The 57295-nt window shown below is 63.5% G+C and carries 55 protein-coding genes and 1 tRNA gene (2 of these 56 running past the window's edge); 39 read left to right on the plus strand and 17 right to left on the minus strand.

Translation table 11 applies throughout. The annotated features are described in order from the left end of the window. The 5 genes from LUA85_RS07200 to LUA85_RS07220 all read left to right on the plus strand — a co-directional run. Positions 1-85, plus strand: the 3' end of a protein-coding gene (locus tag LUA85_RS07200) for a DUF2840 domain-containing protein (RefSeq protein ID WP_231468262.1). 428 nt of this gene lie to the left of the window's left edge; 85 of the gene's 513 nt are visible here — the last part of the coding sequence; the start codon falls outside the window, past its left edge; it ends in the stop codon at positions 83-85. Next, positions 82-666: a S26 family signal peptidase gene (locus tag LUA85_RS07205; RefSeq protein ID WP_231468264.1), complete on the plus strand. Its 585-nt coding sequence runs from the start codon at positions 82-84 to the stop codon at positions 664-666. Before LUA85_RS07200 ends, LUA85_RS07205 begins: the two co-directional genes overlap by 4 nt. Beyond that, complete coding sequence (locus LUA85_RS07210) at positions 663-1028, plus strand: DUF736 domain-containing protein (RefSeq protein WP_231468266.1); 366 nt, start codon at positions 663-665, stop codon at positions 1026-1028. The genes LUA85_RS07205 and LUA85_RS07210 overlap by 4 nt, the downstream gene beginning before the upstream one ends. A 62-nt stretch (positions 1029-1090) precedes the next feature. After that, a complete protein-coding gene (locus LUA85_RS07215; RefSeq protein WP_253073876.1) occupies positions 1091-1795 on the plus strand; it encodes a lytic transglycosylase domain-containing protein in 705 nt (234 codons plus the stop codon). 248 nt (positions 1796-2043) lie between these two features. Beyond that, positions 2044-3789: a DUF3363 domain-containing protein gene (locus LUA85_RS07220; RefSeq protein WP_231468269.1), complete on the plus strand. Its 1746-nt coding sequence runs from the start codon at positions 2044-2046 to the stop codon at positions 3787-3789. A 50-nt stretch (positions 3790-3839) separates the two neighbouring features. On the opposite strand, the gene LUA85_RS07225 is transcribed toward LUA85_RS07220, so the two are convergent. Next, positions 3840-4544, minus strand: a complete 705-nt coding sequence (locus LUA85_RS07225) for a hypothetical protein (RefSeq protein ID WP_231468271.1) — start codon at positions 4542-4544, stop codon at positions 3840-3842. Beyond that, complete coding sequence (locus tag LUA85_RS07230; protein WP_231468273.1) at positions 4544-5035, minus strand: hypothetical protein; 492 nt, start codon at positions 5033-5035, stop codon at positions 4544-4546. The genes LUA85_RS07225 and LUA85_RS07230 overlap by 1 nt, the downstream gene beginning before the upstream one ends. A gap of 318 nt (positions 5036-5353) precedes the next feature. Between LUA85_RS07230 and LUA85_RS07235 the strand changes: the two genes are divergently transcribed. The 4 genes from LUA85_RS07235 to LUA85_RS07250 all read left to right on the plus strand — a co-directional run bounded on the left by LUA85_RS07235 (position 5354) and on the right by LUA85_RS07250 (position 11119). After that, positions 5354-7420, plus strand: coding sequence for a conjugal transfer protein TraG (locus LUA85_RS07235; protein WP_231468275.1), 2067 nt, complete (start codon positions 5354-5356; stop codon positions 7418-7420). A gap of 11 nt (positions 7421-7431) precedes the next feature. Continuing rightward, positions 7432-7848, plus strand: coding sequence for a CopG family transcriptional regulator (locus tag LUA85_RS07240; RefSeq protein ID WP_231468277.1), 417 nt, complete (start codon positions 7432-7434; stop codon positions 7846-7848). A 411-nt stretch (positions 7849-8259) separates the two neighbouring features. Next, positions 8260-10326, plus strand: a complete 2067-nt coding sequence (locus tag LUA85_RS07245; protein ID WP_231468279.1) for an ATP-binding protein — start codon at positions 8260-8262, stop codon at positions 10324-10326. A 124-nt stretch (positions 10327-10450) separates the two neighbouring features. Then, complete coding sequence (locus LUA85_RS07250; protein WP_231468281.1) at positions 10451-11119, plus strand: response regulator transcription factor; 669 nt, start codon at positions 10451-10453, stop codon at positions 11117-11119. Positions 11120-11533: 414 nt separating this feature from the next. Here the strand turns inward: LUA85_RS07250 and LUA85_RS07255 are convergent, their stop codons facing one another. Beyond that, entirely contained in the window at positions 11534-12157 is a 624-nt protein-coding gene (locus LUA85_RS07255; protein ID WP_231468284.1) for a tyrosine-type recombinase/integrase, read from the minus strand. Between the two features lie 137 nt (positions 12158-12294). On the opposite strand from LUA85_RS07255, the gene LUA85_RS07260 reads away from it, so the two are divergent. From LUA85_RS07260 to LUA85_RS07270, 3 genes are all read left to right on the plus strand, one after another. Beyond that, positions 12295-13656, plus strand: coding sequence for an EAL domain-containing protein (locus tag LUA85_RS07260; RefSeq protein WP_231468286.1), 1362 nt, complete (start codon positions 12295-12297; stop codon positions 13654-13656). Then, a complete protein-coding gene (locus LUA85_RS07265; RefSeq protein WP_231468288.1) occupies positions 13653-13814 on the plus strand; it encodes a hypothetical protein in 162 nt (53 codons plus the stop codon). Before LUA85_RS07260 ends, LUA85_RS07265 begins: the two co-directional genes overlap by 4 nt. 298 nt (positions 13815-14112) lie before the next feature. Continuing rightward, complete coding sequence (locus LUA85_RS07270) at positions 14113-14586, plus strand: DUF4019 domain-containing protein (protein WP_231468290.1); 474 nt, start codon at positions 14113-14115, stop codon at positions 14584-14586. 1066 nt (positions 14587-15652) lie between these two features. On the opposite strand, the gene LUA85_RS07275 is transcribed toward LUA85_RS07270, so the two are convergent. Further along, entirely contained in the window at positions 15653-17128 is a 1476-nt protein-coding gene (locus tag LUA85_RS07275; protein ID WP_231468292.1) for a hypothetical protein, read from the minus strand. 276 nt (positions 17129-17404) lie between these two features. After that, on the minus strand, positions 17405-20500 hold the full coding sequence (locus LUA85_RS07280) for a hypothetical protein (RefSeq protein ID WP_231468294.1): 3096 nt from the start codon (positions 20498-20500) through the stop codon (positions 17405-17407). Here LUA85_RS07280 and LUA85_RS07285 point away from each other — a divergent pair. From LUA85_RS07285 to LUA85_RS07335, 11 genes are all read left to right on the plus strand, one after another. Next, positions 20484-21497: a YadA-like family protein gene (locus tag LUA85_RS07285; protein ID WP_231468296.1), complete on the plus strand. Its 1014-nt coding sequence runs from the start codon at positions 20484-20486 to the stop codon at positions 21495-21497. The genes LUA85_RS07280 and LUA85_RS07285 overlap by 17 nt on opposite strands. 139 nt (positions 21498-21636) lie before the next feature. After that, entirely contained in the window at positions 21637-22758 is a 1122-nt protein-coding gene (locus LUA85_RS07290; RefSeq protein WP_231468298.1) for a DUF2827 family protein, read from the plus strand. Then, complete coding sequence (locus LUA85_RS07295; protein WP_231468300.1) at positions 22755-23912, plus strand: DUF2827 domain-containing protein; 1158 nt, start codon at positions 22755-22757, stop codon at positions 23910-23912. Before LUA85_RS07290 ends, LUA85_RS07295 begins: the two co-directional genes overlap by 4 nt. Before the next feature lie 32 nt (positions 23913-23944). Further along, positions 23945-24466: a hypothetical protein gene (locus LUA85_RS07300; protein ID WP_231468302.1), complete on the plus strand. Its 522-nt coding sequence runs from the start codon at positions 23945-23947 to the stop codon at positions 24464-24466. Next, positions 24466-25626, plus strand: a complete 1161-nt coding sequence (locus tag LUA85_RS07305; protein ID WP_231468304.1) for a DUF2827 domain-containing protein — start codon at positions 24466-24468, stop codon at positions 25624-25626. The genes LUA85_RS07300 and LUA85_RS07305 overlap by 1 nt, the downstream gene beginning before the upstream one ends. A gap of 95 nt (positions 25627-25721) precedes the next feature. Then, a complete protein-coding gene (locus LUA85_RS07310; RefSeq protein ID WP_231468306.1) occupies positions 25722-25934 on the plus strand; it encodes a hypothetical protein in 213 nt (70 codons plus the stop codon). 67 nt (positions 25935-26001) lie between these two features. Continuing rightward, complete coding sequence (locus LUA85_RS07315) at positions 26002-26331, plus strand: hypothetical protein (protein WP_231468307.1); 330 nt, start codon at positions 26002-26004, stop codon at positions 26329-26331. A 46-nt stretch (positions 26332-26377) separates the two neighbouring features. After that, positions 26378-26980 carry a hypothetical protein gene (locus tag LUA85_RS07320; protein ID WP_231468308.1) on the plus strand — a complete coding sequence of 201 codons (603 nt, stop codon included), beginning with the start codon at positions 26378-26380 and terminating at the stop codon, positions 26978-26980. Next, positions 26973-27956: a LysR family transcriptional regulator gene (locus LUA85_RS07325; protein ID WP_231468310.1), complete on the plus strand. Its 984-nt coding sequence runs from the start codon at positions 26973-26975 to the stop codon at positions 27954-27956. Before LUA85_RS07320 ends, LUA85_RS07325 begins: the two co-directional genes overlap by 8 nt. 73 nt (positions 27957-28029) lie before the next feature. Next, positions 28030-28644 (plus strand): hypothetical protein, encoded by a 615-nt coding sequence (locus LUA85_RS07330; protein WP_231468312.1) that lies wholly within the window; start codon positions 28030-28032, stop codon positions 28642-28644. Beyond that, complete coding sequence (locus LUA85_RS07335) at positions 28641-29159, plus strand: SANT/Myb-like DNA-binding domain-containing protein (protein WP_231468314.1); 519 nt, start codon at positions 28641-28643, stop codon at positions 29157-29159. The genes LUA85_RS07330 and LUA85_RS07335 overlap by 4 nt, the downstream gene beginning before the upstream one ends. A 23-nt stretch (positions 29160-29182) precedes the next feature. On the opposite strand, the gene LUA85_RS07340 is transcribed toward LUA85_RS07335, so the two are convergent. Further along, positions 29183-30631, minus strand: coding sequence for a S41 family peptidase (locus tag LUA85_RS07340; protein WP_231468316.1), 1449 nt, complete (start codon positions 30629-30631; stop codon positions 29183-29185). Positions 30632-30822: 191 nt separating this feature from the next. Here LUA85_RS07340 and LUA85_RS07345 point away from each other — a divergent pair, with 191 nt between their 5' ends. After that, on the plus strand, positions 30823-33027 hold the full coding sequence (locus LUA85_RS07345) for a DNA/RNA non-specific endonuclease (protein ID WP_231468318.1): 2205 nt from the start codon (positions 30823-30825) through the stop codon (positions 33025-33027). 107 nt (positions 33028-33134) lie between these two features. On the opposite strand, the gene LUA85_RS07350 is transcribed toward LUA85_RS07345, so the two are convergent. Next, positions 33135-33629: a type II toxin-antitoxin system YhaV family toxin gene (locus LUA85_RS07350; RefSeq protein WP_231468320.1), complete on the minus strand. Its 495-nt coding sequence runs from the start codon at positions 33627-33629 to the stop codon at positions 33135-33137. Positions 33630-33631: 2 nt separating this feature from the next. Beyond that, the gene (locus LUA85_RS07355) at positions 33632-33964 is read right to left on the minus strand and encodes a type II toxin-antitoxin system PrlF family antitoxin (RefSeq protein WP_231468322.1); all 333 of its coding nucleotides are present in this window, start codon (positions 33962-33964) and stop codon (positions 33632-33634) included. 280 nt (positions 33965-34244) lie between these two features. On the opposite strand from LUA85_RS07355, the gene trbB reads away from it, so the two are divergent. From trbB to LUA85_RS07410, 12 genes are all read left to right on the plus strand, one after another. After that, the gene (gene trbB / locus LUA85_RS07360; RefSeq protein WP_231468324.1) at positions 34245-35228 is read left to right on the plus strand and encodes a P-type conjugative transfer ATPase TrbB; all 984 of its coding nucleotides are present in this window, start codon (positions 34245-34247) and stop codon (positions 35226-35228) included. Further along, a complete protein-coding gene (locus LUA85_RS07365) occupies positions 35225-35563 on the plus strand; it encodes a TrbC/VirB2 family protein (RefSeq protein ID WP_231468326.1) in 339 nt (112 codons plus the stop codon). The genes trbB and LUA85_RS07365 overlap by 4 nt, the downstream gene beginning before the upstream one ends. Then, positions 35563-35829, plus strand: a complete 267-nt coding sequence (locus LUA85_RS07370; protein ID WP_231468328.1) for a VirB3 family type IV secretion system protein — start codon at positions 35563-35565, stop codon at positions 35827-35829. Before LUA85_RS07365 ends, LUA85_RS07370 begins: the two co-directional genes overlap by 1 nt. After that, a complete protein-coding gene (gene trbE, locus LUA85_RS07375) occupies positions 35826-38252 on the plus strand; it encodes a conjugal transfer protein TrbE (RefSeq protein ID WP_231468330.1) in 2427 nt (808 codons plus the stop codon). Before LUA85_RS07370 ends, trbE begins: the two co-directional genes overlap by 4 nt. A gap of 2 nt (positions 38253-38254) precedes the next feature. Further along, positions 38255-38980 (plus strand): P-type conjugative transfer protein TrbJ, encoded by a 726-nt coding sequence (gene trbJ / locus LUA85_RS07380; protein WP_231468332.1) that lies wholly within the window; start codon positions 38255-38257, stop codon positions 38978-38980. Positions 38981-39002: 22 nt separating this feature from the next. Continuing rightward, complete coding sequence (locus LUA85_RS21695; RefSeq protein WP_371823657.1) at positions 39003-39230, plus strand: hypothetical protein; 228 nt, start codon at positions 39003-39005, stop codon at positions 39228-39230. After that, positions 39227-40507, plus strand: coding sequence for a P-type conjugative transfer protein TrbL (gene trbL, locus LUA85_RS07385; protein ID WP_231468334.1), 1281 nt, complete (start codon positions 39227-39229; stop codon positions 40505-40507). Before LUA85_RS21695 ends, trbL begins: the two co-directional genes overlap by 4 nt. An 8-nt stretch (positions 40508-40515) precedes the next feature. Next, the gene (gene trbF, locus LUA85_RS07390) at positions 40516-41199 is read left to right on the plus strand and encodes a conjugal transfer protein TrbF (protein ID WP_231471795.1); all 684 of its coding nucleotides are present in this window, start codon (positions 40516-40518) and stop codon (positions 41197-41199) included. Further along, entirely contained in the window at positions 41196-42185 is a 990-nt protein-coding gene (trbG, locus tag LUA85_RS07395; protein WP_231468336.1) for a P-type conjugative transfer protein TrbG, read from the plus strand. The genes trbF and trbG overlap by 4 nt, the downstream gene beginning before the upstream one ends. Then, complete coding sequence (locus LUA85_RS07400) at positions 42182-43426, plus strand: TrbI/VirB10 family protein (RefSeq protein ID WP_231468338.1); 1245 nt, start codon at positions 42182-42184, stop codon at positions 43424-43426. The genes trbG and LUA85_RS07400 overlap by 4 nt, the downstream gene beginning before the upstream one ends. Beyond that, the gene (locus tag LUA85_RS07405; RefSeq protein WP_231468340.1) at positions 43423-43641 is read left to right on the plus strand and encodes a DUF2274 domain-containing protein; all 219 of its coding nucleotides are present in this window, start codon (positions 43423-43425) and stop codon (positions 43639-43641) included. The genes LUA85_RS07400 and LUA85_RS07405 overlap by 4 nt, the downstream gene beginning before the upstream one ends. A gap of 152 nt (positions 43642-43793) precedes the next feature. Further along, positions 43794-44162, plus strand: a complete 369-nt coding sequence (locus LUA85_RS07410; protein WP_231468342.1) for a hypothetical protein — start codon at positions 43794-43796, stop codon at positions 44160-44162. An 88-nt stretch (positions 44163-44250) separates the two neighbouring features. Here LUA85_RS07410 and LUA85_RS07415 read toward each other — a convergent pair whose 3' ends face one another. After that, entirely contained in the window at positions 44251-45231 is a 981-nt protein-coding gene (locus tag LUA85_RS07415; RefSeq protein ID WP_231468343.1) for a hypothetical protein, read from the minus strand. 80 nt (positions 45232-45311) lie between these two features. Continuing rightward, positions 45312-45578: a hypothetical protein gene (locus tag LUA85_RS07420; protein ID WP_231468345.1), complete on the minus strand. Its 267-nt coding sequence runs from the start codon at positions 45576-45578 to the stop codon at positions 45312-45314. Between the two features lie 218 nt (positions 45579-45796). On the opposite strand from LUA85_RS07420, the gene LUA85_RS07425 reads away from it, so the two are divergent. The 3 genes from LUA85_RS07425 to LUA85_RS07435 all read left to right on the plus strand — a co-directional run bounded on the left by LUA85_RS07425 (position 45797) and on the right by LUA85_RS07435 (position 50784). After that, entirely contained in the window at positions 45797-46318 is a 522-nt protein-coding gene (locus tag LUA85_RS07425; protein WP_231468347.1) for a hypothetical protein, read from the plus strand. Between the two features lie 176 nt (positions 46319-46494). After that, a complete protein-coding gene (locus LUA85_RS07430; RefSeq protein WP_231468349.1) occupies positions 46495-47628 on the plus strand; it encodes a CsgG/HfaB family protein in 1134 nt (377 codons plus the stop codon). Between the two features lie 60 nt (positions 47629-47688). Further along, on the plus strand, positions 47689-50784 hold the full coding sequence (locus LUA85_RS07435) for a hypothetical protein (protein WP_231468351.1): 3096 nt from the start codon (positions 47689-47691) through the stop codon (positions 50782-50784). Positions 50785-50867: 83 nt separating this feature from the next. Here LUA85_RS07435 and LUA85_RS07440 read toward each other — a convergent pair whose 3' ends face one another. The 7 genes from LUA85_RS07440 to LUA85_RS07470 all read right to left on the minus strand — a co-directional run. Next, positions 50868-51521 carry a hypothetical protein gene (locus LUA85_RS07440; protein ID WP_231468353.1) on the minus strand — a complete coding sequence of 218 codons (654 nt, stop codon included), beginning with the start codon at positions 51519-51521 and terminating at the stop codon, positions 50868-50870. 319 nt (positions 51522-51840) lie between these two features. Continuing rightward, positions 51841-51916 (minus strand) — tRNA-Lys (locus tag LUA85_RS07445). 78 nt (positions 51917-51994) lie between these two features. Beyond that, positions 51995-53110 carry a rod shape-determining protein RodA gene (gene rodA / locus LUA85_RS07450; protein WP_231468356.1) on the minus strand — a complete coding sequence of 372 codons (1116 nt, stop codon included), beginning with the start codon at positions 53108-53110 and terminating at the stop codon, positions 51995-51997. After that, positions 53110-55203 carry a penicillin-binding protein 2 gene (gene mrdA / locus LUA85_RS07455; protein WP_231468358.1) on the minus strand — a complete coding sequence of 698 codons (2094 nt, stop codon included), beginning with the start codon at positions 55201-55203 and terminating at the stop codon, positions 53110-53112. The genes rodA and mrdA overlap by 1 nt, the downstream gene beginning before the upstream one ends. Further along, positions 55200-55754 carry a rod shape-determining protein MreD gene (locus LUA85_RS07460; RefSeq protein WP_231468360.1) on the minus strand — a complete coding sequence of 185 codons (555 nt, stop codon included), beginning with the start codon at positions 55752-55754 and terminating at the stop codon, positions 55200-55202. Before LUA85_RS07460 ends, mrdA begins: the two co-directional genes overlap by 4 nt. Then, on the minus strand, positions 55751-56656 hold the full coding sequence (gene mreC, locus LUA85_RS07465) for a rod shape-determining protein MreC (RefSeq protein WP_231468363.1): 906 nt from the start codon (positions 56654-56656) through the stop codon (positions 55751-55753). Before mreC ends, LUA85_RS07460 begins: the two co-directional genes overlap by 4 nt. A gap of 59 nt (positions 56657-56715) precedes the next feature. Beyond that, positions 56716-57295 carry the 3' portion of a rod shape-determining protein gene (locus LUA85_RS07470; RefSeq protein WP_231471796.1) on the minus strand. 467 nt of this gene lie beyond the right edge of the window, so only the last 580 of its 1047 coding nucleotides appear in the window; its start codon lies off the right edge, out of view — the gene reads right to left on this strand; it ends in the stop codon at positions 56716-56718.

Genomic DNA, 57295 nt, shown 5'->3' on the forward strand with positions numbered 1-57295 from the left:
CCGGTTGACCGCGGGCGACGCGCCGCGTGCCTACACGCCCGAACGCCACGAGGCATGGCTCAAGCGCAAGGCGGCCGGGCTATGACACCGCGTTCGCGACGTCGAACGGCATGGATCGGCGGCCTTGCCTGCCTCTCGCTTGTCACGGGTCTGGCGTTGCCGCGGCCACGTCCATTGATCGTGTGGAACGCCGGCGCAAGCGCACCTGTCGGAGCTTATCGGGTGCTGTACGATGGTCCAGTCACGGTTGGCGACTATGTCGCCATCGTACCGCCCGCACCGCTGGCTGCATTCATGGCTGAGCGCCACTATCTGCCGCTCGGGCTCCCACTGATCAAGCGCGTGGCGGCGCAGAGTGGTGCGGTGATCTGCCGACATGAGGCTGCCGTGTCGATCAATGGCAAGCCCGTCGCCCAGGCCGCCGAGCGCGATCATTTGGGGCGGGCATTGCCCGTCTGGTCTGGGTGCCGCGCGCTGCGCCCTGGCGAGCTGTTCGTCATCAATGGGCCGCAGGACAGCTTCGACAGCCGCTATTTTGGGCCGCTTGGCGCCACGCAGCTGCTGGGCAAGGCCGTGCCACTCGTGACCCGCGATGCACCGACGGCGCCGCTTGCATGGCGCCGGTTTTCCACCCGCAGGTCTGCCCAACCGCTACCAGAAGGATGATTCTCATGCAGATTGGATGCTTTGTCAGGACAAAAACCGGCTTTGTTGGGCGGATCCGAACGATCAGCCTCGATGTGCAGGTGCGACTTGTTCCTACCGGTGCTGAGCCCGGAGGCACCGCTCCGGACTGGCAGGTCTATGGCGTCGAACCCGCTGATGCTGACACCGCGCTCTGGAGCGTTGGCGCCGCCTGGACACACGCACGCAAGGACGGGGGATCCTACCTTGCCGTGGCGATCGACTGCCCGACCTTTGCGCGACCATTGCGCGCCCATCTCGTGCCGTCAGCAGACAAAGCAGATCAGCACCTGCTCTACCGGGCACCCTCGCGCGCGCGCCGGACAGAGGGGCCGGAGCGTTGAGCGGCGAACATGCAAGGCAGCAGGCAATCGCGCATCATGCTGTTGCCTGTCGTTCCCTCATCGTGCTTGTGGCCGTCCTGGGCGCGATCGGTGGTCCACCGTTGGGCATGTCGTTGGCGCTCGCACGCCCCGCAGCTGGTCTTTCAGCGGACAGTAATTTTGCGCCGCATGTGGAAACGGCAGCTCGCCGCTTCGGTATTCCCGAAGCGTGGATCTGGGGCGTGATGCGAACCGAGAGTGCCGGCAATTCGCGCGCTGTCTCGGTAAAGGGGGCAATGGGGCTCATGCAGCTCATGCCTGCCACCTGGAGCGGGCTGACGGCACGATATGGCCTTGGCAGCGATCCATTCGACATTGCTGCCAACATCCATGCAGGCACCGCCTACCTTCGTGAAATGTTCGACCGCTACGGCGATCTGCCGACTGCGCTTGCGGCCTATAACGCTGGCCCCGGCCGGGTGGATCAATGGCGCTCTCAGGGTCGACCATTGCCGACCGAGACCGTCAACTATGTCGCACAGATTGTCCCCTCTGTGGGTAGCGGGGCGCCGTCGGTTGACCGCTTGCCATCACCTATTGCGCCGCAGAACCTGTTGTCGTGGCGCGGTGCACAGCTGTTTGTGTCTCGCGCCGCGACGGTGTCTGGCAATGAATTGCGCAATTCTTCCGATCCACAAAATGACCGCCCAGAGGCGATCTCGGGCTCGGCAGGTCTCGCAGGGCCGCGCGGTGACAGTCTGTTCGTGGCCCGTGCCGGGCAGGACTGATCCTGGCGGTTCCCGGCTATGATGGCGCATCGCAGCGAAGCTCTGGCAATGATCACGGGTAATCCATGCACGCTTTCTGGAAGGGAGATGGCTGCAGGGCGAGATAAAAGGGCTGCCACCTGGCTGCGCCTATGTGGTTGTGGTCGCTGGATTTTGTCGGGTGGCATTGCACAGGACGCGGTGGCAATCTTCGTGGAATATCGCGGACTATCAGTCTGTTACGTGGTGGCGCTCTCCTGGATGGCCAGATGAGCACAGACGACAATGATTTTAGCGTTCGCCCGGGAAAGGGGCGCGATGCGGGGCAGGGGAGTGGGCGTCGCTCGCAGAGCCTGGCCGCACAGGTCAGGCGTGCGGCAGCCCGAGCGGGCTATGCCCGGCGGGGGAATGCAAGAGGCAAAGGGACAGGCACCCTTGGTCGCGGCCGGATCGCACAGTTGCGGTTGACGGCGGGCAGTCATCGCAGGCGCGTTGTGATCAAGGCACGGGTCGTCCGTCACAAAGGCGCAAGGTTTCGCGCAGCCCCCATGGCCCGTCATATAGCCTATCTCAAACGTGACGGGGTCACACGAGATGGACGCGAAGGCATCCTGTTCGACGCATCGAACGATCAAGCCGATGGCGAAGCCTTCGCCGGGCGATGCGCTGACGACCGGCATCATTTCCGGTTCATCGTGTCACCGGAGGATGCGGATCAGATGGCTGATCTCAAGGCATTCACGCGCGAACTGATGCGGGACATGAGTCAGGACCTGGAGACGCAGCTCGACTGGGTCGCGACCGACCACTGGAACACCGACAATCCGCACGTGCATGTGCTTGTTCGCGGTGTCGCGCACGACGGCCGGGATCTCATTATCGACCGCGATTACATTCGTGCGGGACTAAGGGCGCGCGCAGAAGAGCGTGTTACGATCGAGCTTGGTCTACGCAGTGAACAGGACCTGCGGACCGCGCTGGAGCGCGAGGTCGAGGCCGATCGCTGGACCAGCCTCGACAGGCGTCTGCAGCGTCTTGCCGAGGAGCTTTCCGGCATTGCGGATTTGCGCCCGTCGTCCGGCGACGATCCGGAAGTACGCCGCCTTTTGATCGGGCGGGCAGAGAAGCTCGAGCGGCTTGGTCTTGCCGGGCGCGAAGGGGCAGGACTGTGGACGATCAAACCTGATGCCGAAGCGACGCTGCGGGACCTCTCGATCCGCACGGACATCATCAAGACCATGCACCGTGCCTTTGCCGGAAAGGGGCGAGATCCTGATGTTGCAGCATTTGTGCTCCATGATGGCCCACCTGCAGCGCCGGTGATCGGCCGGCTTGCGGAACGCGGGCATTATGACGAACTCTCCGGAACAGCCTATGCCATCATCGAAGCGACTGACGGGCGCACCCATCACTTGCGCTTCGACAATCTGGAACTGACAGGCGACGCAGCACCGGGCAGCATCGTCGAAGTCCGAAGCTGGGCCGATCGCAACGGAACACCGCGCATGTCGCTTGCCACGCGCAGCGACCTCTCGCTCGGTGAACAGATCACGGCGCGCGGCGCGACCTGGCTGGACCGGCAGCTGTTGGCTCGCGACCCGATTGCGACCGGCACCGGGTTCGTCGATGAAGTTCAAGACGCCTTGGCGGCCCGCTCAGCCCACCTCGAGACGCAAGGCTTGGCGAAAGCGCAGCCAGGCGGGTTCGTCTTTGCACGGAACCTGATCGAGACCCTACAGGCGCGCGACGTCGCCCAAGCGGCAAATGAGATTGCGGTTGAAACAGGTCTCACGCACCAACCGTCGGCATCCGGTGCCTATGTGAGCGGCACCTATCGCGCACGCGTCGATCTTTCGTCCGGGCGCTTTGCGATGATCGACGACGGGTTGAGCTTCCAACTGGTCCCCTGGCGTCCAGCGCTTGAGCCGCATTTGGGCAAGCATGTCACCGGAACGCTGACACCCACGGGGTCGGTCGACTGGGCGTTGGGCAAGGGCAGGGGGATCGGGCTATAGCTTGCGCTTACGCGGGCAGAGTTGCACACGAACGCCGACGCAGGACGCGGTCAGAACGGAACATGTTCCATCTCGATGCCCCAGAAGTCAGCAGGGGCCGCATATTTGGAGATGGTGCTGCTCGAGCAAAATGCGACAAGACCGGAAGGAGGCTGCGCGGGGAGTTCATTAGCCCACCAGATGAACCACCAGTCCTGAGGCAATCTACATTCCGGAAACGCGCGCATTGTCATTTCGCGGCGAACGCCGAGAAGCTCCTTCAGCAGCGCCTTGTTGAAGGGCCTATGCTTGGCCTCGATCCCAAGCAGAAGTTCTTGCGGCAGCGGTCGGCCATCTGTGCCCGGGATGACGAGCACGATGTCGAGCTCGTGGCATTGCCCGAACAGGTGTCCCGTTGCATGTTTTGCGCTTGGGGGCGCACTGATTGCCACGAACTCGATGTCGACCCAGAGCTCGCCGACGGTGCGGTCCCCGTCACGAATGCGGATGTAAGGCCACTGGCCGCGATTGATCGGACCGCCCTTGGCGCGGAACACGAGCGAGGTTCCCGCTTCAAGGGTGAAGCTCAGGCCAGGGCGGAAGGCCTTGAGCTTTGCCATGAGCTCAATGAGCGCGGCCAGTTCATAGGCCTTGTCCTGTAGTGTCGCGCTCGCAAGCAACTGGCGCGCAGTGCGCGTGTTGATTCCCAAGTGGTTCTGGAAAGCGCGGTTGAGCTTGCGCTTCATCGCGCCGGTCGTCGGCGTACGGGTCGCCATCAGGCATCTCCCTCTAAGTCGCGACCACGGCCTTCTTCTTCGTCCTCGGCGGCCGCCGCGTCCCAGAAGGCAGTGCTCTCGCCGCTGATCTCGCTAAGGAACATCGCCAGTTCCTCGATCATCCCGTCAGGATCGTCGTCCCCTTCGAACAAGGGAAGATCGCGCCCCTCGAAATCAACCTGGATCTCGCGGACCGGTGCCCCACTTTCGGTTCGCAAAAACGCAGCCAGACGCTCCGCTTGCTTCTCGCGGATGGGGCGGGAGCGCAGCTTCAGGAAGCTGATGAAATTGCGTGTGTAGCGTTCGAGCTGTTCGTGCGGCGGAAGCATGCCGAGACGGTCGAAGGGGGCACGTTCGCCGTCCTCGAAATCGTCGCCCAGCGACTCGATGGTCGCCCGGTCCCATTCCCCGTAGCCCGCACGCTGGACCAGCAGGCGCAGTTCGTCGAAGATCTCCTGCCATTCCCCGTCGCTGAACTCGCTGATATCCACCTGCATCTCCCGCCAACAACCCGCGTGCCGACAGTCCTGGCTTAAAGGGGCTGGTGCACAAGAGATAGGGATCGCGAACTAAAATATTGGTGAGAAACTCGTCTTCCTGCGCGTCGATTTCAGGTTTGACCTTTGCGGATGGGATTGAGTGCTTTAGCCGCAGCCCGCGTCAAATTCTTGCCGAGGTTTCGACAAGATCAGGTCTACGCGCAGTTGTGTTGCGCTACGCCCTGTATTTCTGCGCTAGCCTACCCTCACAAACATCGCCGCTTGCTGATCCGTTCCTTCGCCGGCTCATTGACCGCTCAAGGAGCACATATGTCTGCAACCAGGATATTGTGGGGTCAGATCTGCGCTGTGGTCACGATCGTCTTGTTGTCGGTCTGGTGGGCGACCCAGTGGACGGCGGCCGCCTTGGGCTTCCAGTCCGAACTTGGCGCGCCCTGGTTCAGCGTTGGCGTCTATCCTGTCTATATGCCGCTGTCCTTCTTCTGGTGGTGGTTCGCATTTGATGCCTATGCCCCGCACGTTTTCGAGACCGGTGGTCTGATCGCTGCCGCCGGCGGAATCCTTGCCGTCGTGGTGGCGATTGCCATGTCCGTCTGGCGCGCGCGGGAAGCGCGGCGCGCGGAAACTTACGGTTCGGCGCGCTGGGCGTCTCCCGAAGAAGTCGCCCGCGCCGGGCTGCTGCGCCAGGATGGTGTCGTGCTCGGCAGGTTCGGCAGGGACTATCTGCGCCATGACGGGCCCGAGCATGTGCTGTGCTTTGCCCCGACGCGTTCTGGCAAGGGCGTCGGCCTTGTCGTACCCACCCTGCTGACCTGGCCGGGATCCGTCATCGTTCACGACATCAAAGGCGAGAACTGGCAACTCACCGCGGGTTTTCGCAAAGCACACGGACATGTGCTCCTGTTCGATCCCACCAATCCCGCCTCATCGCGCTACAATCCACTCCTCGAGGTTCGGCGCGGAAAATGGGAGGTTCGCGACGTCCAGAATGTCGCCGACGTGCTCGTTGACCCGGAAGGCTCGCTTGAAAAGCGCAATCACTGGGAGAAAACCAGCCACGCACTTCTCGTCGGGGCTATCCTCCACGTTCTCTACGCCGAACCCGACAAGACCCTTGCTGGCGTGGCGGCCTTCCTGTCCGACCCGTCGCGTCCAATCACCGCGGCTCTCAATCTCATGAAGTCGACGCCCCACCTCGGCAAGGACGGTGTCCATCCGGTGGTGGCATCCGCCGCCCAGGAGTTGCTCAACAAGAGCGACAATGAGCGCTCGGGCGTCCTGTCGACCGCCATGTCGTTCCTTGGCCTCTATCGTGATCCGGTCGTGGCGGAAGTGACGGGCGCGTCGGACTGGCGGATCGACGATCTTGTCGAGGGGAGGGTGCCAACATCGCTCTATCTCGTGGTTCCGCCCTCGGACATCAGCCGAACCAAGCCGCTCATCCGGTTGATCCTCAATCAGGTCGGCAGGCGTCTGACCGAGGAGCTTGATGCACGACGCGGGCGGCCTCGCCAGAATCTGCTCCTCATGCTTGACGAGTTTCCCGCACTTGGCCGTCTCGATTTCTTCGAATCCGCGCTGGCCTTCATGGCGGGCTACGGGATCAAGAGCTTCCTCATTGCCCAGTCACTGAACCAGATCGAAAAGGCTTACGGGCCGAGCAATGCGATCCTCGACAATTGCCATGTTCGGGTTGCTTTTGCGACCAATGATGAGCGGACCGCCAAGCGCGTGTCTGAAGCCTTGGGCACCGCAACGGAAATGCGGGCCATGAAGAACTATGCGGGGCACCGCCTCTCACCATGGCTTGGTCATCTGATGGTCTCGCGCAGCGAAACGGCTCGCCCGCTCCTGACACCCGGTGAAATCATGCAGCTGCCGCCAGAAGACGAGATCGTCATGGTGGCGGGCCTGGCGCCAATCCGCGGTCGCAAAGCGCGCTATTTTGAAGATCCTCGCCTGGCCCGGCGGGTCATGACGCCACCGGTTTTGGCAAAAAGCGAGGAACCGGCGGCGCCTCACGAATGGAGCTTAGTTCCGTCGGATCATAAGGCTGTGGCGCCGTCCAGCGAAGCGCCAGCTCGGGCGAGCCGGGAAGGGGAAGGATGGCAAGGTGATGGCGCATCCCCGCCTGCCTCCGGGAACGAGGAAACGGAGGCAGCTGCAGCTGCAGAGGATGGAGGGTTACGCCAGCAGCCTGAACTGCAAGCGCCTGACGAAATGGAACCGACGCCGCGGGTGCCGGTCAACGAGTTCGATTTTGTCGAAGACGACATGGAAGTGGACGCCGCGCGTCTGCGGCGCGCGAACGACCGGCTGATGTCTGGTACGGCACGGACGGCGTCGCTGGACCCCGATGACGGGATCGATCTGTGAAAAAGGCGCCCGTGAAGCGGAGCATTCGCTTGTCGGCGGACCTTGCTCGCCATCTCGCCGATCATGCGTCAGCTCGCCGTGTATCGCAGGCTGCCGTCATCGAGGCCGCACTGTCCTCCCACCTCTCGCCAGATGGTCCTGAGCGACTCGAAGCCGCGTTTGCCCGGCGGCTGGATCGGCTCGGTCGTCAGCTGGACCGACTTCAATGGCATGTCGAACTCTCCAACGAGACGCTGGCGCTCTTCATTCGCTTCTGGTTGACGACGACTCCGCCCTTGCCTGATGCCGCGCTCAAAGCGGCCCAGGCCAGTGGCAAAGAACGGTGGGAGCGATTTGTCGAGACGCTCAATCGTCGGATCGAGCTCGGGCCCCGCTTGCGCGACGATGTCGCGATGGATCGCGACCCGCCTTCATCGCGACCCGGCTAAACCGGCGGCTGCCCTGGGTACAAAACCGTTACGGCTCAGGCCATTTTGATCGATTGCTATGGTAAACCCCGCGTTGCCATTTTGAAACAGTCAGGGCATGAATTGGCAGGGGGTAACCAATATCAAGGTATTGGCTTTCCGGGATCTTTGCTCAGAACTAGACCTGATGCGCTCAGATTTGGTGTTCGTGCCGGGCTTCGCCCGCCTTACTTCGTTTCTTGGTGCGTGTCCGTTCGCGAGTAGCAGCTCTTTCGTCCCCCGCGTAAATGGCTGGCGGCAAGGGATGGGATTGCGGTGGGGACGATCAATTCAGCAGTCTCTGAGGACACGAACTCCGTCAGGCTTGGGTTGCCGCGGCTGCAACCATGGATATTGGCACGTTCGGCAATCGCGCGGGCTGTTCTCGCGGTTGTGAGCCTGGTCGGAATGGCGAGCGGTGCACATGCCACCTGCTGGGCAGGTGGCGACCCGCTGGTGCAGCGCCTGCAGGCCAGCGTCGATACAAGCCCAAAGGCTGCCCTGCCAGCGATTGATGCGGCGCTTGCGCGGCTTGGTAAAGCTGAGCCGGATGGGAAGGAGCAAAGAGCTTGGCTGCTGGCGGCGCGTACTGCAGCGCTTGTGGGCTTGCTGCGTTATGAGCAGGGCGAAAAGGCCGCACGCGAGGGCTTGGCGGAAGCAGGACAAGATCCTGTCCTTCGGATTGAGCTGCTGGACCAGCTTGTCGCCATATCCTTCGGACGACCAGCGCCTGAACTGAAATCCATGCTCGATGAACTTGGCCGGTTGCGCACCAAGGTATCTAAAGGGAGTGCGGCTGCGGTCTGTGCTGGCAATGGCATGACCCTCCTTCAACGCGCGCTTGGATTAACCGAAGATGCGATGCGAACCGGCGGCGAAGCCTATCGGACAGCCAAGGCGCACAGGCTTGAGGCGCAGGCCGCCTATATCGCAGTCAATCTCTCGGTTCTGACGCTCGCATCGGGCGATGTCGAGCAGGCCGGTGACCTTGCAAATGAGGCCGCTGACTGGGCGAGGAATAACGGCTTCACTTATCAGCAATTGCTGGCTGCGTTCATGCAGGCCCGCGTCGCGTCATCCGGCGATCCCGCGCTCGCGGCCGAACGGTTTCTCACAGCCGCACAATTGTCGCGCCAACTGGGAATCCCATCGGGTGCTGCCGACCAGGGGGCCTGCGGTGCATTGCTGGCGCTCGGAAAGCTTGATGCAGCAGAGGCTTCTTGCCGACAGGCAGAACGCCACCTTGACCCGTCTGACGAGGCCGCCAGGGTCTATACGGGCAATATCCTGGGTGAAATCGAACTCGCGCGTGGGACCCCAGCCAAGGCGCTTGCGCGTTTCGATGACCTTCTCAGCCAGGCTGCCGGCCCAGCCTATCGCTTGGTTGCCGACAAGATCCGGCGCAACCGGGCAACGGCCCTTGCGCAGCTTGGCCGCCATCGAGAAGCCTATCAGGACCTCAAGACAGTCAATGAGCATATTGTGGCCCGCAGCGACGCCCAGCGCGCCCGCGCTCTTGCTGATGCGCGAGCACGCTTTGGGTGGGACCGTCAGCGGCTCGCCAACGCTGAACTTGAGCGCGATCTTGCGCGCGCTGCCGCGCGCGACCAGGCACGCCGGCTCTGGCTCTGGACGGCCGGAGGTTGGGCGGCGTTACTGGCGGCGCTGCTGACCTGGGTCATCGTGACCGGCAAGCGGCATCGGCGCAAGCTCGAGCGCCTGGCTGACGAGGCTCGGGACATCGCTCGCACAAAGGCCGAATTGCTCGCGAACATGAGCCATGAAATCCGCTCGCCGCTCGGCAGCCTGACGCTCGCCGCCACGCGCCTGTCGCAGTCGGCCGAAATCCCGGTCGATAGCCGACAGCGCGCCGAGCGGCTTGGCCGCGCGGGCGAACGGCTCATCGGGCTGCTCGACGACCTGCTCCTCTTCTCACGGATCGATGCGGGCAGACTGCCGGTTGTGGCAGCGCCGTTCGATCCTCGGCAGCTCCTGCGTGAAACAGCACTTCTGGCTGAACCCAAGGTGACGGCAGTCGGTGCAAGTCTGCTGGTCGAGATCGATGAAGCGGCCCCGTTGCTCGTAAACGGTGATGCGAACCGCTTGGGTCAGATTCTGACCAACTTGCTTGACAATGCGGTCCGTCATTCCGGCGCGACGCAGATCATCCTGTCGCTGGTGCCAGCAGAAAACGGGCAATATCGTGTGACCGTTGCCGACAACGGCATTGGCATTCCCGCAGAACGCCGTGAGCTCATGTTCCAGCGCTTTGCGCAGATCGACGGCTCGGGTGCCTCAAGTGAAGGGTCGGGTCTTGGCCTTGCCATCTGCAAGGGGCTTGCTGAACTGATGGGCGGCGAAATCAGGGTCGAGGGCGCAGCCCGGGGCGTGCGGATCAGCGTCACCATGCCTCGTTCGATCGGAAGCCACGCGTCTGCCCCGCTCATGGTAGCCGCGTGAGCAGTCCCGCTTATTGGCAGCTGGTCCAGCAGGGACAGCGGGGAGCGACGCTGCAGGGGGACAAGCTGGCTTCCTTGCTGTCCGTGACCGGCATCGTTGTCCGAAGAGTTCGGGAATTGGGCTCATGAACAGAGGGATCACACCCAAGGGTGATGCGCAGACCGCGTCGCTGCAAGGGACCGCGCATCCGGTCATTCTCGTGGAGGATGACGAGCTGATGCGCGATGAAATTGTCGGCCTGCTCTCCGAGGTCGGCTATGCCGTGCGCGCTTTTGCGGGCGCAGATCAATTATTTGCGGCCGAACCCGAGCCTTCCGGTGTCATCATCCTGGACTTGCGTCTCAAGGGCCCAAGTGGCCTGCTGATGCAGCAGAAGCTTGGCCAGCGCGCGGACATCCAGATCATCTTCATTAGCGGTCGTGCCGATGTCGAGGATGCGGTCGCAGCGATGAAGGCCGGTGCGTTCGAGTTTCTGGTCAAGCCGTTTCGCTCACAGGCTCTAATCGATGCCGTTGGCGGCGCCTTCGACCGGCTTGGGGATGCCAGGGTTGAGATGAGCCACGTTGAGGCTGTTCGCGCCGCTTACGAAAGCCTCACCGAAACGGAACGCGAGATTGCGTTGCTGCTGGCGGGAGGCCTGCGCAACAAGCAGGTCGCTTTCATGTCAGGTAAGGCCGAGAACACCGTCAAGGTGCATCGCGCGCGCGTGATGCAAAAGATGGGTGTAAACTCGCTGATCGAGCTGTCGCGGCAATTGCAGCGGATCGGAATAACGGGCGATGGCTCCGCCTGAAGCCCAGATTAGCCGTTATGATAAGGGTGTGAATTGCAGGCCGCGCGGATTTCCGTAGCGGCGACTCATTCCTGCAGCGTTGTCAGACTGAAACGCAGATGTTGCAATGCGTCATACGTAGCTTGATCTGGGCGGGGACATTCTTTCAATTGCAACCAACCGGGCAAATAGACGTTCGGAGTCTGGAGCGGTTGCGGGCCTGATCGCGCATGAGGCTGCGAACTGAATCGAAGGGAAATTATCCAATAGCGTCAAGCGCTTATGCAACAAACACTGAAACAGAATAACTAGTTCTGTTGCGGCACGCAAGCATCATAGCCGATTTCTCCATTTTTTGCGTGCGTTTTCTTTCGTGCGCGGGGGTTACGCCTTGTGGATCGCGGAAGAGACCGGTTGATCGTCCCTATTTCCGGGCTACTTGAGGGCTTCTCGCGAAATATCGGGTATTTTCAGCGCATTGATGCGCCACATGCGACGGGCAATGTTCCTCTCTTCGGGACCCATCGCTGCAGCATAGATGGCGGTTGTGCGCATATCAGCATGGCCAAGCCAGCGCTGGACCATGTTCAGCGGAACCTGAGACTGTATGGCTGCCACGCCAAAGCAATGGCGCAGGCCTTTCGGCATGGCGTGTGAGCCATTGAGGTCAACCGATTCCATAACCTTGCGGATGCGGCGATAGGCCGTAACGCGCGAGAAGGTCCAAAGTTTAACGGGCTCTTTGCCTTGGCCGATATGTCCGCCAAGGTCATGCACCTCCTGGAGCAGATCGATCAATTCAGCCGGTACGGGGACAGAGCGGTAGACCCCGCGCCGCCGCTTCTTCAGGCACTCAATGATGATCATGCGATCATGCCGGTCGATACTGCTGGCAGTAAGTGAAAGCGCCTCGGAGATCCGACAACCCGTCGCCGAAATGACCCAGCACAAAGTCAAGGTTTCCGGTTCAAACCTTGCAGCAGCGGAAAGAAACGACCGCCTCTCCGAGTTCGTGAGATATTTGCGTTGGCCATTGGTGCCATAGATCATCTGTTGCATCGGAATGCGCCCTTGTTCTGGATGTCAGCTGATTGGCAGGCCCGCGGACTAAACCGCAATCGCCCAACCATGTAACAGTTCTAGTTATTCCGTGTCGGCATGAGGGGGCGGACTCGCCCTCCAAGCCGGGGGCGTGAATGCGTATCGAACGGGTCCCAACCGGGACGGATGACTGGAGCGGGGCGGCGAGCCGATCGGTTCGCGCTCCGCAAGCGAACGCCGCAGTGGGTGCCGACCCGGCTCCAGAGATTCTGCTGTTTGCGGTGCGGATCGATAATCTCGATGCCATTGGTGAAACCTACGGCGCGGCTGTCGCAGAGCGGGTCTCCCGCGAAGTGCAGGGCTTTTTTCGGCAACGCCTTGAGAGTGCGCGCGATCTGGTCGGTGGAGTCGTCGGGCGGAGCCTTGCGGAGTTCGATCTGATTGTGCGGGGTCGCGCTGTGCCAGCGTTGATGCCGAGGCAAGGGCCGTTCGAGCGTATTGAGGCCTGGATGGCCGCAGCGGCGCGGCTGCCCATTCCGGGGCCGGGCTGGACTGCGCATGTAAGCTTGTCCTGGTCCTATGTTGAAGCGGACGACTTCTGCGAAGATCGGGAGCTTTTCGATCTCTTGCTGGCGGAGGCGCGCGGTCGCCTGCCTGGGCTGGTTCGTTCACCTTTGGCTCTCGGGGCGGAGCGTGCGGTGCGCGATATGGCGGCGGCGGCAGCGCTTTATGCCGAGCTAAACGCCGCAGGCCTGCAATTCGCCTGGCAGCCGGTCTGTGGGCTCGATGGCGATACGGTTCTGTATCTGCGTGCCTTCATCGCTGCGCCGGGGCGGGATGGTCAGATCGAGGACCGTCAGTCCGACTATCGCGCGATGGAGCGTCAGGGTCTTGCGCAGGCTTTCGATCAGGCGCTTGTCGCACAAGCGGTCGAGCATCTCGCGCGCTGCGACAACACGCACTCGGTCTGCATGGCGGTCTCGGCGTCGAGTTTCCGCTCGTCGGCCTGGTGGGATTCTATTCTGGCGCGGCTTGGGTGTGACAGGGCGCTTGCGCGTCGATTGTTCATCGCGATCGACTGCGCACAGTGCTTCGTGTCAGCCGGCGAGGCGGTCGCGTTTGCTGACCGTCTGCGCCGTTGCGGTGCTCGCATTGTTCTGGAGGGGCTCGGCTCCGGCCAGATCGCGATCTCGACGCTGATCGCCTTGCGGCCCGACGTGGTGACGCTTGATGCGCTTTTCCTTCGGCTGGCAGCGCCGCGCGAGCCGGACGAGCAGCTCTTCCGCCGCATTGTGAGCCTTGCCAGTGCGCTTGCGCCTGCCGTTGTGGTCGAAGGTGTCGAGGACGCCGCACGTGCAGCTTGCGCGCTGGAGGCGGGGATCCATTGGGGCATCGGTTCCCATCTGGCCCAGCCAAGCTGGCGTGGCCCTTCACGCACCGGGTCCGGCGCGGCACAGGTCAGCGCTTTCGGCGCGCTCCCACAGTATTTTTCCAGCAGGCGGGAGGGTTCGCAATGAGCCGTGACCCTGAATTCTCGTTCCAGTCCTTCGAGGAGGAGGACGCCTATTCCTGGCCGGACGAAGAGCCGTTCCGGTTTGCGCGCGGCATGATGCTCGCCCTGCCGCTCAGCGGCTTGCTGTGGATCGGCGTCTACTGTGCCTGGAACGCGCTGTGACCATGGCGTCCGGTCAACACATCTTCGGGTCGCAAACCGAAGCGCGGCCTTCGGGCCGCGGTGGCGGGGGAGGGGCCAAGCCCCACAACCCCAGTCCCTCCCCGTCACATATGGCGCGCTGCTTGCGCGCCTGCGGCCCTTTGTCCGGCGCGTTGGTGCCGGTCCATTTCAGTCCTGATTGGAGAGACCGCCTATGAGGCGTTTACCTTGGCGGCCGGCCTTGCTCGCGCTGCCTCTTGCTGCATTGTCGTCCCTGGCGTTGGGGCAGACGGGTTCGGCAAACCAGTCCACGCCTAGTGTGGCTGCTAGCGTCGGCGGTTCGGCAGGCGGCAAATCCGCGCCCGCTGCCGCAGCGCCGGCGCGGTTGTCAGCCAACTACTTCATGGCACAGGCTTTGCAGATCTCCGAGGCGGCCGGGAACGGTCTGCTCGACGGAATCTACGCGGGTGCTTCGCCGATCATGAAGGCTGCCCAAGGGCGTGACGCCTTTGTAGCGCAGAGCAGGGACGTTCTGGCGCGCTCTGGGTCGGCAACCGGGCGGGACTGGGTCTCTGTGCGGCGTGAAGTCGTGCCCGGCGGGCAGCCGCAGGCATCCGGCGCGCCGCCGCCCGGTGACTATGTCGTGGTGTTGATCGGCGCAGAAACCGGCGTGGGCCGGGGGCGGCTCGAGACCATCACCTTCCATCGGGACAGCGACAACCAGTGGCGTCTGTGCGGCTTTGTCGCAGCGACCCTCGGTCAAACTGCACCTTCCACCAATCCGCAAAAGTAAGCGCGCCCGCCCGGCAGATGGCGGCGCAGTTCAAGGGGTAACAAATGAACTACAAGACATATGAGGAGCGCCGGCAGGCACGGCACGGCAATCACGCGCATTTCGGCAATGCGGTCGGCATCCGGTCGGCGGGCAAGGGTGTGCGGCGGCGGATCATGGCGATCCTGCGCATGTCGTCGATGTATGTGGTGTTTGGGAAGAAGGCGCGGGTTGGTGCGCTGGGCGTTGGGGCTGCCGTTGCTTCAATCGCTGGGGTCGGGCTTCCGAGCATAGTATATGCGCAGGTTTACAATCAGGCCACGCCGATCGGGGACGCAAACGCTTCCGCCTTGGACTCCTGCCTCTCCTACAACGAAATATCGGGCCCTACTCTAGCTGGGGTCAGTGGTCCTGCGTGCAATGCAACCACGACCAAGGCCACGCAAACGGGCTACTCCCTCTTTTTCACCAGTGTATCCGGGGCAAACGCCGACAGTCTTAGTCTGGGCGGGCAGCTTTATGTAAACACGGGCCAGATCGGGGCTACGGATGTAAGAGGCGGCACCTATTCGCTTCGGATGGGCAGCACTGCGACGCTGAATGCGGCGGCGGGCGTAAATTCTATCGCAATTGGGTCCGCACAAACTTCAATTTCGAATGGTGGTACATCTCAGGCGACGGTTGCTGGGGCTGAGGCAAGTATTGCCTTCGGAAGTGGTGCCACTGTGGCAAATGGTGTGGGCTCTTTTGGGGGCATTGCAATCGGTACTGCCGCTACGGTGTCAAACACAATCAACGGCATAGCGATCGGTACTACGACGCTCGCTGGAGCCACTGGTGCCACGGCAATCGGTGCAAACAATACCGCCGGAGCCAGTGCCGGAGCAGTAGACAGTATTGCAGTCGGCGGGCAGGCGGCGGTGGCTGCCTCTGCAACGTCGGGCATCGGTATCGGGCGGGGGAGCGCGGTCAATGTAGCCAAGGGCGTCGCAATCGGTGACGGCGCAAGCGTGGGCGCCTCCGCGACGGCTGGTTCTCTTGCCATCGGCAGCGGCAGCAGCGTTGCTGCCGCGACCACAGGAACTGCCTACCTGACCGGTGTTGCCGCTCCGGCCAATGGCGAAGCGAACTTCGGGACCCGTCGTCTGACCGGCATTGCTGATGGCAAGAACAACAGCGATGCAGCAACCGTTGGCCAGCTCTCGACCGGACTGAGCACGGCGAGCAGCAGCTTGGCGGTGTTGTCGACCTCCACTTCGTCGGCGTTCGTGACGACGAACAGCAACGTGACCTCGCTGTCGACCAGCGTGGGCAACCTCGGCACGAGCCTGAGCACGACGAATGCGAACGTGAGCAACCTGTCGTCGAGCGTTTCGACGGCGACCACGGGCGTGGCCTCGCTGTCATCTGGTCTGTCTACGGCAAATAGCAATGTCACCTCGTTGTCGACGGGCCTATCGACGGCGAACAGCAAGGTGACCTCGCTTTCGACCGGTGTTGCGAACCTCGGCACGAGCTTGAGCACGACGAACTCGAACGTGAGCAACCTGTCGTCGAGCGTTTCGTCGGCGACCACGGGCGTGACCTCGCTGTCGACCAGCGTTGGCAATCTCGGCACGAGCCTGAGTACGACGAACTCGAACGTGAGCAACCTGTCGTCGAGCGTTTCCTCGGCAACTGCTGGTGTGACGTCGCTGTCGACCAGCATCGGCAATCTTGGCACGAGCCTGAGCACCACGAATTCGAACGTCAGCAACCTTTCGTCAAGCGTCTCGACGGTAGCCACGGGCGTGACCTCGCTCTCGACCAGCGTCGGGAATCTGGGCACGAGCTTGAGTACGACCAACTCGAACGTGAGCAATCTGTCGTCGAGCGTTTCGTCGGCAACCGCTGGTGTGACGTCGCTTTCGACAGGGGTGAGCGGTCTCTCCACTGGGGTGACCTCGCTGTCGACCGCGACAGCGAACCTCGGCACGAGCCTGAGCACGACGAATGCGAACGTGAGCAACCTGTCGTCGAGCGTTTCGTCGGCGACTGCCGGTGTGACGTCGCTCTCGACGGGGGTGAGCGGGCTCTCCACGGGCGTGACCTCGCTGTCGACTGCGACGGCGAACCTCGGCACGAGCCTGAGCACGACGAACGCGAACGTGGGCAACCTGTCGTCGAGCGTTTCCTCGGCAACCGCTGGTGTAGCGTCGCTCTCGACGGGGGTGAGCGGGCTCTCCACGGGCGTGACCTCGCTGTCGACCGCGACGGCGAACCTCGGCACGAGCCTGAGCACGACGAACGCGAACGTGGGCAACCTGTCGTCGAGCGTCTCGTCAGCGACTGCCGGTGTGACGTCGCTTTCGACGGGGGTCAGCGGTCTCTCCACTGGGGTGACCTCTCTGTCGACCGCAACTGCCAATCTGGGCACGAGCCTGAGCACGACGAACGCGAACGTCGGCAACCTGTCGTCAAGCGTCTCGACGACTGCCAACAGCGTCAACTCGCTGTCGACAGGTCTTGCGGCGACTAACAGCCAGATCACCTCGCTGTCGTCCACCGTTTCGTCGGTTGCCACTGCAGCTGCCGGTGATCGCATCGCGATTGGTGCAAATTCTGTGGCTCCTACTGCCGGTGGCAACAAGGCTGTAGCGGCAGGCGATGGAGCTTCGGCCGGCGGCAGCCAGGCGGTTGCACTTGGTTCGGGCGCTACAGCCTCGAATACGAAGGCGATCGCGATCGGCGCTGGTGCCACGGCGAGCGGTCAGCAGTCGATCTCGATTGGCGACGGCTCGGTCACGGGCGACAACTCGGGCGCCATTGGCGACCCCAGCACAGTCTCCGGCGCCGGCAGCTATTCGGTCGGCAACAACAACAACATTGCTTCCGATAATGCAGGCATCTTCGGTAACGACGGTGTCATCGTGAGCGGCGCCAACGGCGCGCGGATTGTCGGTAACGGTAGCTCGATCAGCACGGGTGCCAGCGATGCGATGATCCTGGGCAACAATGCCCTGGTATCGGTCGCCGGCGGAGTCGCCATCGGCTCGGGCAGCGTTGCCAGCGTCGGCTCGGGTGCAGTGGGCTGGGATCCCGCAACCGGGGCCGGGTCGGCTTCCTCCAGCGCGGCTTGGAGGAGCACACTGGGTGCCGTTGCTATCGGCAATGGTTCCACGGCGACGCGGCAAATTACAGGCCTCGCGGCCGGTACGAATGCGACTGACGCAGTCAACGTCGCACAGCTGAGCACGTTGTCGACGGCGACGGCTTCGCGCCTGATCTCGGTCTCGACGGCGGCATCGACCGCGACGGCCTCTGGGCTCACCTCGCTCTCGACCGTTGCATCGACGGGGCTAGCGTCGCTTTCAACCGCAACGGACAGTGGCCTGACGTCGGTCTCGACGGCAGCGTCGACCGCGACGGCCTCCGGCCTGACGTCGCTATCGACTGCGGGTGCAAGTGCGCTCGGGTCCCTCTCCACCGCGACCACCAACAGCGTGAACTCGCTGTCGACTGGTGTTGCCTCTGCGAACAGCGGTGTCACGTCGCTCTCGACGGGCCTGGCCTCGGCGAACAGCAACCTGACCTCGCTTTCGACTTCAACGAACAGCGGCCTGACCTCGGTCTCGACAGCGGCATCGACCACGACCGCCTCCGGGCTCACGTCGCTCTCGACCGTTGCATCGACGGGCTTGGCGTCGCTCTCCACCGCAACGGATAGCGGCCTGACCTCGGTCTCGACTGCGGCATCGACCGCGACCGCCTCCGGGCTCACGTCGCTCTCGACTGCGGGCGCAAGTGCGCTTGGGTCCCTGTCCACCGCGACCACCAACAGCGTGAACTCGCTGTCGACTGGTGTTGCCTCGGCGAACAGCGGCGTCACTTCGCTCTCGACGGCGACCGACAGCAGCGTGACTTCGCTGTCGACCGGCGTTGCCTCGGCGAACAGCGGTATCACTTCGCTCTCGACGGGCCTGGCGTCGACGAACAGCAACCTGACTTCGCTCTCGACAGCGACGGACAGCGGCCTGACCTCGGTCTCGACGGCAGCGTCGACCGCCACGGCCTCCGGGCTCACGTCGCTCTCGACTGTGGCGTCTACTGGTCTGGCGTCGCTCTCCACCGCGACGGACAGCGGGCTGACCTCGGTCTCGACGGCAGCGTCGACCGCGACGGCCTCCGGGCTCACGTCGCTCTCGACTGTGGCGTCTACTGGTCTGGCGTCGCTCTCCACCGCGACGGACAGCGGGCTGAGTTCGGTGTCGACGGCGGCATCGACGGCCACCGCCTCCGGGCTCACGTCGCTCTCGACTGTCGCTTCGACCGGCCTGGCGTCGCTTTCGACGGCAACGGACAGCGGGCTGACCTCGGTCTCGACGGCGGCATCGACCGCCACGGCCTCCGGGCTCACGTCGCTCTCGACCGTTGCGTCCACTGGTCTTGCGTCGCTTTCGACCGCAACCGACAGCGGGCTGAGCTCGGTCTCGACGGCAGCGTCGACCGCGACCGCCTCCGGGCTCACGTCGCTCTCGACTGTGGCATCGACGGGTCTGGCGTCGCTTTCGACGGCAACGGACAGCGGGCTGAGCTCGGTCTCGACGGCAGCGTCGACCGCGACGGCCTCCGGGCTCACGTCGCTCTCGACTGTCGCTTCGACTGGCCTGGCGTCGCTCTCCACCGCAACGGACAGCGGTCTGAGTTCGGTGTCGACGGCGGCATCGACGGCCACGGCCTCCGGGCTCACGTCGCTCTCGACTGTCGCTTCGACTGGCCTGGCGTCGCTCTCCACCGCAACGGACAGCGGTCTGAGTTCGGTGTCGACGGCGGCATCGACGGCCACGGCCTCCGGGCTCACGTCGCTCTCGACCGTTGCGTCCACTGGTCTTGCGTCGCTCTCCACCGCAACCGACAGCGGGCTGAGCTCGGTCTCGACGGCAGCGTCGACCGCGACCGCCTCCGGGCTCACGTCGCTCTCGACTGTGGCATCGACGGGTCTGGCGTCGCTTTCGACGGCAACGGACAGCGGGCTGACCTCGGTCTCGACGGCAGCGTCGACCGCGACCGCCTCCGGGCTCACGTCGCTCTCGACTGTGGCATCGACGGGTCTGGCGTCGCTTTCGACGGCAACGGACAGCGGGCTGACCTCGGTCTCGACGGCAGCGTCGACCGCGACCGCCTCCGGGCTCACGTCGCTCTCGACTGTCGCTTCGACTGGCCTGACCTCACTGTCGACTGCGACGGAGAGCGGATTGACCTCCGTTTCAACGGCGGCCTCGACAGGCGTTGCATCGCTGTCGACGGGTGTGAGCACGATTTCGACCGGCCTGACCTCGCTATCGACGGCGACGGAGAGCGGACTTACCTCCGTTTCGACGGCAGCATCGACGGGCGTGGCCTCGCTCTCGACGGGTGTGAGTACGATTTCGACCGGCCTGACCTCGCTGTCGACCGCGACGGAGAGCGGATTGACCTCTGTCTCGACGGCGGCCTCGACAGGCGTGGCCTCGCTGTCGACCGGTGTGACCTCTCTCTCGACTGGGGTGAGCTCTCTGTCGACCACCACCGCATCGGGACTGACGTCGGTTTCGACGGCAGCGTCGACCGGGCTGGCTTCGCTCTCGACGTCAACCGAGAGCGGTCTGACTTCGGTGTCGACGGCTACCTCGAGCGGCTTGTCCTCGCTTTCGACCACCACGGCAGCAAGCCTGAGCACGGTGGCAAGTGACGTTGCTTCCGTCTCGACGGCGACCTCGTCGGGCCTCGCGTCTCTCTCGACCACGACGGCGGCCAGCCTGAGCACGGTTGCGAGCGAAGTGGCTTCCGTATCGTCTGCAACCTCGACGGGGCTGGCGTCGCTCTCGACGACCACGGCATCGGGCCTGGCCTCGCTGTCTACTACGACCTCGTCGACGCTCAGCAGTGTCGCCAGTTCGATGAGCACGCTGTCCACGGCGGTTGCACCGATCGTGCAGCAGGCGGCGGCAGCAGCAGCGAACGGAGGCGGTGCGGTTGCCACCAACATCGGTGGCGCCAATGCGGACGGCACGTTGCAGACACTCGGTGGTATCGCTGGCGGCAGCACGCAGACGGCGGGTAACGTCTCCGGTTCCTGCACCACGGCTTCGGGAATCGATGCTACGGCTACCGGCGTCTGTGCCCAGGCCAAGGCGACTGGCGCAACTGCCTACGGCTCCAATGCCTTTGCTTCGGACTCCAACGCTACGGCGGTCGGTTTCCGCTCGTCGGCAACCGGGGACTCGAGCACTTCGATCGGCTATGCCAATATCGCATCTGGCGGTAGCGCCGTCGCGATCGGCAACGCCAACCAGGTGTCGGGCACCCAGTCCATCGCGATCGGCTACAAGAACGTGGTCACTGGCTCGAACTCGGGTGCCTTCGGCGACCCGAACGTGGTCAGCGGCAATTCGAGCTATGCCGTGGGTAACAACAACACCATCGCTTCGAACCGCGTGTTCGTGCTCGGCAACAACGTGAACGTTGGGGCCGGGAATGATGGGGCGGTTGTTCTGGGCGATGGCAGCACGGCAAGCGGCGCCAACACGGTGTCTGTGGGTTCTGCCAGCCAGACCCGCCGGATCACCAATGTGGGTGACGGCATTGCCGACACCGATGCGGCGACCGTGGGGCAGGTGAACCGTGCGACGGCTACGCTCGGCAACCAGATCGTGGGTGTCCAGAATCAGGTCTACGATCTGGCGCGGTCCACCTCGTTCGGTATCGCCGGTGCCACTGCGATTGGCATGATCCCCGATATTGATCCTGACCAGCGCTTCTCGATAGGCGGCGCTGTCGGCGGGTTCGATGGCTACCAGGCCTTCGCGCTCGGCTTTACCGGCCGCGTCAGCGAGAACGTCAAGGTCCGGGCTGCTGCCTCGATCTCGGGCGGCAAGTCCACCTACGGCGCCGGCGTCTCGTTCGGTTGGTAATCGATGCCTCTGTCGATACGCCCGGACCCACCTAGCCGGGCGTATCGAAACCCGGGAGTTGCAGGTCTCCCACCCTGCAACTCCCACCTTTTTCCCTTCCACAGCCGCCCTTTGGGCGCAGGCCAGTGAATAGCTTCAGATGCGTATCGGCATTTCCATCATCACCCACGCCGGCCAGAACATCTGGAGCAATGGCATCGGTCAGCATGTCTATCACCTCGCGACGCTCTGCCGGCATCTGCCCTTCGTCGAGGCGGTCTATCTGCTCAACTGCGGCGATCAGGACCAGGCGCCTTCGGGTGTCGGCGATTTCAGCCACAGTGTCCCGCTGATCCGTCTGAGCGAAGCCACCGACCTGGTCGATGTCGCGATCGAAATGTCAGGGGTGCTTGATCCCGAATGGATTGCCCGGTTTCGTGCTCGCGGCGGACGCGTTGCCTACCACAGCATAGGTCAGCCCTATGCCGCTCTGGTTGATCATACCACGTTCGGCAAACCCGGTTGCTTCGTGGGGCCCGATCGCTGCGACGAGGTCTGGCTTCTCGAAAAGGATGCCGCTTTCGCACCCATGGTGCGCAGCATTCACCGCTGCCCGCTGCACATCGTGCCGCTGATCTGGGCTTCCACTTTTCTCGATGAGACCGTCCGCCAGCCCGACGGGATCAACTTTGGCTACAAGGCCGGAACCCTGTCTTCCGGGCCTGCGACTGCGGCCGTCTTCGAACCCAACATCTCGCCGATCAAGATGGGATTGATCCCGCTCTTCATCTGCGAGGAGGTGCAGCGCCGCAGCCCCGAGCATCTGGCGCATGCTCAGCTGTTCAACTTCGTGCAATTGCGGGAGCATCCGACCTTTTCTTTCATGCTCGACAACACCGACCTCCAGAAGGTCGGTAAAGTGTCCGTCCATCAGCGCGACTATTTCGCCCATGTCATGGCGCGCGGCGCGAATATCGTGGTCAGCCATCAGATCGATTGCGGGCAGAACTATCTCTATCTGGATGCCCTCGCGGGTGGCTATCCGCTCATCCACAATTCGCCCTTCTACCGCGACGTCGGCTACTACTATCCTGACTCCGATACCGAGGCTGGTGCTGCGCAATTCCTTCGCGCTTGCCGTGAACACGATCAGCAACTGGGCGCTTACAAGGCCGCTGCTGCCACTCTCATCCACCGTCTCGATCCCTGCAACCGGGACAATCTCTCGATCTTCGGACGCCGACTTCTCGACCTGGTCTCCGAACGGAAGCGCGCAGCATGAGCAAGAAGATTCGCACCGCCAAGTCGTCGGGCCTCAAGGTCGGCGTCACGCTTTACGTTCGCGATGGCAATCAGTCACTCTGGGAGAACGGCATCTTCCAGAACTGTTATTTCCTGCTGATGCTGCTGGCCCGCTCCCCCGCCATCGAGAAGTGCTTCATCGTCAACGGCGGCCCTGGCAATCCGGCAGAGGCGGGCGATTTTCTCGCTTGTGCGCCGGCCCCGGTGCTGTCGCTTGATGAGGCCATGAACGAGCTCGACATCATCATCGAGCTGAGTGCCCAGCTTAATCCGGACTGGGGACGCCAGTTCGCCGACCGCGGAGGCCGCATCGTCGGCATGCGCGTTGCCAATGACTTCGTCATCGACGCCGAGCGTATGGCGTTCGGGCTGGATCACGCACTGTTGATGACCGCAGTACCTTATGACGAGATCTGGACGCTGCCCGCCTTCGAGAAGACCTGTGGGCACTATTATCAGACTGGCTTTCGCGCCCCCGTGCGCGTCATGCAGCACCTGTGGAACCCGACGCTGCTCGACCGCGCCATGGAGCGGCACGGTGTGACCGAGCCCTTTGCCTATCAGCCTGGACGCCAGCGCTGGCGGCTCGCCGTGCTCGAACCCAACATCTGCACGGTTAAGACCTGCCACCTGCCGCTCCTGCTGTGCGACGTGGCGCATCGCCGCGATCCCCGCGCAATCGAGTATTTACGGGTCTACAATGCGATGACCATCAAGGAGAATCCGGACTTCATCGCTTACGCGCGCTCGATGGACCTTGTGCAGCAAGGCCTTGCGTCCTTCGAGGCCCGGTTCCCGATTTTTCACGTCATGGGTGCGAGCGCCGATGCAATCGTCTCGCACCATTGGGAAAATGCCCAGAACTACCTCTACTACGAGGCCCTGTACGGCGGCTTCCCGCTGATCCACAACTCCGACCTGCTCGACGGCTGCGGCTATCGTTACCAGTCGTTCGACCCCGAGGATGGCGCGCTTGCGCTCCGCCAGGCGCACGCCGAACATGACCGTAATCTCGCTTCCTATCGGGCAGATGCCAGCAGGCTGCTGCAGCGGCTCGACCCCGTGTCCCAGAGAAATATCGCCCTTTACACCCAAGTGCTCCAGGAACTGGTCGCCAGGCGGGCCGCCGCATGAGGAAACAGGGCGCTTGGAGGCGTCGTGCGCTGGTGACCTTGCCACTTGTTGTGGCGGGGTTTCTGTGCGGTCACCTGTCGGCGGCGGGGCAGGGGGTTCGTCCCGCCAAACCCGAACCGCTCGTCGTCTCGGCCGCCCGGACGCTCGGGGTGAAGCGCTGCTTGCCCATGATCTCCGGAATCGCTCAGCGCGCGACAAGCGGGGCTACGATGCAAGATATTATCGTTGATTGGGATCGCGCGGCGCCCGACGCGGCTCCTTTTTTCTCGCTGACCGGCCTTGGCAATGGCAGCCAGCGCGCCGCGTTGACGATCGCCGCGATCCCGACCCAGGCCGGCTGCGCGGTCCTGGTCGAGCGCGCTTCGTTCTCCCAGCAGACCTGCACGGCCGTCGCCGCCAGCGAGCTGCAAGGCTTCCCCTCGGCGCGGTTGATCGACGGCATCATGGTCTACCAAAACCCGGCACAGCCCGGTGAAACCTACACCCTCATCACCAACACCGGCGGCTGCCTGATCCTGCGCCGCCAGGCTTCACTCAAATGGCAGGGCAAATAATGGAACGCCGCGGATTGCGCATCGGCATCACCATCGGGCTACACGCGCCCGACGAAAGCCTGTGGATCAATGGGATCAAGCAGAACGCGATCTTCCTCGCCAAGCTGCTGCAGAACTCGCCTCTCGGCCACGAGGTGGTCCTGCTTAACACCACCAGTGTCCCGATCACCGACCGCCTGCCCTGGGACGTGGCGCTGCTGCCGACCGCGCGCTTTGATGACCGCTGTGACGGCCTCGACATATTGATCGAGCTCGGCGGACAGATCGGTCCTGATCAATCGGCCCGGATCAAGGCACAGGGCACCAAACTCGTCAGCTACAGCTGTGGCTCGGAATATGTGCAGAACATGGAGGCGATGATCTTTCGCCGACCTCTGTGGGACGGTCTGTTCATCAACCCGGACTACGACGAGATCTGGGTCATCCCGCAAAATGCCCCTACAACGCTGCCATTCCTGCAGACCTTCCGGCGCTGCCCGGCACGTGCCGTGCCGTTCATCTGGGACCCATTGGCCATCGAGGCAGTCTCGAAGGACTTGCCCGAAGGCGGTGAATATCGGCCGCGGGAGGGGGCGCGCCGCGTCTCGGTCATCGAGCCCAATGTCGATGTCCTCAAATTCTGCATGTACCCGATCCTGGCGACCGAGCAGGCCTTTCGGCAGGCTCCCGATCAGTTCGAAATCCTGCAGGTCGCGAACAGCGACCACATGGTCCACGACGATCGCGAATTCGCTGGGCTCATGCGCCATCTCGACATCGTCAAGGCGGGCAAGGCGTTCTTCCATGGCCGCGTCCGCACACCCGATTTCCTGAGCGCGCAAACCGACCTCGTCGTCTCGCACCAATGGGGCGTGCCGCTCAACTACTTCTACCTCGAATGCTGCTGGCAGGGGTTCCCGTTTGTTCACAACGCCGAGTTGATCAAGGACCTGGGCTATTATTACCCGGAGAACGAGATCGACGTTGCTGCCCGCCATATACTTGCGATCTGCGCGGACCATGATGAGAACTGGCTGGAATATCGCGAACGGCAGCGGGGCCTGATCCAGCGCTTTCTCGCCAGCGATCCGGATCTCATCGCCACCTACGACGACCTCCTGTTTGGCCTCTTTGGCGACGCCAAGTGTGCGGGGTCACGTGCGGAGCATGTGTGTGCGTGAGCAGCATTTGCCGGTCGGCGTGCACCGCGCCCGCCTTGGATCGCCAGGCTGCGTGAATGGCGCAGTGACCGGCCCTTCACGAAAGACCCAGAGCTATGTTCAATCCATTGTCGCTCGACTTGCGCACCTTGCTATGGGTGGGCGCAGGCTTTTGCATTCTTCTCGCCATCGTCGGACCCTCATGGCTGGAGCGTCGGCGGCGCCGTCGGCCGTTCCAGCGCAGTGTCTGGGCACCGCGCTCCGAAACCTTGATGTTCGCAGGCATGTTCGGCGCATTTGCGTTGGCGTTTCTCGCGATGCGGGCCTGATCGGCGAAGTCGCCCTTCCGGATAGGCAAACGCACACCGTCCAGATGTTCATGACCAGGAAAAATCTATGCTGACGCTCGCGCTCCTGTTTGCGCAGACTTTGCCCTATCTGCCCGTCGCTTCCAGTTCGCCCGAGGTCACTGCACAGGTCACCTTTGGTTGCGATGCAGGCCCCGGTCATAGCTGCGGCTTTGCCATATTCTCGGCAAACCAGGCGCGCTTTGCGCTCAGGCTCGATGGCGGTCAGCGGGCGGTGGTGCGGGTTTCGCCAAATGTCGATCGCTACGTCGTCGTCATCGACGAGCCGACGCCGCTGCGTGCAGACGCTTGTCCGGCCCTCGTTGCAAAGGGCAAGTTCTGCAAGGTGGCCGTCGTTAGCGCCGGCTACAACAATTAAGCGTCTTATGGTCCGCGGCTCGCAACCGTTCGTGCAAACGCCCCCCGTGATCGACTATCGTCGGCTTGCCAGTCTCCTGACGAACCTGGGGATTTCGCCAGACCGTCTGGAGCTGGCGGTGGAGCGGGCCGTCCTCGAAGACGATGCTCAAGGTCTTGCGCGGCTGAGCGCGGCCGAGAAGCGGCTGGTCTATTATGCGCTTGGCGAAGGGCTCGCATCGCTTCGCCATGACCAGGACGCAGCATTGCGCGCCACAGGGCTCACCGTGTCCACCTTTCGCAGCGAAGCGCGCCTGTATCAGGGCGCGTTCCTCTGTGCTTCCCGTCGGACCAACTGGCTGCTTGCAGCCCTGATCGTCCTCACTCTGGCAATCTTGCTCCTCCAATGGGCCGGGATGGGGGCAGTGGAGCGGGGCACCGCCTTGTTCTGTCGTCAGACGGTCGCCGCCGGTTTGCCGGTCGTGCGCGATAGATTGGTGGTCCCAAGTCTGGCTCTGGGCTTTGGTGAGCTGGCGGTGCGCACGTCTGCGCCTGCGCGCGTGGCCCGCAGGCTCGCGACCAATTCCGGGCAGAGCCGCAGGATTGCGGTGCGTGGTCCAGGCGGCGTGGTTGCGCGCCGCTTCAGGGTCGCAGGAGCCGGGCGTGCATAAGCTGCTGCGCGGTTTCGAGGAATCGAACGTTGACACTCCGCCCGTCGATCCAGCCCGCATCCGGAGCGCCATTGATCGGATCCATGTGGAGACAGCGCTTGCACTCAATCTCCACGGCAGCTTTCGCAAGGCCGCCGAAGCGCTGAACATGAAGCCGGCGACGGTCAACCGCCGGATCCGTGATCTCGAGTTCCTGGTCGGGGTGCCGCTGTTCGAACGGCGGCATCGCCGCGCCGTGCCAACGCGCCTTGGCAAGATATTCCTGCGCCAGAGCGGGCGCATGTTCGTGGACTTCCACACGATGGTCGACGGCATGCGCCGCATCTCAAACGGGCAGGCGGGCGAAGTCTCGGTCGGCTATTATGGGCCGCTTGGCGCCGGCCCCCTGCATGACCTGCTTCTTCGCCAGGACGCGGAACTGGGCGACATCCGCCCGGTGCCCATTGAATTTGCCAGCGGCTGTCTTTTCGATGCGCTGATCGCCGAGACCATCGATCTGGCGGTCGTCCATGGCCGGACGAGCGAGTTCAAAGGGCAAAGCCAGATCCTCTGGCACGAGCGCGTGTTCGCCGTCATGCCGCAGGGGCATCGCCTGACGAGATTTGCCTCTCTCAGCTGGGCCGATCTCGTCGGTGAAACTTTTCTCCTCTCGCACAGCGAGCCATCGGAGGATGTCCGCACGTTCCTTGCCGACCGCATCCGACCTCAAGGTGGCGCGCCGGTCGTGATCGAGCATAATGTGAGCCTGCCGACCATCTTCCGGATGGTCCGTGCGGACCACGGCCTGTGTCTCTGCCTCGAATCTGCGCTGGCAAGCGCTGGAGACGGCTTGGAATGCCGCGAGGTCATCGGATCCCAAGGGCCCGAACTCGTGCCGACCAGCGCGTGCTGGCTCGCCGAACACCAGAACCCAGCACTCGGGCGGCTCCTGAGTCTACTGCGCCGCAGACACGGCACGCCTGGGGGCCGGGGTTAATCCCGGTCCGCCAGACAATGCCTTCCGCTCCCGTTGACGGGACGCATTCGACCGACCGGAACTGAACTGCGCCATGAACCCATCATCTCCCATTTTTGGGCTCGATGCTCGCCGTTATCGAAGCGGCTTGCAGGGGCAGAGCATCATCTACCGTCACATCGCGCGCACTGGTCTCACTCTGGCCGGGACCGCCGTTTGGACGTCCGACGAGATTGCGATCCTCCGTCGTCACCATGTCAATCGGGAGGCTTTGCCAGCGCTGCTCCCCCGGCGAACAGTCAAAGCGATCGGCAACAAGCTGCGCCGACTGGGGTTGGTGTGCGCGCGACGTATCTGGAATGCTCAGGAAACTGCGGCTTTGCGCTCGCCCTACCGGACAGGCGTCCCCATCGACGATCTCCTGACGATGTTTCCCGGCAAGTCTAAGCGGCAGATCTGGGGCAAGGCCTTTGCCATTGGCGTTCGGCGGCCGCGGCGGGCACCCAAGCCGACCGGTCTTGCCCTCGTCGATGACGTGCGCGCGCGTGCCTTTGCTTATCGCCTCTCGATGACAGATCTCGACAGCTTCCTGGGCACGCATGGCTATTTCGTGCGGCCACGGCATCTGAACTGGTCCGCTCTTCACAAAGCGATCGAGCTGTTGGGTGGCATGCCGGAGCTGGTCTGGCGGGATGTGCTCGTGTCGTGACCTCTCCCCGATCGGCATCGTCTTGGACGGCCGAAGAAGATCAACTCATCCGCGCGCTCTATCCCGATTATGACCGCCTGCAACGGCAACTGAAGCTTCGCACGCGCTCCGCGCTCAAGCACCGCGCCCGACGCATCGGGGTCACTGTCGTCCGCCATGTCTGGACCAACATCGAAGTTGCCTCGCTGCGCGCACTCTTCGCGCAGGGCATTGCGGATCGGGATTTGGTAGGGAAGTTTCCCCATCTTCAACTGGGGCAGATCCGGGCCAAGGCGCAGCATCTTGGGCTGACGCGGCCAAGGCGTGCACCTGTCTTGCTGGGTGTGCCCTTGCTCGATGGCATCCGCCAGCGCGCGGCGCTGGCCGGATTGAGCCTGGTCGAGCTTGACCGGCGCGCAAGTACCGGGCGTTACTTTCAGAGTTGCAGGCGCAATCTGGACCTGCGCTGCATCTGGAGAGCCGCGCAGATCCTCTCAGGCGAAATCCGGGTGAACTGGCAGGATCCAGATGACTGAACAGGCAGTGCCCTCTTGGCCTGTCAACTGCCGTTCACCACTGCGCGGGCTTCGGGCGGCGGACGCCGGTAAAGTCGGACGGCTCGTGCCGGGTTCGCCCCATCGGGGCTGTTCGCACGCAGGACATCCAGAGCGCGCAGGATCTGAAAATCGGCGGCGATGTCCGCATCGTCCGGCAGGGGCTTTGCGAACAATGGTTTGTCGGGCTGCGGACCCTCGTCAACCGGACCCTCCACGGTGTCAGGCTCGTCGCGCTTGAGCTGCATTTCGTTGTCCGGTGCGTTGAACACCGATGCTTCGGTGAACATCTGTCCACCCTTGACGGCGGCCTCAGCTTCGCGCGCGGTACGTGCAACGACAAGATCCGGCGTCACGCCGATGCGCTGGATGGAGCGCCCGGACGGCGTGTAGTAACGCATCGTTGTTACGCTGAGCGCACCTTGTGCACCCTGCGCCAGGGGGAAGATGTTCTGCACCAGACCCTTGCCGAAGGTGACGAGCCCAATCAGGCTGGCGCGATGATTGTCCTGAAGTGCGGCCGCCACGATTTCGGATGCACTCGCACTGCCGCCGTTGATCAGCACAACCACTGGGAGTCGGCGGAGTGCCTCGCCCTGGTCCGAAGCAACGATTGCAGTCGTCGCGCTTGCGGATTTTCCGGTTCTCACGACGACCGCGCCAGGCTGCAGAAACCGGGATGCGACATGCACGGCCGCATCAATGAATCCTCCGGTGTTGTTGCGCAGGTCGAGAATCAGCCCTGTCATTGGGCCTGCCTTAAGCAAGTCGGCCTGGGCCTCGCCAAGTTCGCGGTCGGTCACCTGGGCAAAACCGGTAATGTGGACATAGCCGATCGAACCGATGCGACGCTGGTAGACGCTGTGGAGGTGGATGGTCTCTCGCGTCAGGACGAGCGGCACTTCATGCCCACTGCCATCGATAAAGGTGATCGCGACCGTCGTGCCCGCTGTACCGCGTAGCCGCCGTGTCGCTTCGATGAGCGTGGTTCGCTCGACGGTCTGGCCATCGATCGAACGGATGAACCATCCAGCCCCGACGCCAGCGCGGGCGGCAGGACCAGCGTCGGTTGGCGCGATGACGCGCAGCTTGCCATCGGCGACCTCGATCACCGTGCCGATCCCTGCAAACTCTCCGGTCGCACCGGCCTGAAAGTCCTTGAACTCCTGCGGTGTCATGTAGACCGAGTGCCCGTCGAGCGATCCGGCCATAGCCTTGAGCGCCGTGCTGGTCAGGCCGTCGGGATCGACCGGGCCATTGTAGTTCTGGCGGATGATGTCGAGCGCCTGGCCAAACAGTGCGGCTTGCGCGTGGCCGTCGGTTGCGGAGGCCGCCGGGCGTGAGTCTTGTGCGCCGACCGGGGACGATGGCGTGGCATTCTGCGCGGCGGCGGGATTGGGCGATGTCGCCAGCAGTGCGAAGGCAATCAAAGCCGCACCTCGAAAAACGGGCATGGAAGTTCAGCATCTCCGAGAAGGGTGGGTGAGGGTGCGCGGTTCCTGGAGGCAATACGAGTGCCCCTCGGCGCGCAGCAGGCTCGTCGAGAGAGGCTTGCATGAATGCTGCACCGCCTTCTTGGCCGTTCACCAGTGGATCGCGAAGCCTGCTCCCGACATCCGAAGATCGAACATGCGTCTAAGACTTTGTGTTCGATCCTGAAGATATAAGTCTTGTATCCGGGCAGTGCTTGGCACAGGATGATGAGTATTCACTCGATGGAATATTGTTGCCATGCTGGAACGCTAATTTCACGGCGGGGGCCTCCATGAAACTGAGCGACATCGACCTTGAGCGATTTTCTGAGGCGGCAGGACTTGCTCCGGCCGCAGCGCCTTCCGCCAATCTGGTTGCCAGGCGCTTCAAGTTTCTTACGGCAGACGGGCAGTCAGCCACGCCGCTCGAGCAGGAAGCCCTGCTCGGCACCAACGATCTGCTCGATGTCAACTTTCTGGACCGCTGCAGCCTCGCGCGTCGCTGCGTTGGACGCATCCGCGTACAAGGTGGTGGTCGGCAGGGGTGGGCAACCGGCTTCCTGATCGCGCCAGGTCTCATTCTTACAAATAACCACGTTTTCCCCGATGCAGCTTCAGTTGCGAGCTCCCGCATCGGCTTTGACTATTGGTTTGATGTTTCGGGTCAGCGCCCTGCCGATCCTGACGAGTTCGACCTGCGGCCGGATCAATTCTTCGCTTTCAATGCCGACCTCGACTACAGCGTGATCGCTGTGGCACCGCGGTCTTCTGCGGGCATATCCATCCTCGAGCGCAAATATTTGCGGCTTTTTGCCGAGAGTGGAAAAGCGAAGCAGGGCGACTTTGTCACCATCATTCAGCACCCGGACGGCGTCCCCATGCAGATCGCGCTGCGCGAAAACGAAGTCGTGCGCGCTGCTGAAGACGAACCCTATATCTGGTATCAGGCCGATACCGCGCATGGCTCCTCGGGTTCGCCTGTGTTCAACGACAGCCTGCAGGTGGTGGCGCTCCATTCCAGTGGGCGGATCAAGCGCGAAGGCAGACGCTATGTTCTGGCCGCCGGTGGCACTACGGACAGTCTGGACGGTCTCACGGAAAGTGATGTCGCGTGGGAGGCCAATGTGGGCTTCCGCATCAGCCGGATCATCCAGGATTTGCTCGAAGCGGTAAAGTCGAACTGGCCCGTGCGTCTGCCCGAGATCGAGGCTGCAACCCGCGGTGGCGACATCATGTCCTCAGCGATCCAGTCGCTGGCTTCAAATCCACCGCCCAAGTCAGGGGTTGCGTCTCTGCGCGAGATGGAACCCGAGATTTTAACCGAGGAGGCCGAGCCCATGACCGTGTCATCCAGTGCGACCAGCGTCGTCATTCCGTTGCAACTGCGCGTCAGCCTTGAAGTGAGGCAAGTTGCAGGGGCCGCGGCTCCACTGGTCGTCCAGACTGTGCCGATCGAGACTGAAGCCTTCGAGATGCGCACGCCCGTGATCTACGACGGCCTTGATGAACGCGCTGGCTTCGATCCACGCTTCCTCGACGAAACGGCACCCGTTCCGGAACCCGTCGTCACGCCGGCCGGCAAGAAAGTGTTGGCGCCTCTGCTCGAAGGCAATGATTCCGAACTGCGCTACAGGCACTTCTCGGTATGGATGCACAAGGAGCGACGGCTTACGCTCTACACCGCCTCCAATGTCGACTGGCGCAAGCGGGCGAAGATGGTCGATGGCAAGTCGACCTCACGCGACGGTCTTGCCGGATGGCCGCAAGGGGCGACATACGCAGAACTCTGGGTCGAAGATCCTCGCATCGCCTCTCGATACCAGCTCCCCGACGTCTTCTACAGCGAAGACCGCGGCGCATTCGACAAGGGCCATATCGTTCGCCGCGACGATGTGTGCTGGGGCGAGCATTTCGAAGAAATCCAGATGGCGAATGGCGACACGTTCCATGTCACCAACTGCTCGCCCCAGACCAAAGTGTTTAACCAGGGCGCTGCGGGCCAGGACAATTGGGGAGATCTGGAATCGGCAATCGCCGCCGTGACGAAAAAGGATGCCCAGGCGGCCTGCATTTTTGCTGGCCCGATCTTCGCCCCGGACGACCGCTGGTTCTACGGGAAGGATGTCTCAGGCAAGGCCCGCATTCAGATCCCGAGCCGGTTCTGGAAGATCGTGGTGGTGAAGGAAGGGAATGCGTTCGAGGCTTACGGCTTCATCCTCGAACAGGACGTCAGGGCCGTGACCGAGCAGGAATTCTATGTCACCGACAACTGGCTGGCGGCGTGGAAGCCAATCAGGGAGATCGAGAGCCAGCTGCGGGGATGGCTTGATCTTGCTGAGCTGATTGCTATCGATCGGCATCTAGCGGCTGCAGGCTGACACAAGCTGCAACTTTTGCCGTCACGGGCCACAACGCCTCATGAGCCATGGCGACGCTCTGCAGTCCGGCCTGAGCCTGTTCCAACCGACTTTCTGGAGGCCGAGCCCTAGTCTGACTCGGCAGGTGCAGCCGAACCGAGCCGCTCCATCGCCGAAGGTTCAGAAGCTGCCTTGAGCAGCGCAGGCCAATCGTCGGGCGGATTGCCGTCATCCAGCATCCCCTTGAAAACATGATAGGCGTCGGATTTGGCACCATAGGTGCGTAGTGTCGTCTCGTCGTTGACCCACGCAAAAATGATCACTTTGGCAACCGAGTCATAACGGAAGAACAGGCGAAAGCGACCGTTGCCAAATTTCGCGCGGAACCAGTGCTTGTAACTGTCGCCGAGCGTCGAGCCCTGTCGGTAGATCGTTGCCGTCGGATCGTTCGGAATGGCCTCGAAGACAAGTTTGTTCAGCATCGCCAAGAGCTTCGTATTGGCGTGCCTTTGATAGTCGTCGGGCTTCTTGGTTTTTAGCGCTTCGACCGCAGTTATTAGCCTGTCCAGCTGATCAAGAAAGAGCGGATGCGCGAGGATGGTCCAGCCATTGATCGTGAGCATGGCTAGAGCGCGACATCCCCGTCAATCTCAGTGTCGAGGCCAATGTCCATGCCTTCAACCAGCGCGGCCATGCGATCGCGCATGGCCGTCGGCAAGGGCACGATGGATGTGTCCGGGCGACCAGCCATATCGCGTGCAAGAAACTCCAGAAAGCGATCGACAACCGGATCGCTGAGCTCCTCGACTGTCTTTTCGACATAAACCCGGCGCGCGTCGTCCACGACAAAGGTGATGCGTCCACCATAGTCTACGCCCAAGGCCTGCCTGACGGACTTGGGGACCGTCGTCTGCCCCTTGGCAGTAATTGTGCTTTCTTCCTTGAGTAGCGCGGACATGATCTGCTCCTGGATGATGAGGGTTGAGGTAAGGAATTTTCATTACCTTGTCAAGTCGAGCTGTGCCGCGGGTAAGCAGAAACGGTCGGAAGAGACGGATGCAAGGCAGTGCGCTTTCGTTTGAAAGCGGTCATCTCGACACGCGCACTACGCTTCTCCCTGTCGTTCTGCGCCAGGCTACGACGATGCCTCATCTGTGTTGAAATCGCGCGATTTCTGCGTCTCTTAATCATCCCCAGCGCGCTGTGAGCTTCTTTTGCGGCGCTTTCGGGGAGTGCGAATGAGCCCGCTATCTGTCCAGTCCGAAGCCAGTGTACGCGGCGCGCGCATGTTGCGTACCGCGATGGGCGCGGACATTGCCGGATGGCTCGCGGACCTCGCAGTCATCGAGGTCATGCTCAACCCGGATGGACGCCTGTGGGTCGACCGGCTCGGGGCAGGCATAGCTGATAGCGGCGTCCTTCTCTCGTCGGCCGAGGGGGAGCGCATCATCCGCCTCGTCGCCCACCATGCCGGCACCGAAGCCCATTCGCGAAATCCGCGCGTCTCGGCCGAATTGCCCGAAGGCGGTGAGCGCTTCGAAGGACTGCTTCCGCCTGTCGTCACCGCACCAACCTTCGCGATCCGAAAGCCAGCAATCGCCGTATTCAGTCTGGAAGACTATGTGGCGGTCGGCATCATGGGGGAAGGGGAGGCGGCTTTTCTTCGGCGCGCTGTCGCTGAACGGAAGAATATTCTGGTCGCGGGCGGCACTGGGACCGGCAAGACCACGCTTGCCAACGCGCTGCTGGCCGAGGTGGCTGGCAGCAACGACCGTGTCGTCCTCATCGAGGACACCCGCGAACTGCAATGTGCGGCCCCGAACCTGGTTTCGTTGCGCACAAAGGACGGCGTTGCATCGCTGAGCGATCTTGTGCGCTCGTCGCTGCGCCTGCGTCCAGACCGCATTCCCATCGGCGAGGTCCGCGGGCCTGAAGCCCTCGATCTGCTCAAGGCATGGGGGACAGGGCATCCCGGCGGCATCGGAACAATCCACGCCGGGACGGCCCTGGGTGCGCTTCGGCGTCTTGAGCAGCTGATTCAGGAAGCCGTGGTCACCGTGCCACGCGCAGCAATTGCAGAGACCATAGGCGTCATCGCCGTGCTGGTCCGCGACGCAGGGAGCCGTCGCCTTTCGGAACTTGCCTGCGTCGACGGGCTCGACCCCGGTACCGGCGACTATCGCCTTTCCTCTCCATCCTTACCCCTTGGAGTTTTTGCATGACGCCATTTTATCATCGCGCGCCCGTCGCCCGCCGCGCTCTTCATTCGGTTGCGCTTCTGAGCGCTGCGCTGCTCGTTCATTCGCCGGCCCTTGCCTCTGGTTCGTCCATGCCGTGGGAAGCGCCGCTCCAGTCGATCCTGCAGTCGATCGAGGGGCCTGTCGCCAAGATCGTCGCTGTGATCATCATCATCGCGACCGGGCTTGGGCTGGCCTTCGGGGACACGTCCGGCGGCTTCCGGCGCCTGATCCAGATCGTCTTTGGTCTGTCGATCGCCTTTGCTGCTTCGAGTTTCTTCCTCTCCTTCTTCTCGTTCGGCGGCGGGGCGCTCGTCTGATGTCCGGCGAAGAGGTCGCAGGTTATTTCGCGCCGGTGCATCGCTCGCTCAGCGAGCCCATCCTGCTGGGCGGCGCACCCCGGTCCATGGCCATCGTCAATGGCACCCTTGCCGGCGCAATCGGTCTTGGCCTTCGCCTGTGGCTCGCGGGACTCGCCCTCTGGGCGATCGGCCATGCCCTCTCGGTCTGGGCCGCCCGCCACGATGCGCAGTTCCTCGAAGTGGCCCGGCGCCACCTGCGCTACCCGGTCTGGATGCGGCCATGATGTCGCTTCGCGAATATCGCTCGCGCGCCGCAACCCTGCCGGACTTCCTGCCCTGGGCGGCTCTGGTCGCGCCCGGCGTCGTCCTCAACAAGGATGGCGCATTGCAGCGGACGCTGCGTTTTCGTGGTCCCGACCTCGACAGCGCGACGCCCGCAGAACTCGTCGCGGTGACCGCCCGGCTCAACAATGTCCTGCGCCGCCTGGGTTCGGGATGGGCGCTTTTCGTCGAGGCGCAGCGCTTTCCGGCGCTGGCCTATCCGGAATCCCGGTTTCCCGATCCGGTTTCTGCCTTGGTCGACCGTGAACGCGCGGAGCAGTTCCGGGAAGAGGCAGCGCATTTTGAAAGCGGCTATTTCCTGACCCTCCTTTGGCTGCCGCCCGCCGAGGCGGCGACGCGTGCCGAGAGTTGGTTGTTCGAAGGCCAGGCCAAGCTGCAGGCCGGGGCAGGGGAGTGGCTGCGGACCTTCATCGACCGCACCGATCGCTTGCTCGGCCTGATCGAGGGTTTCATGCCCGAGGCGGCCTGGCTCGATGATGGCGAGACGCTCACCTATCTCCACTCCTGCATCTCGACCCGGCGGCATCGCGTCCGCGTGCCCGAAGTGCCGGCCTATCTCGATGCGATCCTGCCCGACGAAAGCCTCACCGGTGGCCTCGAGCCGCGGCTTGGCGAGCATCATCTGCGCACGCTGACGATCAACGGTTTTCCCAGCGCCACCTTCCCGGGCCTCCTCGACGAACTCAATCGCCAGTCCTTCGCCTATCGCTGGTGCTGCCGCGCTATCATGCTCGACAAGACCGATGCTACGCGCGTGCTGTCGCGGATCCGCCGCCAATGGTTCGCCAAGCGCAAGTCGGTCGCGGCCATCGTCAAGGAGGTCATGACCAACGAAGCCTCAGTGCTTATGGACAGCGATGCGGCTAACAAGGCGGCCGATGCCGACCTCGCCCTGCAGGAACTCGGCGCCGACCATGCCGGGCTGGCTTACGTAACGACCAGCGTCACCGTCTGGGACCGGGATCCCGGCCTTGCCGCCGAGCGGCTGCGTCAGGTCGAAAAGGTCATCCAGGGCCGCGACTTCGCCTGCACGAGCGAGCGCATGAACGCACTCGAGGCCTGGCTCGGCAGTCTCCCGGGACATGTTTACGCCAACGTCCGCCAGCCTCCGGTCTCGACGCAAAACCTGGCCCATATGCTGCCCCTGTCCGCCGTCTGGGCTGGACCGCCCGACGATGCCCATTTTGGGGATGCCCCGCTCTTCCTTGCCAAGACCGAGGGCTCCACGCCGTTCCGCTTTGCCCTGCACATCGGCGACGTCGGTCACACCTTGGTGGTCGGACCCACCGGCGCAGGCAAATCAGTCTTGCTCGCGCTGATGGCGCTGCAGTTCCGGCGCTATCGGAACAACCAGATCTTCGCATTCGACTTTGGCGGATCGATCCGCGCTGCGGCGCTCGCCATGGGCGGGGACTGGCAGGACCTTGGCGGTGCGCTGCATGCTGATGACGCCGGGGTCGCGTTGCAACCGCTCTCTGGCATTGACGATCCCGCGGAGCGCGCATGGGCTGCGGAATGGCTAGCGGCCGTCCTTGGTGGCGAGGGCGTGGTTCTTGATCCATCAGCGAAGGACCATCTCTGGTCCGCGCTCACCTCGCTCGCTTCCGCACCGGTCGCCGAGCGCACCTTGACCGGCCTTGCGGTCCTGCTCCAGTCGCAGCAGCTCAAGCAGGCGCTTTTGCCCTTTTGCGTGGGTGGCCCCTGGGGCCGCCTGCTCGACGCTGAGGCCGAGCAATTGGGCCACGCAAGCGTCCAGGCCTTCGAAACCGAGGGCCTTGTCGGCGCGGGCGCTGCCGCCGCCGTTCTCTCTTACCTTTTCCACCGGATCGAGCGACGCCTCGACGGGCGACCGACCCTCATCATCATCGACGAGGGCTGGCTCGTGCTCGACCATCCCGCGTTCGCGGCGCAGTTGCGCGAGTGGCTGAAGACGCTGCGCAAGAAGAATGCGAGCGTCGTCTTCGCGACCCAGAGCCTCGCCGACATTGAGCGCTCCTCGATCGCGCCTGCCATCATCGAAAGCTGCCCGACACGCATCTTCCTGCCGAACGAGCGCGCCGCCGAGCCGCAGATCCAGGCGGTCTACGAGCGCTTCGGGCTCAATGCCAGGCAGATCGAGATCCTCAGCCGCGCCACGCCCAAGCGCGACTATTTCTGCCAGTCCCGGCGCGGCAACCGCCTGTTCGAGCTGGGCCTGGGAGAGGTCGCTCTCGCCTTCACGGCCGCCTCGTCGAAAACGGATCAGGCGAAGATCAGCCAGATGATCGCCGGACACGGGCGCGAGCGCTTCGCCGCCGTCTGGCTTGCCGCGCGCGGCCTTGGTTGGGCTGCCGAGCTTCTTCCCACCATGTCCTTGGAGGTCTGAGCATGTCCATTTCCCGTTCGCGTTTCGCGCGTTGGTCCGTCGCTGCTGGCCTGGCTATTGCGCCGGTGCTCCTGCTGGCGAGCCCAGCCCGGGCTCAGTTCGGCTTTGGCGGCATCGTCTATGACCCGACGAACTACGCCCAGAATGTGCTGACGGCCGCGCGATCGCTGCAGCAGATCAACAATCAGATCCAGCAGATCCAGAATCAGGCGCAGAGCCTGATTAACGAGGCGAAGAACTTGGCCAGTTTGCCGGTCTCCACGCTCTCAACCCTCGAGGCGCAAGTCCAGCAGACCCGCCAGCTCATCGGCCAGGCACAGCGCATCGCCTATAGCGTCAAGGATATCGAGAGCGCCTTCGGCAACCGCTATTCGGGATCAGCGCTGACCGGTTCGGCCCGCGACATGGTCGCCAATGCCAATGCGCGCTGGCAGGACAGCGTCGCCGCCTTCGAGGATGCGCTGAAAGTGCAGGCGGGCGTGGTCGGCAACATCGATGGCGCGAGATCGTCGCTGTCGGCTCTCGTCACGGCCAGCCAAAGTGCGAGCGGCGCCTTGCAGGCGGCACAGGCGGGCAATCAGCTTCTGGCGCTCCAGAGCCAGCAGCTCGCCGACATGACCGCAGCCCTAGCGGCGCAGGGGCGGGCGCAGGCGCTGGAATCGGCGCGCAATGCCGCCGCCGAAGCCGAAGGGCGCGCTCGCTTTGCCCGGTTCCGGGGGCGCAACTGAGATGGGACCGGGAAGGAAAGGGATGCGTGTGGCGGGCGTGGCGGCAGGCGCTGCGCTGGTCATCACGCTTGGCGTTGTTGCACTCCGGGCGCCTCAGCGCCCGTTGGTTGCCTCGCCGGCGCTTTCCAGTCCTGCAGGTCCCGAGCCAGCACCGCCTTCGTGCCGGACAGCCACCGCGCCAGACCCGGTCTGCGGTGCCTATTGGGCGGGACGCCGCCAGCGCTTCTTCGCGAGGCCTTCACAGCCATGAACGACACCGGCATCATCGACACCTTCCTCGGCGTCTTCACCCGCTATATCGAATCCGGCTTCGGCCTGCTCGGCGGCGAGGTCGGCTTTCTCTCGTCGACGCTGATCGTGATCGATGTGACGCTGGCCGCCCTGTTCTGGGCCTGGGGCGCCGACGAAGACGTGTTGCAGCGTCTTGTCCGCAAGACGCTGTATATCGGAACCTTTGCCTTCATCATCGGCAATTTCGGGCATCTGGCGACCGTCCTGTTCGAGAGCTTCGCGGGCCTGGGCCTCAAGGCTTCGGGAAGCGGAATGGCGATCGGCGATTTCATGCGGCCGGGCGCTGTCGCCGCGACCGGTCTCGATGCCGGCGCCCCTTTGCTCGATGCAACTGCCGACCTGTTGGGACCGGTCGGGCTCTTCACCAATTTTGTCCAGATTGCGATCCTGCTGATCGCCTGGCTGATTGTCGTGCTCGCCTTTTTCGTGCTCGCGATCCAGGTCTTCGTGACCATCATCGAGTTCAAGCTGGTCACGCTGGCAGGCTTTGTCCTGCTGCCGTTCGCCTTCTTCGGCCGCACCGCCTTCATGGCCGAGCGTGTGCTCGGGCACATCATTTCTTCGGGGATCAAGATCCTCGTGCTAGCCGTCATCACCGGGATCGGTACGACGCTCTTCAGCCAGTTTACCGCCGCCGGCCTGGGCGAAGATCCGACCGTCGAACAGGTGATGGCGATCGCGCTTGCCGCCCTCACGATGCTGGGGCTCGGCATCTTCGGACCCGGCATCGCCAATGGCATCGTCTCGGGTGGCCCGCAGCTTGGTGCTGGTGCTGCCGCTGGTGCGACGGTCGCTGCCGGCGCCACGCTTGCGGGCGGAGCGGCTGCCGCACGGATGGCCGGTGGCGCTGCGATCGGCGCTGCCAGTTCCGCCGCCTCTGGCACGGCGCGTGCTCTCGGCGGGGCGAGCCAGGCTTATGCAGCCGGAGCAGCCGACAAGATCGGCGTGAGCGCCGTTGCTGCAGGTCTCGCCAATGTCGCGCAGGCCGCAGCCTCACCGGCCGCGTCACCCCTTCGCCGTGCCGCCGACACCCTCAAAAGTGAATTCTCAAAAGGGCAGGGCGGCGCTTCAACCGACGTGCCCACCGATGCCGCATCCGATGAACCGCCCGCATGGGTGAGCGCGATGAAGCGGCGGCAGGCGCTGGGGCAGGGGGCAACCCTCACCAGCCACACGCTCAAGGGCGGCGATAGCCATGGCGGCGGCGCCGGTCCCGATCTCAGTGAAAAGGAATGAGCGCTATGCTGTTTCGACGCCCATCGGTCCGCTATGGCGACACGCCAAGACCGGAAACACCCTACCAACGCGCAGCACAGGTCTGGGACGACCGCATCGGCTCCGCTCGTGTTCAGGCGCGCAACTGGCGTCTGGCCTTCTTCGGAAGTCTGTCTCTTTCTACGCTGCTGACGGGCGGTCTCGTCTGGCAATCCGCACGGGGGACGATCGTCCCCTGGGTGGTCCAGGTCGACCGGCTTGGCGCCGCCGAGGCGGTTGCACCCGCAAGCCCCGACTACCGCCCGACCGATCCCCAGGTGGCGTTCCATCTTGCCCGGTTCGTCGAACAGGTCCGCAGCATTCCGGCCGACCCGGTAGTACTGCGACAGAACTGGCTGCGTGCCTACGACTTCGTGACCGAGCGAGGGGCCACTTCGCTCAGCGATTACGCCCGCACCAACGATCCATTCGCCGAGATCGGCAAGACCCAGGTCGCGGTCGATGTCTCGAGCGTCATCCGGGCCTCCCCGGACAGCTTCCGCATCGCCTGGACCGAACGGCGCTATACCGATGGCGCTCTTGCGGAAACGTCGCGCTGGTCGGCGATCGCGACGGTCCTGACCCAGACCCCCAGGACGCCCGACGCCCTGCGGAAGAACCCGCTCGGCATCTACGTCAACGCGCTCAACTGGTCGAAGGAGCTCAGCCAATGACCAAGTCACCCTTTGGCCTCTGGCCGCTTACAGCCGCAGCCCTGCTGGGCTCGTCCATCGCCACAGAGGCGCTGGCGCAGCCGGCTCCTTCACAGGCAGCCGGGAAAGCGCCGCAAGCGCAATTGGCGCCCAGCCTTTCCAAGGCAACACCTGCGCACACCGTGGGTACACGGCCCGGTAAGCGGGCGAGGGCAACACGGAAGACCAGTCTTTCGGACCCGCAGCGCCAGGTCGGAGCGGCCAATGCCGCCGCCCGCATTCAGCCGAGCAAAGGCGGCTACTTCAATGCGATCCAACAATATGCCTATGCCGACGGCGCGCTCTACCAGGTCTATTCGGCACCCGGCCAGATCACCGATATAGCGCTCCAGGAGGGCGAGGAGCTGGTGGGCTCGGGGCCAGTAGCGGCCGGGGATACGGCGCGCTGGATTATCGGCGATACTGTGAGCGGGGCAGGTGCAGCCAAACGGGTCCACATTCTGGTCAAGCCGACCCGCGGCGATATCGCGACCAACCTCATCATCAACACCGACCGGCGAACCTACCATCTCGAACTCAAGGCGACGCTCTCGACCTACATGGCGTCGGTCTCCTGGACCTATCCGCAGGATGCGCTCATCGCGCTGCGCCTGGCCGATGCGGAACGCGCCCGCACAGCGCCGGCCGCCACGGGACTTCAGCTCGACGGCCTCAACTTCCGCTATCGCATCACCGGCGACCGCGCTGACTGGCGCCCCCTTCGGGTCTTCGACGATGGCCGGCAGGTCATGATCGAGTTTCCCGAAGCGATCGGTACGACGGCCATGCCGCCCCTGTTCGTCATCGGGGATGGCGGCACCGCCGAACTCGTGAACTACCGCGTGTCCGGCCGCTACATGGTCGTCGATCGCCTCTTTGGGGTCGCAGAGCTGCGCCTTGCATCGCGTAAAGCCGAGCAGCGGGTGCGGATCGAGCGCGAAAAAGCCAAGCCGCGGAGGGCGTCATGAGCGAGCGCGATCTCTCGGGGGACGGTGGTATCCCTTCCGGGTCGGCGGCAGAGGGTTCGCACTCCGGGCGGCCGGCGGTTCTCGCGCCATTCCGCCTTGGCGGCGAGCCGCCGCAAGTCATGCGTCTGTCGCGCAAGGCGTTAGCGCTCGGCGGCGGGGTTGCCGCCTGCGCCATAGCGGGCGCCCTGTTCTACGCCTTGCAGCCGCGCGGGTCCTTGCCGCCCGCCAACCTCTACGAGCCGCAGGCAAACGCAAAACCGGATGCTCTTGCCGGAGCACCGGCGAGCTATGACAAAGTCCCGAGGCTCGGACCGCCGCTCCCGGGCGATCTCGGCCGGCCGATCCTCGCGGCCCAACAGGACGGGACACCCGTTCCGGTGCCACCGATGGGCACTCCGACTGCACCACCGGTGTCTGCCGCGGCTGAAGCCGACAGGCGACAAGCCGAAGCGCGCCAGGCTGCGATCGTGAGCAAACTGTTCCTGGCATCGGGGAGCACCACCGGCTCTGAGCAGCGCGTAGCTGCGCCCGCGGCTGCGTCGCCAGATCCCGCGCAGCCCGGTGCCTCAACCGGGCGCGAAGCAGATGGGCAAGCGGCACGCCGCGCCTTTCTCTCGCCGGACACGCGCCGGGTCACTGCGAGCGTGCAGCGCATCGCCGTTCCGGTTTCGTCCTACTCGCTGCAGGCAGGCAGCATCATTCCCGCCGCACTCATCACCGGCATCCGCTCCGATCTTCCGGGCCAGATCACAGCGCAGGTCACTGAGAATGTCTACGACAGCGCCACCGGCAGGCTCCTGCTGATCCCGCAGGGCAGCCGGCTCATCGGTGAGTATGACAGTGCTGTTGCTGCGGGCCAGACCCGCGTGCTGCTTGCGTGGGATCGGCTCATTCTGCCCGGTGGGCGCTCGATCTTGCTCGACCGCCAACCCGGCGCCGATGCAGCCGGCAATGCCGGGCTTCAGGACAGCACCAATTATCATTGGGGCAACATGCTCAAGGCGGCGTTCGTCTCGACCATGCTTGGCGCCGGCACGCAGTTGGTCGCGCAAGGCGACGATGAATTGACCCGCGCGATACGCTATGGCGTTCAGGACACGATCAACCAGACCGGCCGTCAGCTCGTGCAGCGCGAGATTGCCGTGCCGCCATCCCTGACGGTCCGGCCGGGCTTTGCTCTGCGCGTCCTTGTCACCCGCGACATCGTTTTCGATCCCGCGGATGGGGAGAGCGGACAATGAGAAAACTTCGTCTCGGACCGATCCTTGAGGACAAGCCGGTGAAGGTCTCCGTCGAATTGTCCGCAGAGCTTGCGCGAACCCTTGCTGCCTATGCCGAAGCCCATGCCCGGGAAAGCGGTCTGTCCGGGCCGTTGCCCCCGGAACGGCTGATCCCGGCCATGCTCGAGCGCTTCATGGCGACAGATCGAGGCTTCAGGCGCGCCGGGGGAAGCTGAGCCTGCAGTTACCCTGCGGTGGGGTCTGTATGCCCTGTCAAGTTCCCCCTGACGAGCGATCTGCGCTCCATGGGTGACTAGACCGGCTCTGCAATGTCTGAGCACCAGACTAGGACATGCATTGCGATCAATGCCGATGAGGGGGGGGCTTCATGCCTGAACACGCAGCGCCCATGTGGGAACGCCATCAGCGGTTCGCCGCATTCTTTCAGTCGCAGCTGAACGCCGTCCAGCAGGGTGCTATCGCGGCGCAAGCGGGTATCCCGATCATCTTCCTCGTCCTCGACCGCGCTTGCGTTGCAGCAGCGCAGCCACAGACATGGGCGATAGTGTGGATCGGCTTGCTGGCCTGGCTACTTCTTGGACTGCAAGTGTTTCGCGCTTTCCAGACAGATGCCCATCGCGTGCTGGCGACCTATGAGGCGGAATGGGAGCTCGAGTTTCCTGAAATTCCGGCGCAGCGGCTCGCGAGCTTCCTTCTCAATGCGACCTACCGGCGACGGGAGCGCAAGCGCAGATGATCGGCGGAATTTTGCGTGGCGGTGCAATGCCGGAACCGTCCAACCAAACCGAATGGGCATGGCCGCTCGTGTTTCCTCGACTTTATGTCTAGCTGGCCAGTGTCTTCCGAAGGGTGGCCGCTTTGCGCTTGACGCCCACCGCAGGATCATTTCGCAGGGCGTCTTCGTAGTCGCGAAGCGCCTCTGCCAGCTGCCCCTCGGCCTCAAAAACTTCTCCGCGTAGTCGCAGAGCCCTGGCCCGACTGCGATGGTCATGGGCCTTCGAGACGGCTGCCTCCAGACCGGTCATCAGCACATCGCGGGTGACGGCGGAATGTCCTTGTGCGATCTGCTTGATTGCACTTTCGATCACCCAGAGATTTCCGGATGAAATTCGCTCGCTGCTCCACTCGTCCCGATTGAGGAATTCCCCTGTCAGCGAATAGCGGGCGCAGCAGCCGTCCCGATAGACCAACTCGATGCTTCGGCCATCGGGAGCAAAGCGATAGCTATCGGCCCATCCAGACGGAGCCTGCCAGGACGCAAGTTCCCGAGCCCCGACAAGATCGAACACCACCAGAATGGCGTTGTCTGGCCCCTCGGCATGGCACGTCTGGCAGACCGCGAGGCTGCCGTCCTCGCTCAAGCCGTTGTTCAATAAGTTCGCGTTGAATTCGCGCGTCAGGATCACTTCCCCGGTTTCAGCGTAAGCAAGGAAGCGGCCTTTCAGACCCTCCCCAAACCGCCAATCGTTGATGATGAAGGTGCCGTTGTTGGCGACCTTGCCATCGTTAGGGCGTTCCGCCCGCCCGTCAACGATCGGGACACCACTCTCGAGGAGCAGGTAGCGGCCATAACCTGACTCCCGATGCCCGCCAAGAGTGCCGCCCTGATCGCGATCGGACCACGCAAGGACGTAGCGCTGATCCGGCGATCGTGATGCGCTCCCGAAAAAGTCCAGCTCGCGGATCGAAATGAATGAGTCGTCGCCGCCGAAAGGTTCCATCTCGATCGCAGATGACTGCGCGGATAGGCTTTCTGATCTCGGGGCACTGGAATTGCCGAAAATCCGCCGAAGCCAGCCTATCATGTATCACTCCTGCCAATGCACGCCGATCGTCTCATACATACGGGTTTGGCCAGCTCATCGAAACGGCGCTGTGCCGCCGATCAATCTTGTGTCAGATCTTCGATGTCGAGGGCGATGTACGCTTCCGAGCCCACCGGCCGGACCGGGCGACCAAGGGCCTTGAGAAAAGCTGCCTGGACGATGCGGTCGTGATGCTCGTCCATCCAACCCACGAAATCCGAGCGATCGCGTAAAGGGCGACCGATGATCGCCTCGACCGTCGTTCGATAGACCCGACCGTGGACAGCTGGGATCAAGGCATCGGGCTCGCCTTCGATCTCCAGATAGTCGGGGCAGGGGTAATGCAAGGAACTCGCTCCGTTATTCGCGATATGCTCGCAGTGATTCGAGTTGGTCCTGCTGAGCCTGACGCAACATCCTCGCGCTAACAACCGCTTACGCCATTGCCTGTCTTGTTACGCCAGACTTGGCTTGGCGCCGAAGTCTGTTGCGCGGCGCCGGACTATGCGTCTCTTGAGTGTCCTCGAAGCCCCGACACCTTCGTCGCGGGCCAAGGGGAGCATCCATGCGCAAGCAATTAGTCTGTGCTGGCCTGACTGTCGGTCTGGCCGTCGGCACTTTACCCGCCCGGGCAAACAACCTTGGCGAAAATGGTGCCTGGCAATTCCGGTCACCAACAGACCTCGCCAATCTGTCCCTCGTCCTCGAGGCGATCGAGAAGAAACGGGCAGGCGGCTACGCGGCGCCTGCCTACACCACAAACATCGAGCGGCAGTTCAACTGTGGCATTACCGCGAGTGCACTTGGCAACTCGTCCGGCCAATCGGCGGTCGTAAACTCTCCTACCGCCACAGCCGCCTCATCATCTGCGCAGGGCAATTCTGGTGACAGCTGGAGCGGGCGCGGCGGAACAATTTCGACCAGTCAGCAAAATTCTGGCTCCGTTGGTGCCTCGGCCACGGGCGATGCAACGGCCCTTGTAAACGGCAGCCCCACGTCGGTCTTCAATTCAACGCAGACCAATAGCGGGGTGCAGTCGGCAACAGTCACCGGGTCTACCGGATGCGCCTTCGGGGTGCTCAACTGATGCGCGCTAGTGAGGCATCTGCCGCTCTGCCTATAACTGGTGCGGCCGTGCTTGTGCTTGCGAGCACCATGCTCGCCGGATGCACCGGTATGCACGGTATATCTCTTGCGCCACATGAAGCCAAAGTCCTGGTCGGTCCGCCTGTGCGGGCAAACCGGACGCCTATGGATCCGGTATTGGCGTGCCTCGCCGGGCAGCTTTCGACCGGGCGGGGCAAGCCTTTGGTGATCGCCGTGGGTGATGTCCGCGACTACACCGGCAAATACTCCGTCAGTGAGGGCAACGCCGTCACCCAGGGCGGAGCGCTCATGGTCGCCTCTGCGCTCGGTAAACTCGAAGGCCGCGTCCACATTGCCGAGCGGTTCGATCCCACGATCGCGGAGCGGGAACTTGGCTACACGGATCGGCGCCAGCTCGGTGACGGTACAGTGCATGATCTGGCAGGGCCGTCGGGGAAGCAGACCGTGCCCTGGCTGCCTTACTATGGCGGCAGCATCGCCGCCTCCGACTATTACATCGTCGGCGGCATCACCGAACTGAACTACGATATTCGATCCGGCGGCCTTCAGACCGGCGTGGGATCGATCGGCCCCAAGCACCGGACCTACACACAGTCGGTCGCCGTGGACCTCCGGATCGTCGATACGCGATCATTGCTGGTGGTCCGTACCGTGAGCCTCACCAAGCAATTCACCGGCTACGAGACGGGCTTCGGCATCTTCCGGTTCTTCGGCTCCGACCTCTTCGACATCAACATCGGGGCCAAAGGCCAAGAGCCGCTCCAGCTCGGTATCCGCACGGCTCTGGAAGAGGCGACCGTCCGGCTCCTCGGCGCGGTTGCCCGGATCGACGTGGCGCCGTGCCTCGCCAAGTCGGGCTGGGCTGAGACCGCTGTCACATCGCCGTCGGACACGGGACTGCCGGTGGCGTCGAGATTGCCTGCAGTCGGCGATCCGTTCAACGGATTGCCACACGCAGCCGCGCCAGTCGGGGCCGATGTCCGCATCGTCTTCGAGGTTGGATCTGACGCGCTGAGCGGCGCAGCTTCTGCACTCGTCGAGCGGATCGCGGCAGACGCAGCGCGGGGACCAGTGTCCGTGACGCTTTTGGCGCGGGACACCGAGACGATCGAGCCTGCGAAACGAACAGCCCTGACGGACAGACGGCTCACCGCACTGACCGCGGCGTTCGCAAGTCGGGGCATCGATCCCGCGACCCTCACGATCACCTGGCGTCCTGCACCTGCCGACACATCGCTTCCGTCTGACGGCGCCGGGCTGCTGCGCCTTGCCCAGCTGCGCATCGGCTGAACCCCGGCGCGCCCGCAATTTTACTCCCACCAAGTTCCCCAACCTGAAAGGACCACTGCCATGACTTCCCGAATTCACGCCAGGCGCATCCGCCGCCATCAGCTTCTGCTTGGTGCCGCAGCAACGGCGCTGAACATCTGCACCGCCGCGACCGTCGCGGCCCAGCCTGCGCCGCCTGTGGTACAGGCTGATGGCAACACGATCCTCGCAAGCGACCAGCACCAGTCCGATGCATCGGTCAAATCGATCGTCGCCGGCCCTCAGGCTGAGCTTCAGGGAGCAGCGGACGGTAGCACGCTGCATGTCTCCGACAATGTCCTGCGCGCAAATGCGCGTGTCAACGTCGCGGCTGCGACATGGGAGCTGGATACCACGGGCTCACTCGAGTCGGAGGCAGCCACTCTTTCGACCGGATGGTCGGGCACCAGTGCCAGTGGCGGGATCGTCATCGCGTCCCGCCAGCAGGCTCAAGGAACTGCCGTCGTCGGCAAGATTGGCGGTGCCGGTTCGTCGACCCGCCTTGGCGCGGCCTTGACCAATGTCTCGGGCAGTTCGGTCCATGTGGATGCCAACATTCTGGAGGCTGGCGGCACCGGCAACGAAGCGTCGTCCGCGCTCTCGCTCAACAATCTGTCCTCTGGCCTCAGCGCCGGGATCGTCAACGACCAGTCGATCACCGATGCGTCGACGGTGAAAGCTGTGCGGTATGGTGACCTTCGCCTCTCTGCGAATGCGCTTACGGACTCCAGCGTCGAGGTTTCCGGCAACAGCACTCGAGCGCTTGCTCATGGCAACAATGCCGCGAACGCCTTGTCGGTGAATGCTGTCGCTTTGCGGGGTGTCGGCGCAGGCGGTACGCCTTCGACGGTCGATACTGGTTCGAATGAAGGGGAAGTGCACGCGCAGTTCGGCGTCCTCTCGAACCAGCGGTTGGACGGAAACGTTGCGGCGAAGAATGCCGGAAGCGCCTTGGTGGAGATCGGCGGCGCTGCGAGTGGCTCGTCGATCGTGAATGACGCGAACCAGCTGGCTGCCGGCGGCTATGGCAACCGTGTTGACAACAGCCTCTCCCTCAATGCCCCGACGATCGCGACGGACGACACCGGGGGAGGGACCGCCAATGTCACCAACATGCAATTGGTGAATGCCGTTGCGGTCAGCGCGCGGGCCGGCCAGGGACCGCGCACGGTGGTCCAATCCGATCTCGCCGGATCGACGGCCTCGCTGTCCGGAAACTCGGTCACCGCTGCAGCCACGGGCAATCAGGCAGATGGCAATCGGCTGACCGTGACCGCCGCATCCCTGATGCCTGGCCAGGGCAGCGGCGGGGAAGGGGGCGGCCATGGCCCCGGAATTCCGCCGGTGATCGGCACAGCGGCAGTCACTGAGGTCGGTGACATGACCGTCTCGGCGCCTCTCAGCGTTCAGAACGTGCAGATCAATCAGGGCCTGATTGCCGCGTCGCAGGAGCAGTCGCTGAACAGCCTCTCGGTTGGCGGCGCGCTTTCAGGATCGGCGCTCGATCTCTCGCGCAATGCGGTCACCGTCAGTGCGAGCGGAAGCCGCGCATCGAATGATCTCGCCATCTCGGGTTCGACCGTCGGCTCGTCGGCAGACCTCAACAACCTGCAGCTTGGGCTTGGATCCATCTCGGCCACGATCGGATCGACGACAAACCGCAGCGGCTTTACCGCTTGGACGAGAGGGGCGATCGACGACAGCACGGTCGCAGTCCTGGGCAATGAGCTCACGGCGAGCGCGAACCAGAACAGTGCGACGAACGCGCTCAGCGTCGAGGGCGCGCGCCTGGTCAGCACCAGTGGCCATTCGAACGCAGAGGCCGGCAGCCTTGCCGAGGGGCTGGGCGCCGCCGGCGACTTCGCGCTTGCAAACACCCAGGAAATCCTGGGAGGCTATCAGTTGCCGGCTGTCATCAGCGTTGAGGTTCATGGCGCATTCGGAGCAACCTCCGATGGGCCGAATACCGGTTCTTCGTTCGCGGTGCGTGACAACGGCCAGACTGCATCGGCTACCGGCAATACCGTGTCGAACGAGCTTGCGCTCAAGTCGGCATGGCTCGGCGCTCCGGGCGAGGGCGCGACGGGTTCTGCTCTCGCTTCGACGCAGAGCGCGCGGGCCGAAATCATGGCCGCCTCGGACATGGTTCTTTCGGTGCCGGCCGGACTAACCAGCTCCTCGGCAGAAATCGCTGGCAACAGCAGCATCGCCTTCGCGCGCATGAACAGCGCATCGAACGCGCTTTCCATCGATGCTGCGCTCATCGGACCGCTCAGCAATCTCCCGGCGTTCGTCGAGAACAGTGCAGGCGCGCCGCCCCAGGCCATGGGTGACCATGTTCTCGCCAACACCCAATCGGCTACTGGCAGTGTCTCGGCTTCGTCGTCCATCGGCGCTATTGGCACCAACGGACAGCTCGACGGCGCATCGCTGGTGCTCAACGGAAACACCGCACAGGCCTCGGCTGCCGCCAATTCGGCATCGAGCTCGCTGGCAATGGTCAGTGGTGTTGCACCGGCCGCTTCCGTGGCCCTTGTGAACTCCCAGTCGAGCATGGCCGCTGTTGGGGCGACCGCACGGCTCGACGCGGGTGGCACGGGCGCGCTTTCGAGCTCGCAGAGCGGCATTTCGGCAAACTCGGCGATCGCACAGGCGACGGGCAATGGTTCGTCCAACGCCATGACGCTCTCCGGCGCCCTTGGCTACGATTGCGTGCCTGACCTGGCGTCCGTCACCACCGGACCACTGAACAGCGGCGTGGGGCCAGCTATTCTTTCGAATGCGCAAATGAACGCTGGCACCGTGTCTTCATCGGCCCTGATCCGCAATGCCTCGCTCACTACGCCGACCGGCAATCTCACGCATAGCGCGGCCGACGTGACCGGCAACATCGCCACGGCGACTGCCTACGGCAACTCGGCTGCCAACAACATCACGCTTACGTCCGCAACGGCGTTCCCAGCGGCCGGGATCGTCAACAATCAGGTCAACACGGCGTCCGTAACCGCCATTACCGGCGCAGCTCTGAGGCTCACTCCCGCCGCCATGACCGGCTCGCGCGCCACGTTCGCGGGCAACGCCGTGACCGCTCAGGCGGTGGGCAACTATGCAAGCAGCACGATCAGCTTTGGGCGCTGAATAGCGGGGGTCTGCCTAGCCCCCGGTCAGGCCCCTGCGGGCCGCCGCGTGTCCCCTGGCGCGGCGGCCCATTCCTTTTAATGTCAGAGGGCTAAACCCCCGTCTCGCCCTTTCTCGCGAAGTTCGTCCAATGTTCGGCCTGATGACCAATCCTCGTCTGACGGTTCGAGATAGTAGGCCTGCTCCTCGAAGTGCGCTGGCATCGCCTGCCCGGGGTCGCCCGCGAGCCAGCTGGCCCAACTCGCCCGGGGCAGGAAATAGGGCATGTTCGCGGCGGCTTGCGCGACCAGCCCGGTGGCCGGAACGAGAAGGCCTGCGCAATGGAGCTTACTTGCCGAAGGCGCGCAAACCCCTGCCCAAGCGAGATAAGGTTCATCCCAGGCGCCAACCCAGGTTCGCGTCACAGCATCCCGGTCTCTGGTAGGATAGGCGACATCTTCCACGATGATCAGGCAGCGGACGAAGCTGTCCGCGTCAAGCAGGCGACCGGCCCCTGGCACGAGATCGCGCGCGAACAGATTGCTTCGTCGATCAGCAGGCTCAGCGCTGATGAAGCATGACGCCGGGAGCCACCATCGAGCCAGTTTGATCTGCGGGCTGCCCGGCGCATTGGTCGCAACGAGGACATCCTCGCCCGGCCAGATGGTCGGCGTCCATCTGAGCGCACCAGACGGGGTCGCAGAGAAGTGATTGGCGATCTCTGACAGCGCGCCCCGGCACCGAATCAGTTTGGTCATGCGCCTTGCCTAGCAGCGCCGCGGATCAGGTGCCGATACCCTCGCTGCAAGCCATTGAGGCCGCCAAAGCGACCTCAGTGATTACGTGGCGATTACGCGGAGCGATTACGCAGCGATTACGCGGGGCATTTTGAGGGCATTTCGGCAGCCAAGACGCCTCATCGACAGCCGTGCGGAAAAAATTTCCCGAGGATATTTTTCTGCGCCAGAGCACGCGAGGATACGCCAGCGCACCCCGAAAACCGATTACGTGGCGATTACGTGGGCCGAATTCGCTTTGGGCGAAAACGGCGTAATCGGTGCTAAGTGATTGAAAATATGGTGGACGCACTTGGGCTCGAACCAAGGACCCGCTGATTAAGAGTCAGCTGCTCTACCAACTGAGCTATGCGTCCGTTGCCATTCGGCAATCCCGTTCGGGAGCGGCTCCAATAGCGTTTTTCTGGAGCCTGCCAAGCCCTAATTTCACTTTTTTACGACAGGCCTCTGGAGGTGGACCTGCTCCAGCGTTCCACCGCCATGATCGTGCCGATGCAGATCATGTTGGTCATCATCGAAGAGCCGCCGTGGCTCATCCACGGCAGCGGGATTCCTACCACGGGTGCCAAGCCCATGACCATCATCAGGTTGATGCACATGTAGAAGAAGATCGTCATGGTCATACCCGCAGCCAGCAGACGCGAAAAGCGGTCTGGCGCTCCGGTCGCCACCTTCAGGCCCCAGCGGAAGATCAGTCCGAACACGCCGAGGACGAACAATCCGCCAAGCATGCCCCATTCTTCCGCCATCGTCGAAAAAACGAAGTCGGTGTGCGATTCTGGCAGGTAATTCAGGTGGCTTTGCGATCCATCGCCGAAGCCCTTGCCGAAGAATCCGCCCGAACCGATCGCGATCTTCGACTGGGTGATATGATACCCTGACCCAAGCGGGTCGCTTTCGGGATCGAGGAACACCAGCACACGCCGTCGCTGATAATCATGGAGCAGCGTGAAGAAGGCGAGCGGTGCGACGACCAGCATTGCGGCGCCGGCGCCAAGAAACCAGCGCAGCGGAAGGCCCGCGAGGAACATCACCACGACCGCCCCGAACGTGATTGCAAGGCCGGTGCCGAGATCGGGCTGGAGCATGACCAGTCCTGCCGGAATGCCCAGCAGGATCGCCGCCGGACCAAGCGCACGCCAGCTTTGCGTTTCGCCAACCGGAAGCAAGGCATAGAACCATGCCAACACCAGGACGATGCCTGGCTTCATCAGTTCGGACGGCTGCAGGGTCATGAAGCCAAGGTTCAGCCAGCGCTGGCTGCCACCGCCGATCCCCCCGATCAGTTCGACCAGAACCAGCAGCAGGCACAGCCCGACATAGACCGGGATTGCCATCTTGCGGAACAGTTCCTGCGGCAGGCGAGCGATGACCATCGCCATCACCAGAAACACCCCGAAACGGATGAGGTGCGACATCGACCATGTTTCGAACCGGCCGCCAGCCGCGGAATAGAGCACCGCCGACCCAAACCCGACCAGTGCCATCAGCGGGAGCAGTACGCCCCACGGCTGGCGGGCGATAGCGGCGGGGACATAGGCGCGGGGCATTACGGCGTACCCTGCAGTGGCGGGCTGGCAGCAGACACATCGGGCGCTGCTGCGGGCGGCGGTGGCCGCAGCACGACCGGCTCAGGCTCTGGACGGGGCGATGCAGCATCGGTCTGCGCATCGGCCGGCTCGGCATCGGGTTTGCGGGCCTGTTCGACCTGTTCGGTCAGCGCTTCGTCGTCCGGGGCCGGCTTGGGTGCACTGCCGCCGTACTTGGCCGCAAACGAATCATACCGTGCGACCATACGCTGCTGCACGTTGCCGCCCCACTGCTTTTCGAATTCGTCCAGCACGGCCATCGCTTTGTCCGGGGCGAAAATGTAGGTCATCACGTCGCGCGCTATGGGATAGGCGGCGCCCGATCCGCCGCCATGCTCGATGGCCACCGCGCAGGCATACTTCGGCTTGTCGAACGGGGCGAACGCGATGAAATGGCCGTGGTCGCGATACTTCCATGCGCCGCTCTTGCCATTGGCGACGTTGAGGCCGACGACTTGCGCGGTGCCCGTCTTGCCCGCCATCAGCACGTTTTCGACCGGCAATTTTGCCCGGCCCGCCGTGCCGCGTCCATTTACGACTTCGCTCATTGCGGCGTGAATGTAATCGAGATGATCCTGCCGGAAGCCCATCGATCTGGGTAGCGGCGCTTTGCGATCAAGCAGCAGGCGCGGCATCACTTCGCGGCCCGAAGCAATGCGCGAGGCCATGACCGCCTGTTGCAGTGGATTCACCAGCATATAGCCCTGGCCGATGGTGGCGTTCACGGTATCGTAAAGCGCCCATTCCTTCTGGTACTTGCGCATCTTCCACGCCGGATCGGGCACCGTGCCATAGGACTGCCCGGCATAGGGCATCGGGAATTCCTGCCCCAGTCCCAGCCTGCGCGCCATCGTGGCAATGACGTCCATCCCCAGTTGTTGCGCGAAGTGATAGAAATAGACGTCGCACGACTGGTAGATGCCCTTGGCCATGTCGACCGTGCCGTGGCCGCGCCGTTGCCAGCAGTGGAATACGCGATTGCCCACGCGCAGGCCGCCGCTGCAACTGACGGTGGCGTTCGGATCAAGCCCCGCTTCGAGAAACGCCATCGCCACCATCGGCTTGACCGTGGAACCGGGGGGATAGAGTCCGCGCAGCACCTTGTTGCGCAAGGGAACGTGATCGTCCTCGGACAGCATCTTCCATTCGATGCGACCAATGCCATCTGAAAAACTGTTGGGATCGAAGCTGGGCATCGAAGCCATGGCAAGCACGTCGCCGGTCTCGCAGTCCATCACCACGACCGAGCCTGATTCCAGGCCGATCCGCCGGGCGGCGTAATCCTGAAGGCCGGCATTGATCGTCAACTGGATCGGCTTGCCGGGCACGTCCTCGCGCGTTCCCAGATCGCGCACGATGCGGCCCGATGCCGTCGCCTCGACCCGTCGTGCACCCGGAACGCCGCGCAGGCGCGTTTCGAAGTGCTTTTCCAGCCCGTCCTTGCCGATCTTGAATCCCGGCGTGATCAGCAGCGGATTGCGCTCCTTTTCGTAATCCTCAGCCGATGCCGCGCCTACATATCCGACAAGGTGGCCAACGGCGGCGCCAGTGGGATAGAACCGGGAATAGCCACGCTGCGGGATGACACCGGGTAATTCGGGCAGGCGGACCGAAACCGCTGCGAACTTGTCCCAATCAAGGCTGGAAGCCACTTCCACCGGCTGGAATCCACGCGCCTTGTCAAGCTTGTCGCGAATGTCGCGCACACGGTCTTGCGGAAGATCCAGCAGCGCTGCGAGCGTGGTCATCGTGCGATCGGGATCGCCCACGCGATCAGGAATCAGATCGACGCGGAAATCGGCTCGGTTGGCGGCCAGCGCGTTGCCGAACCGGTCCAGCACCCAGCCGCGACGGGGCGGGATCAGCGTCAGGTTGACGCGGTTGCTTTCCGACGCCGCCTTGTACTTTTCGTTCTGCGTAACCGCGAGGTAGCCGAGCCGGGTCGCCAGCAATACGCCGACTCCGGCCTGTAGCGCCCCCATCACGAACGTGCGCCGCTCAAAGCGGTTGGTCAGGATCGCCGAGGTCATCGGCAGGCGGGAGTTGAGCGTCATAGCCGCTTGAGGGGCAGCAGGCGCACCCGGTCCAGCAAGGCGACAATGCCCGTGATGACCGGGTAAAGCATGATCGATATCAACACTTGCGGCACGATCACGATGGGCAGCGGGTAACCCGTGGCAATCCCGGCCAACGATGCGCAAAGCGCGAGGTAGATTGTGGTCAGCACACTGGCGACCATCCAGTCCTGGCCGAATCCGCGCCACAGGAAGCGCTCGTCAATCACTTCCATCGCCAGCATGGTGATCGACCAGAGCAGGATACCGGAGCCGAACGTCTGGCCGGAATAGAGATCGTCTACAAAGCCGAGCGGCAACCCCGCCCAGACGGGCAACATGCCCGGTCGCATCATGCGCCAGCCGAGCAACATCATGTAGGCGACGGGCGGCAGGACCGGAGCGGAAGCGATGATCGGAGAGAAGCTGGCCATCGATGCAAGGATGATGCTGGCCCACGGCAGGCCGACGGCAAGAACCGGGAGCGGTTCGCGATTGATCCGCTTGCGCACGACCTCGTCACTTGCTGTGCCGATCCCGGTCCAGGTCACGGCGCTTCGGCGGGGGTGGCCGCGCCGTCCTTTGTGATCTGTTGCAACTGTGCGCTGGCCTGCGCCTGGTAGCTTGGTTCGACGATGACGAATTCGTGATCGGCAGGGTCAGCGGCAAGGTGCCCGGTGGCACCATCGCGGTGCGGGTCGGTCGCCACCGCCACGGGAATGCCTGGCGGATACAACCCGCCAGAGCCGGATGTAACGAAGACATCGCCCTTCCTGACCGGGTTCACGCCCATATTGATCAGGCGGATATCGATGCGTCCGTTCGAAGCCCCTTGCACGAACGCGGCAAGACCATCGCGTGAGCGCCGGACCGGCACGACGTTTTCGGGATCGGTTACCAGGAGAACACGCGCCGTATCTGGACCCGCCTCGATCACGCGCCCGATCAGGCCGGACGCCGCACGCACGGGGAAGCCCGGCTTCACGCCTTGCCGCAACCCCGCATCGATCACCGCGAAGCGACGGGTGCTCGATGCCGTTGATCCGATGAGATGCACTGTCGCCACAGGCTTGCGCGCCGGATCGACAATCCCCAGCAGGGCCTTCAGTCGGCGGTTTTCATCCTGCAGTGATTGCATGGATATGGCGCTGGCACGGGCGGCATCGACTTCGCGCCGAAGATCCGCGTTTTGCTGTCCTGCCTTGAAGTAGGCGCCGATCGCGCCGAAAACGCCCTGACCGCTTGCCCGACCCGCGGCACCGGCCTTACCGAGCGGACGCGCGACTTCCGCCGCAGAACTGCGCGCGAAGGAGAAAGCCTCCGGGTTGATCAGCGACGTGACGAGCACGACCACACCGGCCATGACGCCCAGGATGGCGATCACGTAGCCAGTGAATATCCCGTACTGCGCCCTGCGCGAATAGCCCGGGCGCCGGTCCCGCGACCGCGCCATCCGTTCACCCTTTCAAGCCGACCCCTTTCGGGAGCCGCATTGCAACCCGTTGCTTGCGATCAGGCGGTGGTCAGAACGCCGCGATAGATCGGATCTTCCATCGCGCGGCCGGTGCCCAGCGCCACACATGACAGCGGATCTTCGGCAACGCTGACCGGAAGGCCGGTTTCTTCACGAAGATGTTCATCAAGCCCGCGAATCAATGCGCCGCCGCCGGTAAGCACGATTCCTTGATCGACGATATCTGCGGCCAGTTCCGGTGCGGTGTTTTCCAGGGCGATGCGCACACCTTCGACGATGGCGCCGATCGGTTCGGACAGGGCCTCGGCCACATTGGCCTGTGTGATGGTGATTTCCTTTGGTACGCCGTTCACCAGATCGCGCCCCTTGATCGCGATGGTTTCGCCCACGCCATCAGCCGGGATCGTGGCGATGCCATAGTCCTTCTTGATGCGTTCGGCGGTGCCTTCACCGATCAGCAGGTTGTGGTGGCGGCGCACGTAGGACACGATCGCCTCGTCCATCTTGTCACCACCCACGCGCACTGATGTGGTATAGGCAAGCCCTCGCAACGACAGCACGGCGACTTCGGTCGTGCCGCCGCCGATGTCGACCACCATCGAGCCGACCGGCTCGGTA

This window comes from Novosphingobium sp. CECT 9465 (assembly GCF_920987055.1).
Taxonomy (GTDB): Bacteria; Pseudomonadota; Alphaproteobacteria; order Sphingomonadales; family Sphingomonadaceae; genus Novosphingobium.

What these genes read in the sequence shown, in the direction of transcription:
- LUA85_RS07235 (WP_231468275.1), top strand. Translation starts at nt 5,354, where the DNA reads ATGTCTGCAACCAGGATATTGTGGGGTCAGATCTGCGCTGTGGTCACG.
- LUA85_RS07425 (WP_231468347.1), top strand. Translation starts at nt 45,797, where the DNA reads ATGCGCAAGCAATTAGTCTGTGCTGGCCTGACTGTCGGTCTGGCCGTC.
- LUA85_RS07305 (WP_231468304.1), top strand. Translation starts at nt 24,466, where the DNA reads ATGGAACGCCGCGGATTGCGCATCGGCATCACCATCGGGCTACACGCG.
- trbE (WP_231468330.1), top strand. Translation starts at nt 35,826, where the DNA reads ATGATGTCGCTTCGCGAATATCGCTCGCGCGCCGCAACCCTGCCGGAC.
- trbL (WP_231468334.1), top strand. Translation starts at nt 39,227, where the DNA reads ATGAACGACACCGGCATCATCGACACCTTCCTCGGCGTCTTCACCCGC.
- LUA85_RS07340 (WP_231468316.1), bottom strand. Translation starts at nt 30,631, where the DNA reads ATGCCCGTTTTTCGAGGTGCGGCTTTGATTGCCTTCGCACTGCTGGCG.
- LUA85_RS07295 (WP_231468300.1), top strand. Translation starts at nt 22,755, where the DNA reads ATGAGCAAGAAGATTCGCACCGCCAAGTCGTCGGGCCTCAAGGTCGGC.
- LUA85_RS07370 (WP_231468328.1), top strand. Translation starts at nt 35,563, where the DNA reads ATGTCCGGCGAAGAGGTCGCAGGTTATTTCGCGCCGGTGCATCGCTCG.
- LUA85_RS21695 (WP_371823657.1), top strand. Translation starts at nt 39,003, where the DNA reads ATGCGTGTGGCGGGCGTGGCGGCAGGCGCTGCGCTGGTCATCACGCTT.
- trbB (WP_231468324.1), top strand. Translation starts at nt 34,245, where the DNA reads ATGAGCCCGCTATCTGTCCAGTCCGAAGCCAGTGTACGCGGCGCGCGC.
- LUA85_RS07210 (WP_231468266.1), top strand. Translation starts at nt 663, where the DNA reads ATGATTCTCATGCAGATTGGATGCTTTGTCAGGACAAAAACCGGCTTT.
- LUA85_RS07350 (WP_231468320.1), bottom strand. Translation starts at nt 33,629, where the DNA reads ATGCTCACGATCAATGGCTGGACCATCCTCGCGCATCCGCTCTTTCTT.
- LUA85_RS07310 (WP_231468306.1), top strand. Translation starts at nt 25,722, where the DNA reads ATGTTCAATCCATTGTCGCTCGACTTGCGCACCTTGCTATGGGTGGGC.
- LUA85_RS07330 (WP_231468312.1), top strand. Translation starts at nt 28,030, where the DNA reads ATGAACCCATCATCTCCCATTTTTGGGCTCGATGCTCGCCGTTATCGA.
- LUA85_RS07440 (WP_231468353.1), bottom strand. Translation starts at nt 51,521, where the DNA reads ATGACCAAACTGATTCGGTGCCGGGGCGCGCTGTCAGAGATCGCCAAT.
- LUA85_RS07410 (WP_231468342.1), top strand. Translation starts at nt 43,794, where the DNA reads ATGCCTGAACACGCAGCGCCCATGTGGGAACGCCATCAGCGGTTCGCC.
- trbG (WP_231468336.1), top strand. Translation starts at nt 41,196, where the DNA reads ATGACCAAGTCACCCTTTGGCCTCTGGCCGCTTACAGCCGCAGCCCTG.
- LUA85_RS07290 (WP_231468298.1), top strand. Translation starts at nt 21,637, where the DNA reads ATGCGTATCGGCATTTCCATCATCACCCACGCCGGCCAGAACATCTGG.
- LUA85_RS07415 (WP_231468343.1), bottom strand. Translation starts at nt 45,231, where the DNA reads ATGATAGGCTGGCTTCGGCGGATTTTCGGCAATTCCAGTGCCCCGAGA.
- LUA85_RS07405 (WP_231468340.1), top strand. Translation starts at nt 43,423, where the DNA reads ATGAGAAAACTTCGTCTCGGACCGATCCTTGAGGACAAGCCGGTGAAG.
- LUA85_RS07435 (WP_231468351.1), top strand. Translation starts at nt 47,689, where the DNA reads ATGACTTCCCGAATTCACGCCAGGCGCATCCGCCGCCATCAGCTTCTG.
- LUA85_RS07265 (WP_231468288.1), top strand. Translation starts at nt 13,653, where the DNA reads ATGAGCCGTGACCCTGAATTCTCGTTCCAGTCCTTCGAGGAGGAGGAC.
- LUA85_RS07205 (WP_231468264.1), top strand. Translation starts at nt 82, where the DNA reads ATGACACCGCGTTCGCGACGTCGAACGGCATGGATCGGCGGCCTTGCC.
- LUA85_RS07315 (WP_231468307.1), top strand. Translation starts at nt 26,002, where the DNA reads ATGCTGACGCTCGCGCTCCTGTTTGCGCAGACTTTGCCCTATCTGCCC.
- LUA85_RS07225 (WP_231468271.1), bottom strand. Translation starts at nt 4,544, where the DNA reads ATGGCGACCCGTACGCCGACGACCGGCGCGATGAAGCGCAAGCTCAAC.
- LUA85_RS07255 (WP_231468284.1), bottom strand. Translation starts at nt 12,157, where the DNA reads ATGCAACAGATGATCTATGGCACCAATGGCCAACGCAAATATCTCACG.
- LUA85_RS07365 (WP_231468326.1), top strand. Translation starts at nt 35,225, where the DNA reads ATGACGCCATTTTATCATCGCGCGCCCGTCGCCCGCCGCGCTCTTCAT.
- LUA85_RS07250 (WP_231468281.1), top strand. Translation starts at nt 10,451, where the DNA reads ATGAACAGAGGGATCACACCCAAGGGTGATGCGCAGACCGCGTCGCTG.
- LUA85_RS07355 (WP_231468322.1), bottom strand. Translation starts at nt 33,964, where the DNA reads ATGTCCGCGCTACTCAAGGAAGAAAGCACAATTACTGCCAAGGGGCAG.
- LUA85_RS07260 (WP_231468286.1), top strand. Translation starts at nt 12,295, where the DNA reads ATGCGTATCGAACGGGTCCCAACCGGGACGGATGACTGGAGCGGGGCG.
- LUA85_RS07220 (WP_231468269.1), top strand. Translation starts at nt 2,044, where the DNA reads ATGAGCACAGACGACAATGATTTTAGCGTTCGCCCGGGAAAGGGGCGC.
- rodA (WP_231468356.1), bottom strand. Translation starts at nt 53,110, where the DNA reads ATGCCCCGCGCCTATGTCCCCGCCGCTATCGCCCGCCAGCCGTGGGGC.
- LUA85_RS07400 (WP_231468338.1), top strand. Translation starts at nt 42,182, where the DNA reads ATGAGCGAGCGCGATCTCTCGGGGGACGGTGGTATCCCTTCCGGGTCG.
- mrdA (WP_231468358.1), bottom strand. Translation starts at nt 55,203, where the DNA reads ATGACGCTCAACTCCCGCCTGCCGATGACCTCGGCGATCCTGACCAAC.
- LUA85_RS07285 (WP_231468296.1), top strand. Translation starts at nt 20,484, where the DNA reads ATGAGCACGCTGTCCACGGCGGTTGCACCGATCGTGCAGCAGGCGGCG.
- trbJ (WP_231468332.1), top strand. Translation starts at nt 38,255, where the DNA reads ATGTCCATTTCCCGTTCGCGTTTCGCGCGTTGGTCCGTCGCTGCTGGC.
- mreC (WP_231468363.1), bottom strand. Translation starts at nt 56,656, where the DNA reads ATGGCGCGGTCGCGGGACCGGCGCCCGGGCTATTCGCGCAGGGCGCAG.